This window comes from Pseudolysinimonas sp., from assembly GCF_039912695.1.
Classification (GTDB): domain Bacteria; phylum Actinomycetota; class Actinomycetes; order Actinomycetales; family Microbacteriaceae; genus Pseudolysinimonas_A.
Genome location: NZ_JBDSPJ010000014.1, coordinates 1 through 56,285 on the forward strand (window position 1 = coordinate 1; position 56,285 = coordinate 56,285).

Here is a 56,285-nt window from a genome sequence, read left to right on the forward strand (position 1 = left end):
TGCACGCCGACGGCCAGGTTCCGCTCCAGCAGCTCAAGGCACGCCTCGATCAGCCGCTTCTCCTCGAACGGGTCGCCCACCTGCACGTTGGGCCGCTTGGCCGACTCCCGCTCCTGGTCGGCCGAGAAGCCGGAGCTGGCCAGGACGCTGACCCCGCCGATCCCGTCACGGCCGGTGGTCGAGCCGAGGAGGACCGCCAGGTTCCCCTCGCCGCTGGCCCGGGCCAGGACCAGCCGCTCGACCGGCATCAGGCCGAGGGCCAGCACGTTGACGAGGGGGTTGCCGGCATAGCAGGGATCGACCACCAGCTCACCCCCGACGGTGGGGACGCCGACGGCGTTGCCGTAGCCGCTGATCCCGGCCACCACGCCTTCGGCGATCCACCGGCTCCGAGGGTCCTCGAGCGGACCGAAGCGGAGCGGGTCCATCACGGCGATGGGGCGGGCGCCCATGGAGAAGATGTCGCGCAGGATCCCGCCGACGCCGGTGGCGGCCCCCTGGTAGGGCTCGATGGCGCTCGGGTGGTTGTGCGACTCGATGCGCACGGCCAGCGCCACCCCGTTGCCGCAGTCGACCACGCCGGCGCCCTCCCCCGGACCCACCAGCACGTGCGGCGCCTCGGTCGGGAGGCGGCCAAGGTGGATCGACGACGACTTGTAGGAGCAGTGCTCACTCCACATCACCGAGTACATGGCGAGTTCACCCGAGGTGGGACGACGGCCCAGGATGTCGCGGATCTTCGCGTACTCGTCGGTCTTCAATCCGAGTGCCGCGTACGGCTGCTCTCGCTCGGGAGTGGCGGCAGCGTTCTCAACCGAGTCGATCATCGCTCCGATTCTACCGACGGCTCGTCGCGGGCTCGTGTCAGTCCCAGCGGCCGGCGGCCGCGGCGTCGACCGCTGCTGACATCGCGGAGAACCGACTCCGCTCGACCTCGTCGTAATCCACCCCGGCGACGCTGTCATCTAGTCGTGCGCGTTGAGCAATGACCGCCTCCCGGTCGGGATCCCGGAGGGCGCGGTAGGCAACCTCGCGCAGCAGCTGGTAGAGCCGGGTGACCACATCGGGGTCGCCGCGTCCGTAACGTCGCACCTGACCCACGCCGAGCTCGAGCAGCGCCGCGAACTCGTGGGTGCGCACGATGACCCGGGCGACGTTATCGGCGCCGGTGAGCACGGGAGCCTGCTCGGGGAGGCGAGCCAGATCGCAGAGCACCGCGGCCGTGTGCCCGAGGGCATGCACGGCCGTCGTCGGATCGTTAACGCCCGGTGAGACGCCACGCAGGGCGATGTCGGCGAGTTGACGCAAGCCGAATCCGATGTCTTGCGTGGGAGTGCGTTCGTATCCGATAGAGAAGGCGCGCCCGATTTCGGCGGCGATCGTTGCCTCGTCAGGGATCTGACGGGCGTCGTCCCTCGGCCACCAGAAGGCCACCGGGGTCCCTTCGACGAGGTTCGCTCCGATCGCACGCGCCTCTTCGATCACGAGGTCGTGCCGGACAGCGACCGAGACCAAGCGCTCTCGATCGGATGCGGTGAGGAACCCGGAGCGCGGAGCTGGAACGGGAGCAGCGCGGTCGGAGCGTTCGGGCACCGCCATTGCGATCTGAGCGTCGCGATTCGTCTCATCGGTGCTCGCGACCAGGGCAATCGTCGCGTCGGTCTCTTCGTGAACGTCGCGCAGCACGGTTTCGATGCGAATCTGCCGAGCCAGGTGCGCGAGGAAAAGCACGAGCATCACGACGCTGGTCAGCGTCAGCACGAAGGCGAGAGTGATCGCGATGCGCGGAACCGCGGCGGGGTCATCGCCGGCGTTCCTCACGGTTCGCAGCACCGTGAGCGAGAAGGCGAAGGTCCCCAGAAACACGGCGAGAGTGCGATGCACGACGGGATCGCGCGCGAACATCCGAAGCACGCGCGGGGATGCCTGGCTGCTCGCGAGCTGCAGGGCAACCACGGTGAGTGAGAAGGTGAGCGTCGTGGCCGCGATCAACGAGCCGGCGACTGCCGAGAGCACAGCACGTGCGGCCTCGGGCCCGCCGGAGAATAGCGCTGCGCCCCACGGCGCCACCAGGCCCGCGTCGGCGCGGTCGTCGATTAGGGGAATCAGGATGCCGAGAATGACGGCAACGATGACGGCGGCAACCGGGAGAGGCCACAGTCGTTCCGCGACGCTCTCGCGGAGCGAGGCGAATTTCAGGCGGTCTCGGCGAGCACGGCGATCAGGTCTCGGCGACATCCGGTCATCGTAGACCGTGCTGCCTTACGCGCGGGTGCCGCTCAGTCCGACATCGAGCCGTAGGCGGGGTTGCCCGCGCGACGGTAGCTCTGCAGAACGCTCCCACCCGAGAATCCCCGGGGATCGCCCAGGAGCTCGAAGGCCGCAGGAAGCGTTCCGTCGCGGAACACTCGCTTTCCCGACCCCAGCACGACCGGGTAGACGAAGAGGTCGATCTGGTCGACGAGGTCGTGCCCGAGGAGGGCGGTCAGCAACTCGCCACTGCCCCACACCCGGGTTTCACCGTGGGCTGCCTTCAGTTCGGCGACCGCGCGCGGAACGTCGCGCAGGACAGTCGTCCCGCTCCAGGTGGGGTCGTTCAGGGTGCGAGACGCCACGTACTTCGGGATGCGGTTGAAGTGGTCACCGATCGCGTCCCGCGCTTGGGGCCAGTGATTCACCCAGATGTCGTAGGTCTTGCGGCCGATCAGAAGAGCATCCATCGCGAGAATCGACTCGAGAATGATGGCGCCTGACCCGTCGTTAGCGAACGGCGCCTGCCAACCGCTCTGAGTAAAGCCACCCTCGGTGTCTTCGCCTGGGCCACCGGGACCCTGCATCACCCCGTCGAGTGTCGAAAACATGGTGACGAAGAGCTTGCCCATGGCCGAAACTTACGCGCGAGCCAATGCGTGCTGCAAGACGCTGGTGAAGAAAGTGAGGCCGTCCACTCCCGACCGCATCGCCGACGGGGTGTCGGGTCCGAATCCCGGTTCCGATGCGTGCTCGGGATGCGGCATCAGGCCGACGACGTTGCCGGCCTCGTTGCGCAGGCCGGCGATGTCGTCGAGCGAACCGTTGGGATTGAGGCCCAGGTACCGGAAGGCGACCAGTCCGTCACCCTCGAGACGCTTGAGGGTCTCGGCATCCGCGATGAACCCGCCCTCACCGTTCTTCAGGGGGACGGTGATCTCTTGACCTTCGGTGAATCCCGACGTCCAGGCGGTGGAGGTGCTCTCGACACGCAGCTTCTGGTCGCGGCAGACGAAGTCCCCGTGGTCGTTGCGGATCAGGCCGCCGGGCAGCAGGTGCGCCTCCACCAGGATCTGGAACCCGTTGCAGATTCCGAGCACCGGCATCCCGGAGTTCGCCGCCGCGACTACTTCGCTCATGATCGGCGACCGGGCGGCGATCGCACCACACCGCAGGTAGTCGCCGTACGAAAAGCCGCCGGGCAGGACGATCGCATCCACACCCTTCAGGTCGTGGTCGCCGTGCCACAGGGCGACCGGCTCGGCCCCCGCGAGGCGTGCCGCGCGGAGGGCATCCCGATCGTCCAGCGATCCCGGGAAGGTGACGACACCAATCTTCACGCGGGAGTTTCCTCGAAGACGTAGACCTTGACGACGTTCTCGATGACGGAGTTGCTCAGCATCTCGTCCGCAAGCTGGTGAGCCTGAGCGAGTACGGCATCCGTGACGTCACCCTCGACCGTCAACTCGAAGCGCTTGCCGATGCGCACGTCGGTGAACGGGCTACCGCCCTCGCGACGGAGCGCTCCGGCGACGGCCTTACCGGCCGGGTCGAGAAGCTCCGCCTTGGGCATGACCTCGACGACGATCGTGGGCACGGCATTCCCTCCAGAAGGGGTGGGTGGATGCCCTCAGCTTACGGTGACGCGAGGATGCGGTCGGCGCGGGATGCCGTGGCGGCGATGAGTCGCGCGTTCGGTTCGTCGACGCGTTTGACCCAGGCTTCGGCGGCGGCCGGCGTCTTGCCGAACGCGATGTGGCGGGCAATCAGCCGCGCTCGCCGCACGGAGTCGTCAAGGGTGAGAAACACGACCTCGTCGAGCAACGGGCGCACCTGCTCCCAGCCGCCGTGATCGAGCAGCAGGTAGTTGCCTTCGACGATCACGAGCTGGATGTCGGAGCCGATCGTGATCGCGCCCGGCACCGGCTCTTCAGTGTCACGGTTGAATCCTGGTGCGGAAACCGGCTGATGCGCGCGCAGGACTTGGAGCGTTGCGACGAATGAGTCGACATCGAAGGTGTCAGACGCGCCCATCCGATCGCGACGACTGAGGCGGGTGAGCTCGGCCTGCGGCAGGTGAAAGCCGTCCATCGCCAGCACGGCGGCGCGAATGCCGGACGCTTTCCGCCGCTGCAATTCTGCTGCGGCGTAGGTGCTCTTGCCTGACCCCGGCGCCCCGGTGACTCCGATCAGGCGACGATTCACAACGCGAGGGCGCGGGCGATCGCGGCGGACATCCCGGCGTAGCCGTCACCATCGGGGTGGAAGCCGTCGGAGGCGACCGATTTGCCATCGAAGCCGGGCGCGAAGCGGGCGCCGTGTTCGTCGGCGACGCGTTCGGCAACCGCGGCAAGGTCGGCGGCGTGCGAGGCCAATGCCATCCGGAGCGGTTGAGGGAGCACCGCGAAGTCGGCGAACGCGGGAGGGCCGACGACGACAACCTGACCTTCGGGGCTGACCGCCTGGAGCCGGTCGACGAGAGCGCCGAGGTCGCGGGCGTAGGCCGCACCCGACCGCAGTTTGAGAGCGTCATTCCAGCCGACCAAGATCACCGCGACGTCAGCCGGCCCACCCGCCGCGTCGTCGGCGAAGTCGCGCAACACGTCAGCCGAGGTGGCACCGTTGCGCCCGACAGCCCGCCAGCGCGCACCCAGAAGCTTTCCGAGGCGACCGGGGATGGCATCCTCGACCGTCTCGGCACCGGTGCCCACAGCGGTCGAGTCGCCCACGACGACGAGCCGTAGTTTGCCCTTGCCGCCGGTGCGGTCCCCGGGCGGTTCCGGAAGCAGGGGCGCGCGGCGCAACCTTGCCGCTTGAACGAACACGACGGGCGCGAGAAGCACGGCGTACGCGCGAGTCATTCAGACATTCTGCACGCCAACGCGCCTGTGCGTCGTCGCGGGGTTTCCTCGACGTCTCCACCCGTTGTGCGCCCGTTCACTCGACGCGCCTAATTTCGGGCGCGTCCTGATCTTCAGCGCCGAGCCGCCCAGCTCGGCCAACGAAAGGTTTTACCCGCATGAAGAAGTCCCTCCGCCTCGCGAGTATTGCGGCCTCCGCGCTGCTGATCGCGGGCCTCGCAGCATGTTCCACCCCGGCCGGCGGTAGTTCGCCCGCGGCCGACGAAGGCACCTACGCTTCGGGTGATTCCGGCACTCTCGTCTTCGGTGTCGTCCCCGACACCGAGTCAACCCAGAACAACTGGCAGCCGCTCGGCGACTACATCTCGATCATCACCGGCAAGAAGGTCGAATTCTTCGAGGCCGCCGACTACACCGCGCTGATCGAGGCGTCCATCGCCGGCAAGATCGACGTCGCCGCATTCTCGGCGTTCACGTACTACAACGCCACCAAGAACGGCGCCAAGATCACGCCCTTCGCCGGTCAGCTGACCGGCGACCTCACCGACCCGGGCTACTTCTCGGTCGCGATGGCCAACCCGAAGTCGGGCATCAAGACTCTCGCCGACTTTGCCGGTCACAACATCTGCTTCGTGTCGCAGACCTCGACCTCGGGTTACCTCTTCCCGAGCAAGGCGCTGCTCGCTGCCGGGGTCGACCCGGCCACCGACGTCACCCCGGTCTTTGCGGGCAAGCACGACGCCTCCGAGGCAAAGATCGCTGCAGGCACCGAGTGTGAGGCCGGCTTCGCCGAAGACGCAGTCGCCGACCCGGCGATCGCGGCTGGTGACGTCATCGAGATCGATCGCCAGCTGGTTCCCGGCGCACCGATTGTCTACTCCAACGCGCTTCCGAAGTCGGTCATCAACGCCCTCGTCTCGAAGCTGTCGAACACGACCATGGACGACATGATCGCCGCGGGTGTCGTGGTCGCCGATGAGAGTGCCGCCAAGGAGTGGTTCGCCGGAACCAAGCCGGTCGACGACTCGTACTACGACCAGATCCGTGACCTGTGCAAGTCGCTTCCGAGCGTCGAGGCCTGCCAGTAGCCTCCGGGCTCGGCAGATCGGAGAACTGACATGACCGTCAGCGACATCACCGTTGTGGAAATCACCGACCTCGGGAAGTTCTACCCGGGCGCGGCGGATGCCGCACTCTCGGGGGTGTCGCTGACGGTTCGTCGGGGGGAAGTGGTCGTCTTGCTGGGGCTCTCCGGCTCCGGCAAGTCGACACTCCTGCGACACATCGACGGTCTCGAACTGCCGTCGAGTGGTTCGGTTCGTGCGCTCGGTGAGGAGGTGCCCGCACTTCGAGGCACTGCCCTCCGAGCGCTGCGAGGTCGGATCGGCTTCATCTTCCAGCAGTTCGAGATCGTCGGCCCGCTCACGGTTCTCGAGAACGTGCTGACCGGGTCGCTGTCGACGCTGCGCGGTCCGCGAATCGGCATCTGGACTTACCCGAGGGCGTTGCGGCTCAAGGCGCTCGGTCATCTCGATCGCGTCGGGCTCCTCGAGCGTGCTTACCAGCGCGCCGACACCCTGTCTGGTGGCCAACAGCAACGCGTCGCGATCGCGCGCGCCCTCATGCAGGACCCCGAGATCCTGCTTGCCGATGAGCCGGTCGCCTCGCTCGACCCCGAGTCGAGCAGCCAGGTGATGTCGCTCATCCGCGAGATCGCCGCTGAGCGGGGTCTCACCGTGGTCTGCAGCCTGCACCAAGTTGAACTCGCGCTCGGCTGGGGCGACCGCATCATCGGTCTACGCGCCGGTCAGGTCGTGCTCGACACGACGACTGACGGCCTCACGCGCGACCAAGTCATGGAGATCTATGGCCGGGTCGCGACGACGACGCGCGAACTGCAGGCCATCGAGCAGGAGCTGTCCGAAGTGCGCGATGCCCTGCTCTCCGAAGAACTGCAGAAGGACGACTTGCAGAAGAAGGATCGCGAACGAGACGAGGACGCGCGGTGACACTCGTCGAGCGCGACCGCGAGTTGAAACTCGCGGACCGCGTCGCGGCGGTGAAACGCCCGGCGCCGAAGCCAGCCACGATCGCGTCGGTGGCGGTGCTGGCGTCGCTCGTCGTGCTCGGGGTGCTGTCGATCGGTGGCTTGGGCTTCTCGCTCCCCGAGATCATCGGAAGCCTCAACAACATCCCCCAGTTCGTCGCGCGCACGCTGCCGTGGGCGTGGCCGGGGTGGCACTACGACCGCGACTCGGCAACCCTCGTGTCCGATGGCTGGGCGCCGGTCTGGAGCATCCTGGCTGCGATCGCCTCGACGATCGGCATCGTGATCGCCGGCACGTTCCTCGCCTTTCTGGTGTCGATCCCGATCGCTTACGGCGCGGCCCGCAACACGACCCCACACGCTGTCGTCTTGGTGATCTGCCGCGCCCTCGGCATCGTGGCCCGTGCGATTCCGGCAGTGGCCTTCGCGAGCATCTTTGTGTTCCTGTTCTCGCTCGGGCCACTGCCCGGCATCCTGGCGTTCTTCCTGCATTCGATCGGGATGATCTCGAAGATGATGGCGGATGCGATCGAGCAGATCGATGAGGGGCCGCGATTGGCGATCCGGTCGACCGGTGGTTCTAAGGCTCAGGAATTCTGGTCGGGCGTCGTGCCGCAGGCGCTGCCGGCCTGGATCGCGGTCGGCCTCCACCGCGCCGACATCAACCTTCGTGAAACGGTGATCCTCGGGTACGTCGGTGTCGCTGGCCTCGGACTCGAACTCTCCAACGCGATCCACGTCCTCAACTACCGTCGGGCGTTCCCGATCGTGCTGATGATCATCGTGCTCTGCATCCTGTTCGAGGTCGTGTCGTCGATCGTTCGCTCGCGCATGCTCGGCGTGCGGCCGATCGGCAACGGCATCGGTGACACGATGGTGCGCGCCGCGGCGAAGCGGTCGACGAAGATCGCCGTCGCGATCACGAAACCCGGCTCGACCGAGGCCCGCGCCGTCGCCATCCAGGCGTCGATGAAGCGACCGTGGACCGGGGAGCGGATGGCCTCTCGGGTGGCGGTCTGGGTCGCGGCACTGGTGATCGTCGGCAGCTTTGTGGCGTCTCAGGCAAAGTGGAGCGACCTGCTCACCTTCTGGGGAAACCTGCCGATCCTCCTCAAAAAAGACAACCTCTGGCCGCCAACTTTCGGCATCTACTCGCCCGAGCAGGTCGTCAACGCGGTGTTCGTCACCTTCCAGGTCGCGTTTGCGGCGACTCTCATGTCGGCGATCCTGTCGATCGTGATCGGCTCGCTCGCCGCCCGCAACGTCGCCCCCAACCGTTACGTGCGCAACGGCTTCCGAGTGCTGCTGCTGGTCACCCGCGGGGTGCCCGAACTGATCCTGGCCATCATCTTCGTGATCGTCACGGGCCTCGGTGCGCAGGCCGGCACCCTCGCGTTGGCAATCGGCGGCGTCGGGCTGCTCGGCAAGCTGATCGCCGACTCCCTCGAGGAGGTGCCGAACGGGCCGGAGCGCGCGATCTCCGCACTCGGTGCGACCCGTCCGCAGGTGTACTTCGCCTCCACGGTCCCGATGAGTATTCCGGCCTTCGTCAGCCACCTGCTGTACATGCTCGAACAGAACGTGCGCGCGGCCACCCTCCTCGGGATCGTCGGTGGCGGCGGGATCGGCCTGTTCCTGATCGATTCGCTGCGCGTGTCGAACTACGCACAGGCGTCGATGTTCATCATCCTGATCACGCTGCTCGTCATCGTGATCGAAGCCGTTGCCATTGGCATCCGTCGGGCGCTGAAGTAGGAGAGCGCGTCATGGCGGGGGATGAATTCGACCTAGCGGTCGTCGGCGCGGGCATCGTCGGACTCGGGCACGCGGCCGCGGCGGTCGAGCGCGGGTTGAAGGTCGTGGTCGTCGATCGGACAACCGCGATCCTCGGGTCGTCGGTACGCAACTTCGGGCACATCGGCACGACGGTGCACACCGGGGTCGCCGACGAATACGCCCGTCGCGCCAACGGGATCTGGCGCACGCTCGCCGACCGCGCCGGGTTCTGGCTCCGCGAGAGCGGCTCGCTCATCGTCGCCAGGGCAGACGACGAGCTGGCCGTCCTCGAGGAGGCCGGGTCGGGCGACCTGCTCACTCCCGCGCAGGTGAGCGAACGAGCCCCGGTTGTCGGCGCCGTCGGCGGAATGCTGCGCGCGGGGGATCTGCAGGTCGACCCGCGTGAGGCCGCGCCCGCAGTCGCGCGGTACCTGGCGGCGCGAGGAGTCGAGTTTCGCTGGCGCACCGCGGCCACCGGCGTCGAGTCGGGAGTGCTGCACACCAGCCGCGGTGAAATTCGTGCGGAGGCGGTCGTCGCGTGCGTGAACTTCGACGTCGATCAGTTGTTCCCCGCGCTCGCCGAAGAACACGGGGTGATCCGCTGCGGGCTGGACATGCTGCTCGCCGACGGGGTGGGGTTGCAGGTGCCGCTGCTGACCGGAAGCTCGATGCTGCGCTACTCAGCGTTCTCGACGATGCCGTCGGCGACGGCGGTGCGCGAGCGGTACCTCCGCGAGAGCCCCGAGCTTTTCGACCGCGACGTCAATCAGATGTACACCGAGCGACCCGACGGCACGCTCATCGTCGGCGACACGCACTACCGGGGTGCGGCGATCGAGCCCTTTCAAGATGAGGCGGCCTTCGAACTACTCCAGCGTCTGACGGCCGCCCTGTTCGGGCGGCCGACGCGCGTGCGGCAGCGATGGCAGGGCGTCTACGCGCAGGCGCCCGAGGATTTCCTGATCGCGGCTCCGACCGACGGCGTGCGCGTCGTCTCGGTGACGACAGGAATCGGGATGACGACCGGCCTGGGCCTGGCCGCCACTGTCGTCGATCAGCTCTTCGGCTCAACCCACGGAGGAACGCCTTGAACGCCTACGAACTCGTCGTGCTCGACCTCGCCGGTACCACCGTCATCGACGACGGGCTTGTCGAGGAGGCTTTCACTCGGGCGTGGGACCGTGTCACGTCCACCGACGACGGCCGCTCGGCTGCGATTGCCCACGTGCGCGCCACGATGGGGCAGTCGAAGATCGAGGTCTTTCGCGCAATCGCCGACGAAACGACCGCGCAAGCGATCAACCGCGCGTTCGAGGGCGCCTATCGCGAGCTGATCGACGAGGGTCGCTGTGAGGCGATTCCCGGAGCCGAGGAGACCATCCGCTCCCTCCGCGCCGCTGGCCTGAAGATCGCCTTCACGACGGGGTTCTCGCACCAGACTGCGGACGGCATCCTGCGCGCCCTGAAGTGGACAGATCTCGTTGACGCCGTGTTGACGCCTGCCGACGTCGGCCGGGGTCGTCCGGCGCCGGACCTCAACCTGACGGCGCTGATTCGCACGAAAACGTCGTCGGTCGCGGCGATGGTCTGCGTGGGCGACACCGAGTCGGATGCCGGCGCTGGCCGAGCGTCCGGCGCCGGTCTGGTCGTCGGCGTGCTGACCGGTTCGCGTACCGAGGAGGCGTTGCGCGCGGCTGGAGCGGATGTCGTGATCGCCTCGGTGGCCGACCTTCCGGCTGAACTGCTATGACCATCCCGATGACCCGCGAGACCGGGGTCCACGTGACGGGTCCGATGGAGGCACGGGTGTTCCGCGGAGTCGGCGTACCGTTCGAGGCGGTGGCGGTTCCCGAGGTGGTTCTCGCGCACGGCGAGGCTATCGTCGCGGTCGAACTCGCGACAATCTGCGGCTCCGACGTGCACACCGTGCAGGGCAGCAGAACCTCGCCGTTGCCGCTCGTGCTCGGACACGAGCAGGTCGGTCGTGTCGTTGCGGTCGGACCTGGGCGCGCGCCGCACACCGTCGACGGGCTCGAGGTCAGGGTGGGCCAACGAGTCGTCTGGAGCGTCGCCATCGACTGCGGTCGGTGCAGATACTGCCGCGTCGGGCTCTTTCAGAAGTGCATCAACCTGCAGAAATACGGCCACGCACGGATGGCGCGCGGCTGGGAACTTTCGGGAGGTTTCGCCTCCCACGTACACCTTCGGGCGCGCACACCGATCGTCGTCGTCGACGAGGAAGCGCCGGCGGAGTTGCTCGCTCCCGCGTCATGCTCGACCGCAACTGTGATGGCCGCGCTCGCTGCGGTCCGCGCCATCCGTTCGCTGCAGGGGGCCGTCGTTGCGATCTCGGGCTGCGGCATGCTCGGCCTCACCGCCGTCGTCGCGTCGGTCGCCGAGGGGGCGACGGTCATCGCGACCGACCCCGACCGCGACCGGCGCGAATCGGCCCGCGAGTTCGGCGCCTCTGCGGTGGGCGACGGAACGGCGGACGGCCTCCAGCAGGCGTTACGCAAGATCCCGGCCGGTCGGGCGGGCTACACGATCGCCCTCGAACTCTCCGGGTCGCCGTCGGCAGTCCAGTCGTTGCTCGGCGCCGCGGATATCGGCGCGGTCCTCGTGCTGGTCGGCAGCGTGGCTCCGACCTCGACGGTTTCGGTCGACCCCGAGCAGGTGGTGCGACGGATGCTGACCATCCGCGGTGTCCACAACTACGCTCCCGAGCATCTGCTTCAGGCCGTGCGGTTCTTGGAGCGGCCAGAGTCCGCCAAACTCGCGACCATGGTCGGCGATGTGCACCCTCTGGCCGGCATCGAGTCGGCGATGCTGCACGCGCGAGCGCATTCCAGCGTTCGGGTGGGGCTGAGGCCCGAACCCGGCTCGATCCAGTTGGTAGCTGTTCCCCGCTAAGCCCTTAGCCCTCGGGATGCCCGGCGGGGTCGCCCGTGGCCGCTTCGGGGTCGGTCGGGTCCCAGATCTTCCACAACGCGTCGGCGATGGGAAAGAGCGGCGAGAGGTGCCCGTTGCACATCACCACGACAACGGTTTTGCGGTCGCTCGAGACGGTGAAGGCCGTGCGGTAGCCGCCCCAGCGTCCGTTGTGGTTGAGGTCGCCATCCACTTCGAGGTCGATGCCGGCGCCGTAGTACTCGCCGGCCCCCTCGTAGGAGGCGCCCACCGTGTAGTCGCGTTGGATGATGTCGCTCGAACGGTATTGGTCGCCCCACCGCGCGAGTTCGCTCGGCGTCGTGATGATCCCGGTGTGGCCGTAGGCGGTCCAACCGCCCTCCTGAAGACTGAGGTCGTCGTCGTACGACAGCGCGATGTCGGGCGCGTGCAGGGTCGGACTGACCACCATGTCAAGTGCAAGCGGTGTGAAGATGTTGTCGGCGAGGAATTGCGGAAGCGGCTGACCACTCACTCGTCCCACGACTTCGGCGAGCAGCACGTAGTTGGAGTTGGAGTACTCGTAGCCCGTCCCCGGAGTGAGTTTCGTGCGGGCGATCGCTCGAACGGTTTTCGTCTGATCTGCGGCGTCCGAGAAGCCGATCCCCTGGCGATCGAGTTCGATCCAGTAGTCGGGGATGTGACTGGTGTGGTGCATGAGCTGGTCGAGCGTGATCGTCTGCCCCCAGGCCGGCAGCCCGTCGACGTACTCCGCGATCGGATCGCTGAGTGAGAGCAGCCCCTGTCGCTGCAGCATCAGGATCGCGGTCGCCGTGAACTGTTTCGAGACGGATGCGATGTCGAAACGGGTCGAGGTCGTGTCGGGAGTGCCGGTGGCGAGATTGGCAAGTCCGGCCGCTCCCGCCCACACCACATTGCCGGTGAACGCGACCGCGGCCGAACATCCTGGGCCCGCAGGATCAACCAGCGACTCGATGAGTTCCTCGCTCGCCGCGATCGACTGCGCCGACACGGTGGGTGACGGGCTCGGCGCCGGAGGCGGCAGGGGTTGTGCGAGCGTCACAGGCCGCACCGCGCAGCCCGCGAGGACGGCGACACCGACCACAAGGATCAGGGATGCCGACCGCGACGAACGCATGCCGCCACGCTACCTGCGGGGATTGACTACGACGCCGTGGTGACCGTAATCAGATTCGCCCACGGGTCATCGAATTCCAGGGTCTGCCCGTCATCCCGAGTCGGGATGCCGTGGTGAGTCATCCGTTCGGTCAACGCACCGAGATCGTCGGAGCCGGGCACGACGATGTCGATTCGCCCGAGCCCCAGGGTGCGCTGCCGGCGGCCCGCTCCTCGGCTGTTCCAGACGTTCATCGCCATGTGGTGGTGGTAGCCGCCGGCGCTCACGAACAGCGCGGATCCGGGCATCTCGATGGTGCTTTCGAAGCCGAGGCGGTCGACATAGAACTCGCGGGCCGACTCGACGTCGCCGACCGAGAGGTGCACGTGGCCGACGGCCGCATCCCCGAGGCCCGGGCCGGCTAGACCTTCCTCGGTGAGGTTCTCGTTCAGGAACGCGTTCGGGTCGAGGTACAGGGTCGACATCTCGATCGACCCGTGCACCCAACTCCACTCGGAGCGGTCGCGGTCCCAGTACAGTTCGACGCCGTTGCCCTCGGGGTCGTCGAAGTAGAACGCCTTGCTGACGAGGTGATCGCTTGAGCCCGTGAAAGTTGCGGGATGCCGCTGGGCCACCGAGTAGACGGCCGCAGCCAGCGCGGCTTCGCTGTCGAACAGGATCGCGGTGTGGAAGAGCCCCGCGGAGTGGGGCGAGGCGTGCTTCAGTTCGGGAGAGTGCTCGAGCACGACGACCGGCCGCGTTCCCCGACCGAGCACGACGCGCGGGCCGTCGGCGCTGAGTACCTGAAGCCCGATGCCATCCCGGTAGTAGGCGGTCATCGCGTCGAGGTCGCCGACGTTGAGCGTCACCGCGCCCATGGCGGTATCAGCGGCGAGCAGATCAGTAGTCACGCCAGGTACAACGTCGTGAGTGCGGCGGGCATGCCCTACAACCGCTTCTCGTAGCAGAGCGACTGGGGTGACCCGACGTAGTACCCGAACAGCGGGATGGAGGTGTAGCCCTCCCGCTCGTAGAAGCGCACGGCATCCGGCTGTTCTTCGCCCGTTTCCAGCACGAGACGCTCCCAGCCGCGGGTGCGGGCATCGGCCTCAAGGTGACGCAGGATCGCCGTCGAGACCCCGGTACCTCGGTGGTCGGGCACGACGTACATCCGCTTCAGTTCGCCGTGCCGGGAGTCGAGGGCGCGCAGTCCACCGCAGCCGACCGGAGTCTCTCCGTCATAGGCGACGAAGAACACCGTGATGTCAGCCGCCGACGGCTTGGGTCCGGGCTCCGAGTCGCCGCCGTACCGCGCCGAGATCTCGGCCTGTTGGGCGGCGCGCAGCCGGGCGCTGTCGGGGTTGTCCCAAGTGACCTCGCGAATCTCAACGGTCACTAGTGGTCCGTCAGAAACCGGTCGACGAGTTCTTGATATCGAGCGACGGTGCGCTCCACGATCTCGGCAGGCAGCTCGGGCGGCTCACCGGTCTTGTCCCAGTGGGCGGCCAGCCAGTCGCGCACGATCTGCTTGTCGAAGCTGTCCAGCCGGTTCGCACCTCCGGCGGCGTAGGTCTCGGCATCCCAATACCTGCTCGAGTCACTGGTCAAGACCTCGTCGGCGAGAACCGCGCCGCCGGTCGACGGTTCGCGGCCGAACTCGAACTTGCTGTCGGCAAGCAGCACCCCACGCTCGGCAGCGATATCGGATGCCGTTTCGAAGATTCGCAAGCTCGCGTCGCGCAGCATCACGGCATCCGCATCGCCGACGATCTCGGCCATCCGCTCGAAGGTGATGTTCTCGTCGTGTTCGCCCATCGGTGCTTTGAACGCGGGCGTGAAGATGGGTTCCGGCAGTTGGTCGCCCTCGCGAAGCCCCTCGGGCAGCGGGATGCCGCAGACCGATCCCGAGACCTGGTACTCGGCCCAGCCCGACCCCGCGAGGTAGCCCCGCACGACGCACTCGATCGGGTACATCTCGAGTCGGTGCACGAGCATCGTGCGGGGGGCGATCTGGTCGGGGAGGTGTTCCCCGAGTGACGGGTGTCCGCCGGCGAGATGCGTCGGCTCGCCCAGTCGGCCGAACCACCACAGGGTGAGTTGGGTCAGGAGGGCGCCCTTCCCGGGGATTCCGGGCGACAGGATGTGGTCAAACGCGCTCACTCGATCGCTCGCCACGACCAGCAACCGATCGGGATGCGCGCTCGACTCGTACAGGTCGCGCACCTTGCCGGAATACACGTGGTGCCAGCCGAGCGCTTCGAGCCGGGAGTCTCCGATAATCAGCTGACCCTCTCTGCGATGTCGTGGCGGTAGTGACCGCCCTCAAGTCCGATGCCATCCAAAGCCGTGTACGCCGCCGCTCGTGCCGTCGCGAAGGCGGTGCCGGTCGCCACGACGCCAAGCACGCGCCCGCCGGTCGTGAGCAGACGGTCGCCAACCCGCGCGGTCGCGGCATGGGTGATAGTGACCCCGGCCGGCAGCGGGGCGCCGACGCCGGAGAGTTCGCGCCCGGTGAGCGGGTTTTCGGGGTACCCCTCGCTGGCCAGCACCACGATGACCGACACGTCGTCGGAGAACTCAGGATCGGGCATCCCGCCGAGTCGTCCTTCGGCCGAGGCGAGCAACAGCTCAGACAGCGGCGTGCGTAGGCGAGGCAAAACGACCTGCGTCTCAGGGTCGCCGAAGCGCGCGTTGAACTCGATCACCCGGATGCCCTGGGGGGTGAGCACGAGTCCGCAGTAGAGGAGTCCGCGAAACGGCGTGCCTTCGGCCTCGAGCGCACGGATGGTGGGAAGCGCGATCGTGCGCCGCACCTCGTCGACGAATGCCGCCTCCGATCCGAAGTCGTGGTCGAGCCACGGAAGGGGGGAGTAGGCACCCATGCCTCCGGTGTTCGCGCCGGTGTCGCCATCGCCGACGCGCTTGTAATCCTGGGCGGGGCTGAGCGGCAGCACGTCGTGCCCGTCCGCGAAGAAGAACAGCGACACCTCGGGGCCGGAGAGGAACTCCTCGATCAGCACCCCGCCCTGCTGCAGGTAGTGCTCGGCGTGGGAGAGGGCGGCATCGCGATCGTCGGTGACGATCACGCCCTTACCCGCCGCGAGCCCGTCGGCCTTGACGACGTGCGGTGCCCCGAGGTCGTCGAGTGCCGCCGCGACCTCGTCGAGAGCGCTCGCGTGCACCGAACGGCCGGTCGGCACGCCCGCCGCTTCCATGATCCGCTTCGCGAAAGCCTTCGAACCCTCAAGCGCCGCAGCGGCCCGATCGGGGCCGAAGACCGGGATGCCGTGCCGGCGAATCGGATCGGCAACACCGGCGACCAGGGGGGCTTCGGGCCCCACGACGACAAGGTCGATGCGATGGTCCCGGGCGTAGTCGGCGACCAGCACTCCGTCGGTTGGATCCATCGCGAGGGTTTCCACCTGAGCCGCGATTCCCGCATTCCCGGGAGCCACGACGATCTCGTGCCCGGCGTCTTCGGCCAACAACGCATCGACGATCGCGTGCTCCCGCGCTCCGGAACCCAGGATGAGGATGCGCACCTGGTCAGACTAGCGAGGCAAGATGGGGGCATGCGCCGCGCCCTCCCCGCCCTGCTGCTGGCCGCGACCCTCGCGCTCGCACCGGCAACGACATCCCTCGCCGCGGAGTCGTTGTCGCAGGGCTGCGTCGTCTCGACGGCTCAGCTGAGTTGGGGCTTCAAGGAGTCGTTCCGCGCCTACATCGACAGTACGATCGCGAACGGCGAGTGGACCGAGGCCGGCGGCGCGACCTATGCGAACGCGACGTTCGGGTGGTCCTCGACCCAGGGAAACCTCGATCCGAGTACCGCGAAGGGTGTGGTCGACTTCCCCGGTTCCGTGGAGTTCACCGGCCACGGCGGCGTGCTCGACACCACGATCTCTCACCCGGTGCTCCTGGTGCGCAGCCCCTCCGACGCGGTTCTCGTGCTCGACGTCTCGGGTCCGTCGATGGAGGGCGACCAGATCGACGTGCGGGGCGCCGAGTTCGTGTCGATCGACCTCAGCGGGCAGAACCTAACCCCGGTCGACGGCGTGATCTCGATCGTCGACGCCCCGACCGCGTTGACCGCCGCAGGGTTCGCGGCCTTTCCCGACTACCCGGCTGGCACCGCGTTCGATCCGATCTCGGCTCACCTTGACGTCGGCGACTGCGACCTCGTCGGCGCGACCATCGGCAGCCCGCCCGGATGGTTGCTCCCGGTGATTGGTGGAGGCGTCGTCGTCGTGCTTGCGGGAGTGGCCGCTCTCGTCATCGCGGTTCGGCGTCGTCGCACCGTCAGCGCATGACGCCCCGCCGCCGGATCGACGGTGCTGACGGCGACGCCGCCGTGCGCGCTGTGCTCGCCGGGGCCGACGATCGCGACACGATGGCGATGGCATCCCGATATCTGCTCGAGCAGTTAGCCGAAGAGGCCGAGGGACATACGGTCGAAGTTCGAGTGCCGCCCTTCGGCGCAGTGCAGGCGATCGACGGCCCCCGGCACACCCGCGGCACCCCACCGAACGTTGTGGAGATGGATGCGGCCACCTGGCTCGCGCTCGCGACCGGCACCCTGGACTGGGATGTCGCGGTCGCGGCCGGACGGGTCACGGCATCCGGGTCACGGGCGACGCTCGCGGACAACCTGCCGCTGCACTGGGAGAGAATGGGCCTGTGAGTTCCGAAGTCCGCATCCGCCGTGCCCCGAAGATCGGTGTGTTTCTGGTCCTCGGCGCCGTCGTCGGAATGCTCGGCACCCTGATCGCGACCAGCCTGTTCCCGTCGGATCCGGCGGTCGGGTTTCTTGCGTCGTTCCTGTACTTCTGCCTCTACGGCATCCCGGCCGGTGTCGTGCTGGGTGCCGTGATCGGGATCGTGCTCGACGTCATCTCGACGCGGCGTGCCCGCACCGTCATGGTTGCCGTCGATGAGATCCGCGACGAGGTCTCGGAGTAGTCGAGGTCTCGGAGTAGTCGAGGTCTAAGAAGCCTGGTGCGACTCGACCCAGGCGAGGTACTCGTCGGTCACAGTCCCGGTGATGTAGTCGCCGGTGAAGCACGACATTTCGAGACCCGGGATGTCGGTGCCCTCCAGGATCGCGGCCTGCATGTCTTCGACCTCCTGGTAAATCAGGTAGTCGGCGCCGAGCGCGGTCGCGATTTCGGGAATCTTGCGCCCGGCCGCGACCAGCTCGCCGCGCGTCGGCATGTTGATGCCGTAGACGTGCGGATACCGCACCGGGGGAGCTGCGGAGGTGAAGGTCACCGAGTTGGCACCCGCCTGACGTGCCATGTCGATGATCTCTTTCGACGTCGTGCCGCGCACGATCGAGTCGTCGACGATGAGAACGTTCTTGCCCTTGAATTCGCTCGACATCGCGTTCAACTTCTGCCGGACGCTGCGTCGGCGTTGCTCTTGCCCGGGCATGATGAACGTTCGCCCGACGTACCGGTTCTTGTAGAAGCCTTCGCGGTACTCGATGCCGAGTCTCTGGGCGACCTGCATGGCGGCCGGTCGCGACGAGTCGGGAATCGGCATGACGACATCGATCGCCCCCGACGGGGTGTACTTCGCTATGGTCTCGGCGAGCCGGTCGCCGAGGCGCAACCGCGCCTCGTACACCGAGATGCCGTTCATAATCGAGTCGGGGCGGGCCAGGTAGACGTACTCAAAGGCGCACGGCATCAGCACCGGGTTCTTCGCGCACTGGCGGGAGAACATCTCGCCGTCGCGGGTGATGTAGATCGCTTCGCCGGGGGCGACATCCCGAACTAGTTCGTAGCCAGCCGCCTCGAGCACGAGAGATTCGCTCGCCACCACCCACTCGGTGCCGACCAGCCCGCGCACCCGCTTGCCGAGAACCAGCGGGCGGATGCCGAACGGGTCGCGGAAGGCGAGCATCCCGTGGCCAGCGATGAGGGCGATGGATGCGTACGACCCTTCGACTCGCTCGTGCAAGCGCTCGATCGCGTCGAAAACCTGGTCGGGGTCGAGGGTCGCGCCGCGTACCTGCTGTTGCAGTTCGTGCGCGAGCACGTTGACCAGCAGTTCGGTGTCGGAGTCGGTGTTGAGGTGCCGACGGTCGATGCGGAACAGCTCTTCTGTGAGCTCCCGCGTGTTCGTGAGGTTGCCGTTGTGCACGAGCACGATGCCGTACGGCGCGTTCACGTAAAACGGCTGCGACTCCTGCTCTTTGTTGGCGTTGCCGCGGGTGGTGTACCGAACGTGGCCCAGGCCCATCGTGCCGAGCAGGCTGCGCATGTCGCGGGTGCGGTACGCCTCGCGCACCTGGCCGCTGGCCCGATGCATGTGGATGATGCTGCCGTCAGAGGTCGCGATGCCCGTCGAATCCTGGCCGCGATGCTGCAGCAGGCCGAGAGCGTCATAGACCTGTTGGTTGACGGGACTCGAGGAGACGATGCCGACGATGCCGCACATGCCGTGAAGGCTCCCGGAAGATTGTGACGCGAAGGTACCGGGTGGTACGACTCAGTGTTTCACACCGCTACGCGAGTCGCTCGATGATCGGCTCGAGCGCCAACGCGTACGACGCGGGGTCGTCGCGTAGCAACTCGTCGACGGCGATCGCGTGCTCCCCGATCCACCAGATGCCCGCCGTCGTGAGCGGCAGCACTTCGATGCGCAGTCGGAACGGATTCACGGGTCGGTCGAGGGCGGCCGCGCGCTCCGCGACGACGTGATTGAGCGGCAAATCACCCGTCCGTGCTCGCGCCACTGCGCCCAGGTCGTAGGCCTCGTGCGCAACGTCGGCCCAGGTGCGGGCGTCGTCGAGGTGGCGCCGCAACGCCCGATCACCAACCTCACCCGCCTCCGTTGGTAGGCCGAACCCGCGGCCTTCGTCGGGATCGAGGATTGCGATCCACCAGCGCTGCCACCACCAGTTCGTCATTTCGTCGGCGCGTTCGGGATCGGATAGGCCGGTACCGAGCAGGCGCGGCAGGCCGGACGGGTCGGTCACGCCCAGCGCGTCACGCACGTACAGCCCCACGAGGATCTCGCGCGAGGCGTCCTCGCGAGACTCCCAACTCCGGACTCCGTCGGCGTGCACGGTTTCGAGCCTACGCGCGCCCGATACCCTGGCTTCGTGGTGACGACTTCGTGGTGACGACCCAACGCGACCCGTACGCCGAGGCCGGCGTCGACACAGCCGCGGGAGACCTAGCTGTCGAACTGATGAAGTCGGCCGTCTCGCGCACTCACGGCCCCAACGTGCTCGGCGGCGTGGGTGGGTTCGCCGGCCTTTACGACGTCTCGGCGCTCACGGCGTTCCGCAAACCGCTGCTCGCCACCAGCACGGATGGCGTTGGCACCAAAGTCGCGATCGCTCAGGCACTCGACATCCACGACACGATCGGCCAAGACCTCGTCGGCATGGTCGTCGACGACATCGTCGTGGTCGGCGCGAAGCCGCTGTTCATGACCGACTACATCGCGTGCGGCAAGGTCGTCCCCGAACGCATCGCCGCCATCGTCACCGGCATCGCGGCAGCCTGCGCGGCCACCGGTACCGCCCTCGTCGGTGGCGAGACGGCCGAACATCCGGGACTGCTGGCCGAGGACGACTACGACGTCGCAGGGGCCGCCGTCGGAGCCGTCGAAGCCGACGCAGTACTCGGCCCCGACAAGGTGCGGCACGGCGACGTCGTCATTGCCATCGCGTCGAGCGGACTGCACAGCAACGGCTTCTCGCTCGTGCGACAGATCCTCAGCCGGCGCGGCACGGCGTTCACCGACGAAACCCCGGAGTTCGGCGGCGTTGTCGGCTCAGCGCTGCTGGAACCCACCCGGCTGTACACGACTCCGCTGCTGCGGCTTCTCGACGAAATCCCGGATGCCGTGCATGCCCTGTCCCACATCACCGGGGGTGGGATCGCGGCGAACCTCGCGCGCGTGCTGCCCGACGGCTCGTGGGTGGAACTCGACCGCTCGACCTGGAGTCCACAGCCGGTGTTCCGCATCCTCAGCTCGTGGGGGGGCCTCGACCTGGAAGACACCGAGGGTACCTGGAACCTCGGCGTCGGGATGATCGCGATCGTCGCCCGCGAGGCCGCCTCGGCCGTGACTCACGCCCTCACGGCATCCGGTCTGCCCGCCTGGGTCGCCGGACGCGTCACGATCGGCTCACACGACCTCGACGGTTTCGTGCAGGGTGCAAAAGGTGTGAACGGCGGCGCCGTGCGCCTGGTCGGTTCCTACGCAGGTTAGGGCTTGGCCTGCGCCTCCGTCGATGCCGTGACGCTCAGGGTACTCAGTCGCCGGGCATCCTCCGAGCCCGGCTCAGCTGTGAAGACGACGACGTAGAGCTCTGATTCGGGAACCGCGAGAACGTCGCAGTCGACAGCGATTGTGCCAGCTCTGGGGTGGTTGACGGTCTTTCTCATGGAGTGATGGGCCGCGACGTCACCGCAGTCCCAGAGGTCGGCGAAGCGGCTGTTTCGTCGCGCCAGCTCGTCGCACATCTGGGCTAGCTCGGTTTCGGCAGGGAAGCGGTCGACGGCGCGACGTAGATCGCACACGATGTCGTGCTCGAACTCAGCCAGCGCCGACGGGGTATGGCCCACGGTCGTCAAAGCGTCCGTGAAATGCCGCCAGACGTAGTTGCGACTTCGCGGTTCCGTCGCGGTCGGGTCGCCCAGCAGGGCTGCCCACAATGGATTCCAGTAGACCATCTCCCACGCAAGGGTGCAGACGATCGCGGCGGTCGTGCCCGAAAGCCGGTCGACGATTCGCGTGACCCCGGGGGTCACAGCCCGGGGAATGCGTCCCTCGTCGGGAGCAGCCAGTCCGGCGAGAACGAAAAGATGCTCGCGCTCGGTCTCAGACAAGTCGAGCGCGCGAGAAATCGCGAGGAGTACCTGTTGCGATGGGTGAGCGGAGCGGCCTTGCTCCAACCGGACGATGTACTCGACGGACGTGCCCGAAAGCGAGGCCAGTTCCTCGCGCCGCAAACCGGGAGTCCTCCGCCGAGGAGTGCGCGGGAGGCCGACGTTTTCCGGCTGTGCCCGTCGTCGCCACGCGCGCAGAGTGCGGGCGAGGGGCGCTGAGTCCATACGGACAGTGTGGTCCTGCTCCGGCTCAGGGTAGTAACGGTGTTCCCTGGATGCGATCGCAGCCTCCCGGCACTGTGAGGGGATGACTATTTCATTGATTACCGGCGCCAACAAAGGCCTGGGTTTCGAGACCGCTCGCCGACTCGCGGGTGCGGGCCACACGGTCTACGTCGGAGCGCGAGACTCGTCGCGGGGCCAGTCTGCGGCGCAGAGCATCGGCGCCCGCTTCGTCCAGCTCGACGTCACTGACCAGGAATCGGTTGACGCTGCCGCTCGTGCCATCGAGCAGGCGGAGGGACACCTCGATGTACTCGTGAACAACGCCGGCATTGGGGGTCCGTATCGTCCCGCGCCCGAGATCGGCGGAACTGAGATGCGCGATGTTTTCGAGACCAACGTCTTCGGAGTTGTGCGTGTGACGCAGGCGTTCATTCCGTTGCTTGAGAGGTCAGCGAATCCGGTGATCGTCAATGTCGGGTCGTCGATCGGCTCGAAGGCGCTGGTGATGAACCCGGATCGGATCGAGTCGACACTCCCGGTGCTGGCCTATGGAGCGTCCAAGGCGGCGCTGGTAATGGTGACGCTGCAGTACGCCAAGGCGCTGCCGTCGTTCAAGATCAATATCGTCGAACCGGGATTTACTGCCACCGACTTCAACGCCCACCGCGGACCGCAGACGGTCGAGGAAGGCGCTGAAATCATCGTCAGGATGGCGAACCTCGACCGGTCCGGACCGACCGCGACCTTCCAAGATCGCCACGGAACGCTCCCGTGGTGATCGATGACCGACTCGGCCGTCCCGACTAGGCGGTCTTCGACTCCGGCGCGTCCTCATCGGACTCGACGTCATCGGGTGTGATGTATTCGGCCCACTTGGCGAGGTCTTCCTCGAGTCGTGGATTGCCTCCAAGCTCCTCCTGAAGGGCACCGTAGTTGGTGTCCGGGGAGAAGTACTTGAGGTCGCGAGCCACCTTGGTGTGCTTCGCTTTTTGACGGCCGCGCCCCATGCGTGACCCCCTTGATCTCAGGTTGCGAATTGACTGAAAAGACTGCGGATGACTCTAGCACGCAGCCCATTGAGCGCCTTCGGCGGCTGTGACCAAGCCGGGTAGCCTGAGCGGGTGGCAGACTCCGACATCGACACCTCGGTCGTCATCGTCGGAGCTGGGCAGGCGGGCCTCTCCGTTGGCTACTACCTCCGTCGCCTCGGCCTCGATCCCGGCAACGAATTCGTGATGCTCGATCGCGGTCCGGGAACCGGTGGAGCCTGGCAATTCCGGTGGGAGGCCCTACGTCTCGGCTACGCCCACCGGGTTAACGATCTGCCCGGGATGGATGAGCTCGGGGTCAGCTTCGACACGGCCGACAAGGCCGCGCCCGCGAAAGACGTCGTCTCGGACTACTACGCACGGTACGAGGAGCACTACGGGTTTCAGGTGGTACGTCCCGCGGCCGTCACCGAAGTGCTCGATACCCCGGACGGGTTCAACGTCACGTTTGAGGGCGCGCACGGATCGCGTGAAGTGTCGTGCCTCGTCGTGGTCAACGCGACCGGAACCTGGGGCTCCCCGTTCGTGCCGTACTACCCGGGTATGAACGACTTTCGCGGTCGGCATGTGCACACCGCGGACTACGTGGATGCCGAAGAGTTTCGCGGGAAGAACGTTGTGGTCGTCGGCGGAGGCACGAGTGCGATCGGTTTCCTCATGGAGCTCGAGGGTGTGGCGGACGAGGTCACCTGGGTCGCACGTCGACCGATCGAGTACCTCGAAGGCAACGACCTCAATATTGAGGGTGGGCTGGCGGCGGTCGCCCTGCAAGACGACGCGGCACGCGATGGCCGCGCGCTGCCGAGCATCGTGAGTACAACCGGGATGCCGCGCAGCCGTCGGGTGCAGGCGGCAATCGATCGCGGGTTGCTCGTCGCTCGCCCGATGTTCTCCTCGATTGAGCCGACCGGCATCCGGTGGTCGAACGGTGCATTTCGCCCGGCGGACGCGATCATCTGGTCGACGGGGTTCCGCCCCGAACTGCGGCACCTGTCACCTCTCAAGTTGCGCGAGAAGAGCGGCGGCATCACGGTGGGCAAGAACGTCTCATCGAAGAACCCGCGCATCTTCTTTGCTGGCTACGGCCCCACAGCATCGACGATCGGTGCGAACCGGGCGGGACGTTCGATCGCCCGCCAGGTGGTAGCGACCCTCAGCACCCTCGCCGATACCCGGCGCTCACCCGGCGGCTGAGCTGACGACGGTTTATCGTCAACGAATGGCGATGGAGCAGTCAGCGGGACCTCGACATCCGGTCAACTCCGTCGATCACGCGCTGCAACTTCTTCTTCTGCTGCGCGACGAACCTGACCTCAGAGTGACGACCGCCGCCCGACGGATCGGCGTCTCGGCGTCGACAACGCATCGACTCTTGAGCACCCTCGAGCACCGCGGGTTTGTCACTCAAGATCGCATCACTCGGGCTTATCGCGTGGGCCCCGCGCTGATCGAGCTCGGCTTCTCAAGCACCCGCGCGATCGACCTCCGCGAGGTCAGCGAGCCCTACCTGCGCGCGGCCACAATGCGGATCGGAGAGACGGTGAACGTGCTCGTGCTTCAAGACGATTCGGTGCGTTTCGTCGCTGGCTTCGAGGCGGATCAACGCGTTCGCACCCACGTGCTCACCGGCACCCTGTTGCCGGCGTACGCGACCTCGGGCGGAAAGATCCTGCTCGCTGAACTGTCAAAAGAGGCGTTGCGCTCGCTCTACCCTCGGGGCCTCCGGCGTTTCACGTCGCACACGAAGACCTTCACTCAGCTCGTCGACGAGCTAGCGCTGGTGCTGATGCGTGGGTACGCGATCAATCACGAGGAGAGCGTCGAAGGACTGACAGCGGTCGCGGTTCCCCTCCGGGATCGCGGGGGCGCCACGATCGCGGCCGTCGCCATGTCGGCCCCCAGCGACCGCCTTCCGCCGCGCCGGGTGCGGGAAGTCGTCGTGGAGTTGCGGGAGTGTGCTGCCGGGATCCGTTCCCGCCTCCCGGGCTGAACTGTCGCGTCGCGATTCCGTCCTGCGGAATTTGGACGGACGTGGGGTTTACCGGGGCACCGCCATTTGATTGTCTCCGTTTCACTCCGGTTGCGACGAAGCGCCGGGGGGAAGGGACGTCCTCGATGAAGATCGACGCTTTCTGCCACGTGCTTCCGGCGGCATATGCCGAACGACTGTTCGCGATCACCGACAGTCCGGTGGCGCGCAATGTCCAGAAGCGCGTGAGCGGAGTGCCAGCCCTCGTCGATCTTGACGAACGCTTCAGAGTGATGGACCAGTTCGGGGCCGACTACCGGCAGATCATCAACACCGCAGCCCCGCCACTCGACGACCTGGGGCCACGTGAGCGCACCGCCGAACTCGCGCGGATCGCGAACGACGGGATGGCGGAGCTCGTGGCCGACCACCCCGACCGGTTCGAGGGCTTTTGCGCCGCGGTCGCGCTCGACGATGTCGACAACGCCATAGCCGAGGCCGAGCGGGCGTTCGACCAGCTCGGAGCCGTCGGGGTGCAGATCTATACGCACGTCGGCGGTGGCCCGATGGATCAGGAGCGGTTCTTCCCGTTCTTTGAGGCTGTCGCGCGGCGCGGCGACAAGATGATTCAGGTGCACCCCTGCCGCGACTCGAGCTGGAGCGACTACAAGACGGAAGAGCGTTCCAAGTTCGAGATCTGGTGGACGCTGGGCTGGGAGTACGACCTGTCGGCGTTCATGTCGCGCCTGGTCTTCGCGGGGATGTTCGAGCGGCTGCCCGACATCAAGATTCTGATCCACCACGGGGGCGCGATGATCCCCCATTTCGCGGGGCGGATCGGACCCGGATGGGACCAGCTCGGCTCTCGCACCCCGGCCGACCAGGCGGAGGACATCGCGGGTTACCCGCTCACCCTCCGACCGATTGACTATTTCAAGAAGTTCTACGTCGACACCGCGTACTTCGGTGCGGGCGACTCGATGCGCACGGCAATCAGATTCTTCGGCGTCGATCACACGTTGTTCGGCTCCGATACGCCGTTCGACCCCGAGAAGGGGCCGGGCTATATCCGGGACACGATCGCGAATCTTGAGGAGATGGACATCCTTGACGACGTCGATCGCGACCGGATCTACCAGGGCAATGTGACCCGCCTTCTGGGTCTGAGTGACAGCACCACGCCTGCAACATCCCATGCTGTAAAACCGGAGGTTTCATCATGAGAAAGTCCCCTGTACGTCGCTGGAGCGGCATCGTCGCCGCCGCCGCGTCGCTCGCGCTCCTCACCGCCTGTGGCACGGGCCCGGATATCGGCGGCAACGCCGGCGCAACGCCGGGCGCACCGGAGAAGTCGTCGCTCACCATCGCGATCAACCCCTCGACGCAGTTCGCCCCGCTCTACTACGGCATCCAAGAGGGCATCTTCGAAGCGCACGGGCTCAAGCTCGACATCGTGCCGCAGACCGACATCGCCGCAATCGTTTCCGGCTTGGCGAGCGGAACCTACGACTTCGGATTTGCGACCGTTGTGCACGTGGTCACCGCGAACGCGAACGGCATCCCGATTCGTGCGGTAACGACGATCGAGGGCCAGATCCAGGCCGATGATTCGGGCACCGTCACGATCGCCTCGGCGGCTTCGGGGATCACCGGGTTCGGAGATCTCGCAGGCAAGCGCGTGGCGACGGTGGGTCTCTCGTCACACAACACGCTGACGATGTGGGAGCTCGCTGATCGTGCCGGCGTCGACACCACGACGATCCAACTCGTGCAGCTGCCGTTCGGGCAGATGGCTGCAGCGCTTGCCAACGGCGACGTGGATGCGGCGGTCATGCAGTGGCCGTTCGCGGGCGACGCGATCAAGGCAGGTGGCGTCGAGCTCGGCTACAACAACCGGGAGCTCTTCGAAGGCTCGTCGACCACGCTGTTCAACACCTCGCAGTCGTTCATCGACCAGAACCCGAACACCGTTCAGGCCTTCGCGGATGCCATGGCCGAGTCGATCCGCGGGGCGACTGAGCACGTGGACGTGGCCAAGCAGGCGCTCGTCGACGGCATGGGCATTACCCCGGAGCAGGCTGCGAATGCGCGCTGGAACATCGGGGGCGATCCCACTCTCACCCTGAGTGGCTTCACGACCGCCCGCGATCTCCTGGTGAAGTTCAGCACCGACGCGTCGGCGAAGGCGGCCCTTCAGAATCTCGACGTCTCAACGGTCGTCTGGCCCGGAGCGCTGAAGTAAGCAGTCACGCTGAAGTAAGGATGAGGTGGGGGGTTTCCTCCGGGAAGCCCCCCACCACCCGTTCACATTCCTGAGAGGCCAACGATGCGCAAGGCAGCGGGCTCCTGGCTGACCTGGACTCTGCCGATCCTCACGATCGGCGCGCTCCTGGTCGCCTGGCAAGTCGCCACGGCCAGCGGTTCGATCAGTCCCACTCAGTTCCCGACCATGACTGACACGATGGAGGCGCTCGCGCGCGAAGTCCGCACCGGTCGAATATGGCCGGCGGTGGGCGCGACCATGTTGGGGTGGGCGATCGGGATGGTCATCACGATCGTTCTCGGGCTCCTTGTCGGCACGGCGCTCGCGTTTAGCGCGTTCGCCCAGCGCAGCGCCGCCCCCGTGATCGAGATCTTCAAAGCCATCCCCGCAATTGCGATTCTGCCGATCGTCATCCTGCTCGCGGGGTCGACGCTGCCGATGAAGGTCTTCCTCATTTTTTTCGCGGCGTTCTGGCCGTTCGTGATCCAAGTGATCTACGGCGTGCGGTCGATGGACCCGATCGTTCTCGACACCGCGCGGGCGCTCGGCGTGCGGGGTGTGCGCCGGTTCTTGACGGTCAGCATCCCGAGCGCCTCGCCCTATCTCGTGACGGGGATGCGGATCGCCTCGGCGCAGGCGCTCATCCTGTCGATCGTCGCCGAACTCGTCGGGGGTGCGCCGGGCATCGGACGCAACATCTTGCTCGCCCAGAACACCGGCGTCGAGGCCTACCCGACGATGTACGCCTACATCATCGTCGCGGGCGTGCTCGGCGTGCTGCTGACCGGCGCATTCTTTCTGATGGAGAAGAAGGTCATGCACTGGCACGAGTCGCAGCGCAACATCCGGGATTCCAACAAGGCGGGTGCGGCATGACGAGGCTGACGACGAGCGCGGTGCCGACCGTGCTCCCATCCCGTAGTCGCTCGGGGGTGCGCCGGGTTCTGTCCGCGCTGGTACCGCTGTGGCTGCCGGTGCTGCTCATCGCCGCGTGGTGGTTCGCGTCGGCCAGCAGCAAGTCCCCGTTCTTCCCGCCGCTTCACGACATCCTGGTCGAGACCTGGAATCAGTGGGTCGTCTTCGGTGCGTGGGCCAACGCGGTGTCGAGCTTGCGCAACCTCCTTCTCGGCTACCTCGTCGGCACGCTGATCGGCATCATCGGCGGCTCGCTGCTCTGGCGGGTGCGCTACCTCCGTGTCGCGGCAAATCCTCTGATCTACTTCCTCTACGTTCTGCCGGCACCCGCGCTGCTGCCCGCGATGATCGCCATCTTCGGGATCGGCGACGTCCGTCAGATTGCCCTCATCGCGCTGGGCTCGATCTGGCCGACGCTGCTCAACACTCTCGACGGCATGCGCGGAATCGACACCGTCAAGTTCGACACGGCTAAGGCGCTGCGGCTCGGCGGCTGGCGCACCTATTGGCGACTCGTACTTCCGGGAGCCGCGCCGCAGATCGCCGCAGGGCTGCGCGCGAGCCTCACGATCGGCATCGTGCTCATGGTCGTGAGCGAGATGGTCGCGGCCCAATCGGGCATCGGGTTCTTCATCCTGCAGGCGCAGGCCGAGTTTGCCATCAAGAAGATGTGGACGGGCATCCTCGTCCTTGCCCTGCTCGGCACCGTTCTCAACTACCTGTTCGTGTTCGCCGAACGTCGCGCGCTGCGCTGGTACTACCGTTCGCGCGCACTCGGATCGTCGTAAAGGAGCCTCATGTCGTCAACTTCAGCCACCCCGACCGCCACCGAAACGGTGCTCGCCGTCGAAGGTCTGCGCAAGATCTACAACGAGGGAACCGACCACGCCAACATGGCGATTGACGACGTCTCGTTCCAGGTCTCGAAGGGCGAGTTTCTCTGCATCGTTGGCCCGAGTGGCGCGGGAAAGACGACCCTGTTGCGCTGCATCGCCGGCCTCGCGCCAGCCAGTGCCGGGCGCGTGACCTTCGAAGGAAAGCCGCTCTCGAATGTGCCGGAGCAGCTGGGCCTCGTCTTCCAGGACTACGGGCGCTCGCTCTACCCCTGGCTGACCAACGGCGGGAACGTCGCCCTTCCGTTGGCGGCTCGGGGGGTGCCGCGGGCACAGCGCGCCGCGCGGGTTGCCGAGTCGCTGCAGAGCGTTGGCCTCGGGCACGTCGAGAAGACATACCCCTGGGAGCTGTCCGGCGGGATGCAGCAGCGGGTCGCCATCGCGCGCGCCCTGTCGTACCGCCCCGAACTGCTGCTCATGGATGAGCCGTTCGCGTCGGTCGACGCGCAGACCCGGTTCGACCTCGAAGACCTCATCCTGCAGGTGCGTCGGGACCTCGGCATCACCGTCGTGCTCGTGACGCACGATATCGACGAGGCGATCTACCTGAGCGACCGTATCGTCGTGCTCTCGAAGAACCCCAGCGTGGTGCGTGAGGTGGTCGACGTCCCCCTCGGCGATAAGCGCTCGCAGGTGGAGACCCGCTCAAGCGACGCGTTCCTCGGATTGCGCAACCACCTGCTTTCCCTAGTCATGCCGAAAGACGAGTGAGCGCCCCGGGGCGTCACAACGAAAGGACGATGATGTCGACGATCGAAACGCGAACCGACCCGATCGAAACCGGGCACTGGATCGGCGGAGCAGCCGTCGCGGGTGACCGCACCTTCGAGGTGCGCAACCCGAGCCGGCTCGCCGAAGTGGTCGGTATCGTCGCCGAAGGCACGTCTGCCGACGCCGTGGCCGCCGTCGACGCGGCAGCCGCTGCCGCATCCGCCTGGGCCGCGACGTCGGTGCAGGAACGGGCCGCGCTGCTGCTGCGCATCGCCGACGCGATCGACGCGAACGCAGATCGCTTGATCGATCTGACGACCCGCGAGAACGGCAGCGTTGTCACGACGATTCGTCGCGAGGTGGGCGCCGCCGCCGACTCGTTCCGCGATGTCGCCGCCTACCTGCCGCGGGTTCTCGACGACACCACGGTCGCCGGTGAGGGGGAGGGCACCTTCGTGCGGGTCGAGCGCAAGCCCTACGGCGTCGTGGCCTGCGTCGTGCCCTGGAACGCCCCGGTGCTGCTGACCGCGAACAAGATCGCGCCCGCGATCGCCGCCGGCAACGCCGTCATCCTGAAGCCCTCACCCTTCGCCCCGCTTGGCGTCTCGCTGCTCGCTGGGCTCGCCGCCGCCGAGCTACCCCCGGGTGTGCTCAACATCGTGAACGGTGAGGCCGAGGTCGTGCGGGCGCTGCTCGACGACAGCCGCGTGCGCAAAGTCTCGTTCACGGGAGGCGGCGCGACCGCGCGGCACATCATGCGGCAGGCTGCGGATTCCCTGCTGCCCGTGCATTTCGAGCTGGGCGGCAACGACCCGGCGGTTGTGCTCGAAGACGCCGATCTCGCCGAGACCGTCGACCGGATCGTGCTGTCGGCCTATCGGCGGGCCGGCCAGGTCTGTTTTGCCACCAAGCGCGTGTATGTGCCGCGGTCGATCGCGGACGAGTTCCGGCGGTTGCTCCTCGCGCGCGTCGACGCGATGGCCGTCGGCGACGCCGCCGACGAGCGCTCCACGATGGGTCCCGTCAACAACGCCGGGCAGTTCGAGCGCATCCAGCGCCTTCTCGAGAGCACGAGGGCTGCCGGCCGGGATGTTCGCGTCCTCGGCTCGAAGGTCGACCCCGACACCTGGGACGACGGGTATTTCCTCCTCCCCGCGGTGGTGCTCGACGCCCAGCACGGCGACGAGGTCGTGCGTGAGGAGCAGTTCGGGCCGATCCTGCCGATCATCGTCTGCGACTCGGAGGAGCAGGCGATTGCCTGGGCCAACGACACCGAGTACGGGCTCTGCTCGTCGGTGTGGTCGAGTTCCCCCGAGCACGCGGTCGAGGTCGCGGGTCGCATCGAAGCGGGGGTGACGTTCGTCAACAGCGCCATGTTCTCGGCCACGGGAACCCGGGAGATCCCGATGGGCGGCTGGAAGCAGAGCGGCATCGGCTGGGAAGGATCGCCGCACGGAATTGAGGAGTATCTGCAGTTCCACAGCATCGACGTTCACGCGCTCCCCGCGCGGTCGGCGTGAGCAGCCCCGAGCGCTCTGCCGGCGAGCTGTCGGCCGGGGCGCTGCTCGTCGACGCGCTCCGGGATGCCGGCGTCACGCATCTGTTCGCCAACTTCGGCAGCGACCATCCCGCGATCATCGAGGCGCTCGCCGTCGACCGCGAAGCTGGCCTCGATACCCCGACCGTCATCCTCTGCCCGCACGAGGCCACCGCGCTGAGCGCGGCGCACGGCTACGCCGCCGTGACGGGCCGTCCGCAGGCGGTGTTCGTGCACACCGACGTCGGCACCGCCAACCTCGGCGGTGCGGTGCACAACGCGGCCCGCTCGCGGATTCCGGTGTTCGTCTTTGCCGGGCTCACGCCGTACACGCTCGAGGGCGAACTGCCGGGCGGGCGCAACACCTTCGTCAACCACCTTCAAGATGTCGCCGACCAGCACGGTCTCGTGCGGCCGTACGTGAAGTGGAGTTACGACATCCGCACGGCGGTAAACGTGCCACAGATCGTTCACCGCGCACTGCAGATCGCGCAGAGCGCGCCGGCCGGACCGGTGTACCTGACGGCCGCCCGCGAGGTGCTCGAAGAGCGCGCCCCTGCCCCCCAACTCGCCCTGCGGCAGTGGGAGCCGATCGCCCCAGCCCCCGCACCCGAGGATGTCGTCGACGAACTGTATGCGGCCCTCGCCCGCGCCGCGCACCCGGTCGTCATCACCACCTACCTGGGCCGCCGCCACGAGAACGTCGCCCGACTCGTGTCGGTCGCCGAACGGCTCGGGCTCGCCGTCGTCGAGTACAACGCTGAAGTACTGAACTTTCCGCGCGATCACCGCCTGCACGCGGGCGACGACCCGCACCGCCTCCTCGCCGACGCGGATGTCATCCTCGCGATCGACACCGACGTGCCGTGGGTCGACGTGCTCGGCCGCCCGACGCCCGACGCCGCCGTCTTCGTCGTGAACGAGGATCCGCTGCAGGAGTCGCTGCCGCTCTGGTACATGCCCGCCGATCGCTTCGTGCGTGCCGATGCGGGAATCGTGCTGGCCCAGCTGCTCGAACGGTGCGGTCCCGGTCCTGCGCCGGCCGCGGTTTCCCGCGCGGAGGACATCGAGCGGGAGGCCCGCGTCGTTCGCGAAGCCTGGGACGCCGAGGTGGCGGCGGATGTCTCTGCCCGGCTGCTGACCCCCGCGAGCGTCTCGCATGTGCTCGCCGGTCTCATCGACGATGACACGATCGTGCTCAACGAGGCGATTTCTGCCGCTCCGGCGGTCTGGAAGCACCTCCCCCGACGCCTGCCGGGAACCCTCTACGGCAACCGCGGCACGTCGCTCGGCTGGTCGGGTGGGGGTGCTCTCGGGGTGAAGCTCGCCGCCCTCGATCGCGCCGTGGTGAGCATCGTCGGCGACGGCACCTACTTTCTCGCCGAGCCGGCCTCGGCGGCCTGGATCGCGCATCACTACGGGCTTGCCGTGCTCACGGTCGTGCTCGATAACGGCGGCTGGAACGCGACGAAGCGCAACCTCGAGCGCCTTCATCCGAAGGGCGTCGCCGCGCGCACCGACCGGTACTGGGTCAATCTGCAGCAGAGCGCCGACTACGGCGGGATCGCGGCAGCGGCAGGCGACGCCTGGAGCACGATCGTCACGTCGTTCGACGCCCTCGCTGAAGCGTTGCGCGAGGGTCTGAAAGAAGTGCAAGGCGGCAGGTCAGCTGTCGTGACCGTGCGCCTCACCCCCATCTCCGGTCAGCCCGACGAGGCAGTCCGCACCGAAGCCAACCGCTCTGCGACCGAAAGGCACGCCCCGTGACCCCCAGTAACCGTCAATATCTGCGCATCGCGACGGAGGAAGCCTGGGCTCCCCCCGAGCTCATCGACCTCTACCGACGCCACCTGTCTGAGAAGACGATCGACGACATCGGCTTCGGCAGCTTGATGGGCTACTTCCTCGGCTCTGACCATCCGCAGCCGCAGGCCGTCGCCGCCCGATTGCAGGGTGCCGCTGAGGGGCGTCTGGCCGACATGGACTCCGCCGGCATCGACCACCAGGTGCTCGCCGTCACAGCACCGGGCACGCAGGTGCTCGACGCGCAGGAAGGCGCCCGCATCGCGCGCCTCGCGAACGACCGGCTCTCGCAGATCGTGCAGGCGCATCCGACTCGGTTCTCGGCGCTCGCCGCGGTCTCCTACGAAGACGTGGATGTCGCGGTCGCCGAACTGCGTCGGGCGGTTACCGAACTCGGCCTCAAGGGGCTGATCCTCAACGACCACATCCGTGGGTCGTACATCGACGATCCGCGCTTCGCCCCGCTGCTGGCGACCCTCGAGGAACTCGATGTGCCGCTCTACCTGCATCCGAACACCCCGCCCAACAGCATGATCGGCCCCTACGCCGAGGCCGGCCTCGACGGGGCGGTACTCGGCTTCGGGGCGAGCGCAGGTCTGCATCTGCTGCGCATCGTGACCGCCGGGATTTTCGACCGGCATCCGCGCCTGCGTCTCGTAGTCGGCCACCTCGGCGAAGGCCTGCCGTTCTGGCTGAGCCGCATCGACCACATGCACGGCAAACAGGTGCGCGCCGGACGCTACGAGCAGATCAAGCCCCTGCGGAAGCCGGTGTCGGACTACTTCCGGTCGCACATCTGGTTGACGACCTCGGGGATGCCGTGGGCGCCCGCGATCATGTTCACCCGTGAGGTCGTGGGGGTCGATCGGGTGATGTACGCCATGGATTACCCGTATCAGTTCGACGCCGCCGAGGTGGCGGCTCAGGATGCGCTGCCGATCAGTGATCCCGAGAAGGCCGACTTCTTCGAGCACATCGCTCGGAAGGTGTTCGCGCTCGACTTCTGACCGAATCTGCGTGACGGCGCCGTGTCCCAGCCGGCGGGAACTCAGCCGAACAGGGCGAGACCGAGCATCCACCCGATGGCGGCGGCGGCGAGGCCGAGCGCCAGGTTGGCGGAGATGCTCACGACCGCTGAGCGCCAGCGCTGGGTCAGGAACATTTGCACGGTCTCGACGCTCAGGGTGCTGAACGTCGTCAGCCCGCCGGCGAACCCGGTCACGGCGACCAGTGCCAGGTCAGTGTGGATCGCGAGGCCGGCCACCAGCGACCCGACCACGTTGACGAGCAGAACGGGCCACGGCCACGACGCCCGGGCGCCGGCGCGGCCGACGAGGTAGCGGGCCGCTGATCCGGCCGCTCCCGCCAGCACCACGAGCACCACCAGCAGCGGCGTCATTCGTCGATCCCCATCGGGGGTGGCGCAGCGGCCGCCGGTGCGCCAAGTCGGAGGCCGAGCCCTGCGGCCGCGAGGCCCACGACGATCGATGCGGCGACGTAGAGCACCGCCGTCGCGCCGACCCCTTCGACGGTCAGCTCGACGGTCGACACGGCGAGCGCTGAGAAGGTCGTGAAGGAGCCGAGCAACCCCGGCCCAAGCCCGGCGCGTACCCAGCCCGGCGCCACAGGCCACACCCGCGCGACGAGGACGGCCAACAGGAACGACCCGACGACGTTGACGATCAGCGTCCCGATGGGGAACGCGGTTCCGCCGTGCGGCAACAGGGTGTCGACCAGCAGGCGCAACCCGGTGCCGATTGCTCCGCCGATCAGGACGGCGATCAGACTCACGTGGCCGGAGGCGGCTTCGTGGGGCCGCCGCGCTTGACCTCGCGCTTGATCGGTCGAGGGCGCACGGGCTCACCGCGGCGATCCTGACCGGGGAGCGGGCGCGAGCGTCGACCGTAGATCATGTCGGAGGAATCCAAAAGCCAGGGAACGAGGGCGATCACGACGCCGTGCACGAGCATCAGTTTGTGTCGGATGCGGCGGGCCTTGTGGTTGTGCAGCACGTTTTCCCACCAGTGCCCGACGATGAACTGGGGCGTGTAGATCGTGATGACTTCGGAGCCGTGTTTCTCGCGCCGCGCCTTCAGGTACTTGATCAGGGGTGCGCTGATGTCGCGATAGGGCGACTGCAAGATGTGCAGCGGCACCTTGATGTTGTGCGACGCCCAGTCCAGGTCCAGTCGATCGGCGGCGTCGTCGTCGATCGCGATGTGCACGGCTTCGATTGAGTCGTGGTTCGCCGCGATCGCGTAGTCGAGTGCCTTGAGAACCGGCTTCTGCAGGCGGCTCACGAGCACGATGGCATGGTCGCCGGTTGCGCCAAAGGTGGTCTCGGCGTCCACAGAAATTTCGCGGTCGACATCCCGGTAATAGCGGTTGACCCCGAGCATCAGGAACCACAGAATCGGCATCACGACGAAGACGATCCACGCGCCGTGGGTGAACTTGGTGATCGTGACAATGACCAGAACGCTGAAGGTCATCGTCGCGCCGATGAGGTTGATGATGAGGCTGCGCACGATCGCGCCGGTGCCGCCCGCGCCATTGCGGATCAGCCGGATCCAGTGGCGCACCATGCCGGTCTGGCCGAGGGTGAATGAGACGAAAACGCCGATGATGTAGAGCTGGATCAGTGACGTCAGGTCGGCTTGGAACACCGCGAGGATGGCGATCGCGGTGATCGACAGGGCGATCACGCCGTTGCTGAAGATGAGGCGATCACCGCGGGTCGACAGCGACTTGGGAGCGTACTTGTCGGCGGCGAGCACGGAGCCCAGCAGCGGGAAGCCGTTGAACGCTGTGTTCGCGGCGAGCAACAGCACCGCGGCGGTCGTCGCTTGCACGATGAAGAACGGCAGGGATTGATTGCCGAAGGTCGCGGAAGCGATTTGCGCGACCATGCTGCGCTGCGGGTCGGTCGTGCACTGCACCGCAGCGGCGTGCAGCGCATCGGTGCAGTCGAGGTAGCGCACGCCGGTGATCAGGGCGACAGCGACGAGTCCCGAGAACAGCAGGATGGCGGTGCCGCCCATGATCATCAGCGTCTGTTGGGCGTTCCTGATCTTCGGGCGACGGAAAGCCTGCACGCCGTTGGCGATCGCTTCGACACCGGTGAGGGCCGCGCATCCACTCGCGAAAGCGCGAAGAAGCAGCAACACGAAAGCCGATTGGGCGAGGCTCGTGCCGTGAGCCTCGATGCCGACACTTTCCGCGACGGGGGCATCGCCGAGGAAGGTGCGCACCAGCGCGACGATGATCATGATCGCGATTGACCCGATGAACAGGTAGGTCGGCAGGGCGAAGGCGTTACTCGATTCGCGCACGCCGCGCAGATTGACCGCTGCGAGGATCACGACGAACCCGATCGCGAGCCACACCCGGTACGGGTCGAGGAAGGTGAGGGCCGAGATGATGTTGTCGACCCCGGACGCGACCGACACGGCGACCGTCATGACGTAGTCAACGAGGAGCGCGGCCGCGACGATGAGGCCGGCCTTTTCGCCGAGGTTCTTGCGCGCGACCTCGTAGTCGCCGCCCCCGCTCGGGTAGGCCTTGACCAATTGTCGGTAGGAAAGCACGACGACGATGAGGAGCACTACAACGCCCGACGCGACCCACGGGCCGTAGGCGAGAAAGCCGAATCCACCGATCAGCAGGATCATCAGCAGCTCTTGCGGTGCGTACGCGACCGACGACAGCGGGTCGCTCGCGAAGATCGGCAGCGCGAGGTGCTTGGGCAGCAACTGCCCCTCGAGTTTCTCGGAGGGGAGAGGTTGGCCGATCAGCCAGCGTTTGGCGACGCGGGTTCCGTCACCTGAACCGTCGCTGCGGTCCGGGGGAGGCTCCTGGTCAGGCACGGCGTCACGTTACTCCACGGGGCGGCTTTTCAAGTGCTTATGATCAAGCAGTGACACATGATCCTGCGGTGAAACGGCCACGCCGCCGCCGGTGGCCCTGGATCGGGGGCGCGGTCCTGGCGCTCATCCTGGCTGCCGTCGCGGTGATCGCGGTTCCGATCCTCACCCACGTCGATCAAGGCAGTTCGCACCAGCAGCCCTCGACCGAGCAGTGGCCGCCCCAGGCGACGGCGAAAGGTGACGACGGTCGCGAACGATCGATCAGCATCCACTCGGTCGAGCCGGGCGGCGCTGTCGACACGTCAGCTCTGGTGCCCGGCGACCAGTTCGTCGTGAGCGGCACCGGGTACGACCCGTCGCGCGGAATCTACGTGGCGATCTGCGCGATCCCGACGAACTCGTCGGTGAAACCGGGTCCGTGCCTCGGCGGTGTGCCGAATCAGGATCCGGTGCAAGTTCCCGCGGGGACCATCCAGTTCGCGCCGAGCAACTGGATCAACGATGACTGGGCATGGAAAATGTTCGGCGCCCGCTCCTTTGATGACCACGACTCAGGGTCGTTCACCGCGTACCTCGAGGTTCCCGCAACCTCCGACGGCAAAGTTGATTGCCGTGCCGTCGCCTGCGCCCTCTACACGCGCAACGACCACACGGCAGCCGCCGACCGAGTTCAGGATGTCTACATCCCTCTCGGCTTCGCCGGCTAAGCGCGCAGACTCGCGACGATCTGCTTGCGAAGGTCGCGAAGACCGTCACTGAGGATGCGAACGGTCTCATACGGGAGATGACCGTCAGCGACCTCGGCCCGCAGGTCGGCCCGGATGTCAGCCCGGAACTCGGTGATCGCGCTCTCGGCCTCATGAAGACGAACCCGCGCTTCACTGCGCGGGTCGACAAAGATCGTCGTGCGCCCGGCCGTCGTCGCTTCGCTACGCGCTTCCCGCGCCGCCGCCGCGAGGTCGGCCCGCAAGGTGCGCATCGCGTCATTCACCGAGGCGCGCACCTCGTCGGCAAGCCGTCGCACCGAGTCGGTGAATTCGGTTTCGATTCCCGGGAGTTCCGGTTCACGTTCGACGAGTTCGGCGCGGCCAGCATCCGTGATCGCGTATATGGTCTTACGGCCGTCCGCCTGCTTGGTGACCAGACCCTCTTCTTCTAGCTTTCCGAGCCGCGGGTAGATCGTTCCGGCGCTGGGTGAGTACGTGCCGCCCGACCGATCGCTCAGCGCCTGGATGATCTCGTAGCCGTGCATCGGCTGCGCATCGAGGAGTTGCAGAAGGTACAGCCGCAGGTGCCCGTGCGCGAAGACTGCGGGGCTCACGCCGGGGTCTCGGCCGTCGGTACCGTCGCGGTCACGGTGGGGGAGTTGGCGTCGTGCGAAACGCCGTCGTGCGAAACGCCGCCGTGCGAAACGCCGCCGTGCAAGACACTGACGTCGCCGCTCACCGTGTTGGCTTTGAAGTCGACCCACTGACCGTCGAGCATGCCGAACTTGCCGGTGAACCGCCCGCGTACCCCGCGGATCGAGGAGTCATCGAGCTGTAGCTTTCCAGCAACTGTGCTGATGGTGTAGCCGGTCGCGACCTCGGGCTCCAGGCGAGCCGTCACGTTGCCGCTGACCGTATTCACCTTGACCGAGTCGGGCACGCCGACCAAGTCGAGGAAGACTTCCCCGCTCACGGTGTCGCTGGTGTAGCTGAGAATCTTCCCGCTCGCGGTGGTGTCGCCGCTCACCGTATGTGCGACGACTCTGCCGTCGTGATTGCGCACCGTCAGGTCGCCGCTCACGGAGTTCAGTTGAAGGTCGCCCGTGATTCCGTCGGCGACGATGTCGCCACTCACCGTGCTGAGGCTGGCATCGTGCCGCAGGCCTGTCACGAGGGCGCTCGCGCTCACGACGCCGAGTTTGAGGGCGATGTCGCGCGGAACAAGAACGCTCACGTCGGCGCGCGCGGCGCCGGGACGCAGGTTGCGAAAGACGTCGAGCCAGTTCTCCCAGGAGATCTGGGCGTGATCGATCTCGAGGTTCTCGCCGTCGGCGGTGATGCGGATGTCTTTGCCGCTCACGGCATGCACTTCGATCCGCACGACCGGCTCGTCGTGCGCCAGGACATCCACCTGGCCGGCGATCATCCCGATGCGCAGACCACGGATGCCGTCAACCTCGATCGTCTTGGGCCCATCGACGAGCCATTTCTGCTGGGACATTTTCCGGCCTCTCTCGCGATATATCGCGTGTGTCGAAAGTCACGATATATCGCGAGTGGACATCGCGCAAGCTTCGGGCTTGACATTGACGCTGCGTCAACTTCTAGGGTCGAAGGCATGGAGTGGAGCATTCAAGACATCGCCAAACTCGCCGGCACTACGAGCCGCGCGTTGCGTCACTACGACGAGAGGGGGCTGGTGCCGCCAAGTCGGATCGGCGACAACGGGTACCGGTACTACGACGCCGACGTGCTCGTGCGCCTGCAACGGGTGTTGCTGCTGCGCGAGCTCGGCCTCGGCATCCCGACGATCGCAGAGGTGATGACGGGTGAACGCGACGACGTGCACGCCCTGGGCGTCCACCTGACCTGGCTCCGCGAGGAGCAGGGTCGCATCGACCGGCAGATCGCCAGCGTCGAATCCACCATCAACACCCTGAAAGGAGGTGAGAAACCGATGGCAGAAAACATGTTCGATGGCTTTGACCAGACGCACTACCGCGCGGAGGTCGAGGAGCGTTGGGGCAGGGACGCGTCCGACGCGTCCGAGGCCTGGTGGCGCGGGATGTCGGCCGCCCAGAAGGTCGACTTCCAAGACGACTCAGTCAGCCTCATGGCGGACTGGGTGGATGCTGGCGGCCGCAACATCGACCCGGCGAGCGACGAAGCACAGGCCCTCGCTGCCCGGCAGTACGAGTGGTTGCGCGGCATTCCCGGTGTTCCCGAGGATGCCGCCGGCCCGACGAAGGACTACTTCGTCGGGCTCGGCGAGATGTACGTCGCCGACCGGCGCTTCGCGAAGAACTACGGAGGCGAGGCTGGAGCGGGATTCGTGCGTGACGCGATGAAGGTCTACGCCGAGCGCAACCTCTAGCGCAGCGCCCAGTCAGTCGCCGAGCCGGGCGAGCGGACCATCTTTCGGTTCGCTCGCTCGCGCTCGAGCCGGTCGGGCAGCGCCTGCGAGTGATCGCGAGAATCGGATGCCGTCGCGGGCTCCACAACAGGCGCCGGCCCGCCCGGAACACGCAGCAGTGGCAGGGTGATGTTCACCATCGGCCCAACGAGGAGCGCGAAGGCGAGGGTTCCGATCCCGACCTGACCGCCCAGCAGGAAGCCGACCACCAACACGCTGAGTTCGATGCCGGTGCGCACGATCCAGATCGGCCATCCGGTGCGTTTGTGAACGCCGGTCATCAGCCCGTCGCGCGGACCGGGCCCGAAGCGGGCGCCGATGTACAGGCCGGTCGCGATTGCGAGCACGACCAGACCGGACGTGAAGACCAGAACCTGAAAGACCGGAGCGGTCTGCTGCGGGATGAACGCGAGCCCGAGCTGCGCGCTCGGTCCGATGAGCAGCACGTTGGCGATGGTCCCGACACCCGGGCGCTGGCGGATCGGGATCCAGAGCAGGAGCACCGCGGCTCCGACGATGTTGACGACGAGCCCGAACGGGAGTCCGGTCTGCCGGGTGATTCCCTGGGCAAGAACATCCCAGGGTGCGACGCCAATACCGGCACGCAACATGAGGGCCAATGCGAGGCCGTAGAGCGCAAGCCCTACCAGTAGTTGGGCGATCCGACGGGTCCACACGAGGTGAGACGCGGAAAGTGGAGCGGACATGGCTCTATTCAATCGAAAAGTGGACTTGGAGCAAGAGACCAATTCGGCTAGCGTGGCTTGTATGACCACGGTGCTTGCATGATCACGGTGCTTCCATGACCTCTGTGTCGGCCCGCGCACTCGCGGCACTCATCCTCGGTTGGCGCGATCACGTGAGCGGCCCGGCCTACGGAGCGCTCGCTGATCGCATCCGGTTGCTCATTCTCGACGGCCGCTTGGCGCTGGGTGCTCGTCTGCCGGCCGAGCGCGAGCTCGCAGCCCAGCTGCAGCTCAGTCGAACGACGGTCTCGGCGGCCTACGCCGACCTGCGCGACGGCGGGTATCTCGACAGTGTGCGCGGTTCGGGCAGCGTCGCCCGGCTCCCCTCACGGGGCGGGTACCAGCACGACGTCCTGGCCGTCGACCAGCTCGACTTCAGTAAGGCGGTGTTGCCCGCGCATCCTGCTGTCGCCGACGCTGCCCAGCGTGCGATGTCGCACCTCTCGTCGTTCCTCGGCGAGTCGGGATTCGACGTGCTCGGGCTCAGGGTTGCGCGGCAGGCGCTCGCCGACCGCTACACCGCCCGCGGACTTCCAACCGATGCCGACGAGATCCTCATCACCGTCGGAGCGCAACACGGGATCGCGCTGCTCGCCAACACCCTGCTCTCGCGCGGTGACCGCGCCATCGTCGAGTCGCCCAGCTACCCGCACGCCGTTGAGGCGCTGCGAGCGGCGGGGGCACGCCTCTCGACTGTTCCGGTCACCGCGGAGGACGGGTGGGATGTCGCCGTGCTCGAGCAGTCCTTTCAACGCACCAGCCCCGTGCTGGCGTACCTCATGCCCGACAGTCACAACCCGACCGGCGCCACGATGCCCCTCGCGCTGCGTGAGCAGGTGGTCGCACTGGCGGCCGAGCAGGGCACGACTCTCCTGATCGACGAAACCATCGGCGGGTTGGAACTCGACGGCCAAACGCCGTTACCGCCGTTCGCGACGCTGGGCCGTGCCGTGATGCTCGGCTCGCTCGGCAAATCGGTGTGGGGCGGTCTCCGGGTGGGATGGATGCGCGCCGACCGCGAACTCATCCAGCGCGTCGCGCGTCGCCGCTTCGCGACTGACCTCGGTACCCCGGTCTTCGAGCAGCTGATCCTGGTCGAGCTGCTCCCGGAGTTGGATCGCATCCTCGCCGACCGTCGGGTCTATCTGCGTGCCAGCCGGGACCACCTCGCGAAACGCCTGGCCGAAGCCATCCCGGAGTGGCGGATGCCGCATGTCACGGGCGGGATCGCCGCCTGGGTCAACATCGGTCTCCCGATCTCATCCCAGGTCGCGTTGGCCGCCCGCAGCCACGGTCTGGTGATCGCAGCCGGGTCGCGCTTCGGGGTTGACGGTCTCTTTGAACGCTTCCTGCGCATCCCGTTCACCTATCCGCCCGACGTCATCGATCGCGGCGTCGAGGCGCTCGCGGCCACCTGGCGCAGTGTCGCGCGATCGCCGCTCAGCCTCCCCGACGGGGAGTACGCGCAGGTCATGTAGATCCCCGGGGTTCTCAGCGTTCTGTCAGCTGGTTTCATCCCTCGGGAGTATCCGGATGCCGAGTGCGGTTGGGATACTGACGCGAGTGCACGACGGCGTGCATCCCACAGCATCTCTAGAGGAGAGTCCGTCGTGCATCTGTTGTCGGTGTTCAGTCTGCGCAACCGCGCACTCATCGCCCTGCTTACTCTCGTCGTTGCCCTGTTCGGTGGTGTCGCGCTCAGCACGCTGAAGCAGGAGCTGTTCCCGTCGGTCACGCTGCCCCAGCTCGCTGTCATCACCCAGTACCCCGGCGCGAGCCCGGATGTCGTCGAGCACGACCTCTCGACGCCGATCGAAGCCGCACTCCAGTCGGTTCCCGGCATCGACTCCACCTCGGCGACGTCGACAGCATCCCTCTCGAACGTTTCCGCATCCTTCGTCTACGGTACCGATCTGACGACCGTCGAGCAGAAGGTGCAGCTCGCGATCAACCGCATCCAGGGACTTCCGGATGGCGTTGACCCGCAGGTCATCACCGGATCGATCGCCGACTTCCCGGTGATCGTCATCGCCGTCACGAGTGACCTCTCCCAGGATGAACTCTCGACCCGGCTCGATCAGACGACCGTCGGCGACCTGACCAAGCTTCCTGGGGTCCGCGACGCGAGCGTGCTCGGCTCGACCGGCCAGCGCATCACCATCACGCCGGATGTCGACAAGCTCGCCGCGGAGGGCTTCAGCTCGCAGTCGATTCGCGACGCCCTGTCGGCGAACGGCGTGCTGCTGCCCGAGGGCACCATCACCGAGGGCGATCAGACCCTGGTCGTGCAAGCCGGCGTGAAACTTGCCACCGCCGACGATGTGGCGGCTCTTCCCCTCTTGGGCGGACGCGTGCAGGCAACGATCGGCGACCTCGCGGAGGTGACGACGACCGACAACCCGGTGACCGGCATCTCGCGGGTCGACGGCAAGCCGGCGCTCACCATCTCGATTACGAAGACCCCGAGCGGCAACACCGTCGACGTTTCGCACGCCGTCACCAATGCTCTCCCCGAACTTCAGGATGCCCTCGGGTCGAACACGAAGTTCACCGTGGTGTTCGACCAGGCGCCGTTCATCGAGCAGTCGATCAACTCGCTCGCGACCGAAGGCGGACTGGGGCTGCTGTTCGCGGTGATCGTGATCTTCGTCTTCCTGTTCTCGATCCGCTCGACGATCGTGACCGCGATCAGCATCCCGGTCTCGGTGCTGCTGACCTTCATCGGGATGCTGGCCTCCGGCTACTCCCTCAACGTGCTGACCCTCGGTGCTCTGACCATCGCGATCGGTCGCGTCGTCGACGACTCGATCGTCGTCATCGAAAATATCAAGCGCCACCTCGGGCTCGGTGAAGCGAAGATGGATGCCATCAAGACCGCCGTGCGCGAGGTCGCGACCGCGGTCACCGCATCCACAATCACGACCGTCGCGGTCTTCCTGCCCCTCGCGCTGGTGACCGACATCACGGGCGAGCTCTTTCGCCCGTTCGCCCTGACCATCACGATCGCCCTGGCTGCTTCGCTCTTCGTGGCCCTGACGATCGTGCCGGTGCTCGCCTACTGGTTCCTCAAAGCACCCGCCGCGGGATCACGTGAAGCGATGCCCGAAAAGGATGAACTCGCTCACCCGACGCTGCTGCAGCGTGCGTACCTGCCGATCATCCGGTGGACGCTCAAGGTTCCGGCTGTCGTCATCATCGCCGCGCTCGTGGTGCTGGCGGGCAGCGGTTGGCTCGCGACGAGGCTGCCGACCAACTTCATTGGGAACAGCGGTCAGAACACGCTCAATGTCACTCAATCGCTTCCGGCCGGGTCGAGCCTCACGGCGCGGGATGCTGCCGCCAAGGTCGTTGAAAACGCCCTAGACGGCGTCGACGGCATCGACACTGTGCAGGTCTCGATCGGCTCAGGCGGCAACTCGTTCGCCGCCCTGCTCGGCGGCGGCGGCAACACGAGGTTCTCGATCACGACGGACCCCGCAGTCAACCAGGACGCGCTCAAAGCCACCGTCAGCGCCAAGCTCGACGCCCTCGATCCGGCGCAGGCCGGTGAGGTCGCGATCGGCAGCGGCTCAGGCGGCGGCTTCGCGTCGAGCGACATCAAGATCGACATCGAGGCGCCTGATCAAGCGACTCTGATTTCGTCGACCTCCGACATCCTCGACGCCGTGAAGGCGCTTGACCTTACCCAGCAGGCCGAGAGTGACCTCTCGCAGAAACTGCCCTACATCGCGATCCAGGTCGACCGCGAGAAGGCGGCGGCCGCGGGGTTGAGCGAGGCCGCGATCGGCGGCATCGTCGCCAACTCGATGCTGCCGGCACCGATCGGTTCGGTCATCGTCGGCAACGCGACGCTGCAGGTCTACATCGCCGACCCGCGCGCCCCCTTGTCGTTGCAGGAGCTGCAGGACTTCAAGATCCCCACCCGCACGGGTCTGGTACCGCTCTCCGACCTCGCGACCGTTGAACAGGTCGAGGGTCCGTCGAGCATCTCCACGATCCGTGGCGTTCGCGCCGCGACGATCACGGTCACCCCGAACAGCCAAGACATCGGCACCGCGTCGGCCGACCTGCAGAAGGCCCTCGACGGGATGACCCTGCCGGGAGGTGTCACCGCGAAGCTCGGCGGCGTCACGGCCGATCAGGCGTCGGCGTTCTCGCAGCTCGGACTCGCGCTGCTCGCCGCCATCCTGATCGTCTACACGGTCATGGTCGCGACGTTCCGCAGCCTGCGGCAGCCGTTGCTGCTTCTCGTTTCGGTACCGTTCGCGGCGACCGGCGCGATCCTGCTGCAGCTCGCCTCCGGCATCCCGCTCGGGGTGCCCTCGATCATCGGTGTGTTGATGCTGGTCGGCATCGTGGTCACCAACGCGATCGTGCTGATCGACCTCGTTAACCAATACCGGGCGCGAGGGATGACGGTGCCCGAAGCGGTGATTCACGGCGCCGCCCGACGTCTGCGGCCGATTCTGATGACCGCGCTCGCAACGATCTTCGCCCTCATCCCGATGGCGATCGGATTGACCGGGCACGGCGGGTTCATCTCCCAGCCGCTCGCGATCGTCGTGATCGGCGGACTCGTCTCGTCGACACTGTTGACGCTCGTCGTGTTGCCGTCGCTGTACACGCTCGTCGAGGGTGCCAAGGAGCGTCGGGATGCGCGCCGCGCAGCCAAGGCCGCATCCTGACCTTGCTCTTTCGCAAATGACCGAACTCGGGTATCGTCGGTAGGTCGGCTCTCGACACGCGGTCTTTCCGCGAGCTTCACTGTTGCGTCGAGCGGGCCGGATCGTCACATCAGTCGATGGGCGAGGAACTCCTCAGGATAACGGCCCCGGTCTACGTATGCCCGGGTTCTCGGCGTGTGCTTTTCGGCGCGCGCCGCACGCTGAACAGAGCAAACGGAAGACACAGTCATGCCCACACCCAAGAAGAGCGCGTCAGCGCGCTCAACCTCCAACAAGACCGGAGCCCCCGGCGCCAAGAAGGCGCGCTGGAGCACCGAGCAGCGTGCAGCGCAGGGTCACCCCGCGATGCGTCCGCGCGGCGGTACCGCCTCCAAGCCGGTCCGCGAGCGTTCGGCGGATGCCGGCGAGCGTCGCGACAACGTCGAGCGCGGTCGCGACACCCGACCCAACTGGGAGCCGCGTACGAAGTCGGACGGCTACGTCGCTCGACCCGACCGCGCCCCCCGCGAGGGCGGCTACGCGGCCCGTACCGAACGTCCGGCTCGCGAGGGTTACGCTCCCCGCACGGATCGTCCGGCCCGCGAAGGTTATGCGCCCCGCACCGATCGTCCGGCCCGCGACGACCGCGGCTACGCGCCGCGCACCGAGCGTCCGGCTCGCGAGGGTTACGCCCCCCGCACCGATCGCGCCCCGCGCGAAGGCGGCTACGCGCCCCGCACCGAGGGCTATGCACCCCGTACCGAGCGTCCCGCTCGCGAAGGTTATGCACCTCGTACCGAGCGTCCGGCCTACGCACCTCGTACCGAGCGTCCGGGTACCGAGCGTCCGGCGCGCGAAGGTTATGCGCCCCGCACGGAGCGTCCGGCGTACGCGCCGCGCACCGAGCGTCCGGCGTACGCGCCCCGCACCGATCGTCCGGCCCGTTCGTCTGACCGTGACGAGCGCGCTCCGCGTTCATTCGATCGCTCCGACCGTCCGGCCCGCACGTTTGACCGCTCCGACCGTCCGGCCCGCTCATTTGACCGTAGCGACGACTCGTCGTCGCGTGACCGGGCCCCGCGTTCGTTCGACCGTGACCGCGAGCAGCGTCCGGCGCACCACCAAGATGACGTCGTGTTGGCCCGCCTCGAGGCGAAGGCCGTCGATGTCACAGATGTGACCGGCACCGGCTTCGGTGAGCTCGGCCTCGGCCAGAACATCGTGCGCGCCCTCTCCGAGCTCGGCGCGGATACGCCGTTCCCGATCCAGGCCGCGACGATTCCTGCCGTCCTCGAAGGTCGCGACGTACTCGGCCGTGGCCGCACCGGCTCCGGCAAGACGATCGCCTTCGGTGCTCCGCTTGTCGAGCGTCTGCTGCAGGCGCAGAAGGGTGCGACAGATCGCCGCAGGCCGGGCCGCGCCCCGCGTGCACTGATCCTCGCCCCGACTCGCGAACTCGCGTTGCAGATCGACCGCACGATTCAGCCTCTCGCCCAGAGCGTCGGGCTGTTCACCACGCAGATCTACGGCGGTGTTCCCTATGCCCGCCAGACCGGCGCGCTCTCGCGCGGTGTCGACATCGTGATCGGCACCCCCGGTCGCATCGGCGACCTGGTCACCCAGGGTCGGCTCGACCTGTCGCAGATCGTCGTGACGGTGCTCGACGAGGCCGACCACATGTGCGAGCTCGGATTCCTCGAGCCGGTGCGTGAACTGCTGCAGCGCACTTCAGAAGGCGGCCAGAAGCTGCTGTACTCGGCCACCCTCGACTCGGGTGTTGCGTCGCTCGTCGAGGAGTTCCTCGTCGACCCGGCCGTCTATGAGATCGCCGGCGAAGACCAGGCGTCGTCGGACATTCGCCACGTGGCGTTCCTGCTCGACCAGCGCGACAAGCAAGACGTGCTCATCGAACTCGCCGCAGGGCCGGGTAAGAAGCTCGTTTTCGCGCGCACGCGTGCGTTTGCCGAGCAGCTCGCCGAACTGCTGGATGACGCGGGGATCCGCGCCGAGAGCATCCACGGCGACCTCAACCAGTCCCGTCGTACGCGCGCCCTCGAGAAGTTCACGAGTGGCCGGGTCACGGTGCTGGTTGCGACCGACGTTGCCGCCCGCGGTATCCACGTTGACGACATCGAACTGGTCATCCAGGCCGACGCTCCTGACGAGTACAAGGCGTATCTGCACCGTTCGGGCCGCACCGGCCGGGCCGGCAAGTCGGGCACCGTCGTGACCCTCGTGCCGCGCAGCCGTCGTCGCAAGACGGAAGACCTGCTCGCCCGCGCCGAGATCACCGCCGAGTGGATCTCGGTCGTCCCGGGTTCAGCCGAGATCGCTGCGCTCGCGGGCTGAACTAACGCGAAGGCCAACTCCACGGCGGGGCGTCGAGAGACCCCTGTCCGTGGAGTTTGGTCTCTCCGGCCACCTTTTCCAGGTGATGAATGGTGGCACCGGCATCCTCTAGTGCTGTCACGAGCGCAACCGAGTGCGACACGACGACGAGCTGCGATCGCTCGGATGCCGTCACGAGCAATTCCGCGAGCGCGCCGACGACGCTGGGATGCAGGCTCGTCTCCGGCTCGTTGAGTGCCAAGAAGGTGGCCGGCCGCGTGCTGAGCAGCGCCGCGACCCAGACCAGGTAGCGCAGTGTGCCGTCGGATAACTCCGCGGCCTCGAGCGGTCGCAGAAGACCCGGCTGACGGAGCTGCAGGTGGAAACGACCGCCACGATCGTCGATCTCTAGCCGGCTGCCGGGCAGTGCGCGGTCGATCGCTGCGGCGAGTATCGGGGAATGCCCCTGCTCGTCGATCGTGCGGAGGGCTGCCGCGAGGTCGGACCCGTCAGACGCGAGGATCGGCGTGCGGGTCCCGATCGGTGCCTGTCGGGCGGGGGCGGCGGCATCCGTCCGCACCGCGTCATAGAACCGCCAGTCGCGCAGTTCCGCCCGCAACCCCAGTAGCTCGGGCGTCGCGTCCGGATCCCCGAATTCGGCAAGCATGCTCTCCCAGGGTGCGAGCGGTCGGTCGAGGATTCGCCAGCCGTCGTCGCCGCGAACGCGCACGACGGCTCCGCGGCGCTCGGTGAGGACAGACGCGGGGCGCAGCACCGGCCCACTCCACAGGCTCTCGGCCTTGATCACCGGATCGCGGCCGAACATCGTCGGCGGAGCACCCTGGGGGATCGGTAACCCCAGGTCGATCGCGTACCCGAAGCCGTCGGAATCCGATGAGAAACCCAGCCGAAGCGCGACCGGACCCTTCCGCACCGTGCCCTGAGTCGGCCCGCTCTTCGGAGCGCCGCTCTCGGGACCTGCCCAGAGGGTGGATGGCAGTCCGCCTTCGCGGGCGAGCGCGGAAATCGCGCCATCGCGTCCGGCCGCGGCGAGGAGCCGGAGCGAACGGTAGAGGCTCGACTTTCCGCTGCCGTTCGCACCCGTAACCACGGTGAGCGGGGCGAGCGGCACGACCAGCTCGCGAATGGAGCGATAGCCCTCGATCGCAAGCGCAGTCAGCATGGGGGCAGCCTACGGATGTCGCCGCCCCCGCTACGACCTGTGCCTCAACGAGAAGCGGTTCGCACCTAGGAGACCTGTACTTCTTTCCAGAACGCCACGTAGTTGCTGAAGTCCTTACCGACCCGGTCGAACGCGGTGGGGTACGGATGCGGGTATGACCACGCGCGGTCGGGCAGCGCCTGGCCGTCGACCGTCACGGTGAAGTACTGGCACTCGCCCTTCCACGGGCAGGTGTACGGCGTCGGGGAGGTCGTCAAGAACTCCGCCTTCACCGATGAGGGCGGAAAGTAGACGTTGCCCTCAATGTGGAGCACGTCGTCTTCCGCAGCTTCGGCGATCACAGTTCCGTTGAGCGTTGCAGTAGGCATACGGTCTGAAACGCCCTGTCAACCCTCGGCATTCCCCCTCAATCTCCGATTAGCTCGGAAATGACGAAACGCTGACAACCGGCTGTGGCCCCGGCGGGATGTCACCGGCGAGTGGCATTCTGGCAATCCGGAATGCGCAACGTCGCCGAATAGTTGAAATGCTGCATAGCTGCGCGAAAGGGGTTGGGGATTGATCGAGTTCCGCGACGTCTCAAAGCGCTACGGAGCCGATCTCGCCGTCGAGCACTTCTCGCTCCAGATTCCGGCCCGCAAGGTCACAGTCCTGGTCGGCTCGAGTGGATCGGGTAAGACGACTCTCCTGCGCATGATCAACCGCATGGTCGATCCGACCAGCGGCGTCGTCGAGATTGACGGGGTCGACGTGCAGACCGTGGCGGCCGTCGCGCTGCGCCGCAGCATCGGGTACGTGATGCAGAGTTCTGGCCTGCTGCCCCACCGCCGCGTCGTCGACAACATCGCGACCGTCCCACGACTGAACGGCACCGCGACCCCGGCGGCTCGCGAGCGCGCCCTGCACCTGATGGATGTCGTTGGCCTCGACCGTTCGTTCGCCCGACGCTTCCCGGCCGAGCTCTCGGGGGGCCAGCAGCAGCGCGTCGGGGTTGCGCGCGCTCTCGCGGTCGACCCGAACATCCTTCTGATGGACGAGCCGTTCGGTGCCGTCGACCCGATCGTGCGCTCCGACCTTCAGCAGGAGGTACTGCGCATCCAACGCGAGACGGAGACGACGATCGTCTTCGTCACCCACGACATCGACGAGGCGTTTCTGCTCGGCGACCAGGTCGTCATTCTCGGCACCGGGGGACACATCGTGCAGCAGGGAACGCCCGAAGAGATCTTGGCCCACCCGGCCGACGATTTCGTCGCGTCGTTCGTCGGCTCGGATCGCGGCAAGCGGCGCCTCACGGTGAGTACCCGCGCCGGTCAGGGTGACGACCGTGTGCTCGTGGATGCCGGGGGCTACCCGGTCGGCGTTATCGCGGCACCGGGTGGCAAGCTCTCGATCGCCGACGCCAGTCCGCGTTCTCGAAGCATTTCGAACAAGACGGATCAGGCGGGGGACGCCTGATGCTCTGGCTGTGGAACAACCTGGGTCTGGTCCTGGGGCTGACGGCGGATCACGCCCGGCTCTGCGGCATCCCGATCCTCGTCGGTTTCGCAGCCTCGATTCCCCTCGGCTGGCTCGCGTCGCGCTCCGGCGCCGCCCGCGGCATCCTGCTCACCGGCTTCGGCATCCTCTACACGATCCCGTCGCTGGCGCTCTTCGTGGTGCTGCCCGTGATCTTGGGCACCAAGATTCTTGACGAGACCAATGTGGTTGTCGCGCTCACGATCTACGCGATCGCGATGATGCTGCGCGGCACGATCGACGCCTTCGGAAGCGTCTCGGGTGACGTGCTTGAGTCGGCGTCCGCGCAGGGCTTCTCGTCGGTGTCTCGATTCTGGACCGTGCAGTTTCCCCTCGCCGGCCCGGTCCTGCTCGCAAACCTTCGGGTCGTGGCGGTCAGCACCGTGTCCTTGCTGAGCGTGGCGTCGCTGATCGGTAGCGGCGGGCTCGGCTACCTCTTCACCAACGGCTATCAGCAGTACTTCATCGACGAAATTGTCATCGGGATCGTGTTCACGGTGCTGCTCGCCCTCGTGTTCGACACCGTTCTGGTGATCGCCGGACGCATCCTCATGCCGTGGAACCGCCGCAAGTTGGTTGGCACCGCGGCCCTCCGCACGCCCCAACGAAACTGGGTGGGCGCATGAACTTCCTTCTCAGCGCGTTCGCGTTCATCTTTGACCCGACGAACTGGCTGGGGGATGCCGGAATCGGTGCCCGTCTCCTGGCGCACCTGGGGATCACGGTGGTCAGCATCCTGATCGCGCTCGTACTTGCCGTGCCGCTCGGGTTGCTGATCGGTCACACCGGTCGCGGACGCTCGGCCGTGATCGCGCTCACCGGGGCCGCGCGTGCGTTGCCGACCTTCGGTGTGCTCATCCTGTTCGTGCTGATCGGCATCAACTTCGGCGCCGGACTCAGCCTCACCCCGGTCATTGCGGTGCTCGCGGTGCTCGCGGTTCCCCCGCTTCTGGCCGGCGCCTACTCCGGCGTCGAGGCGGTCGATCGCGAAACGGTCGATTCCGCGCGAGCGATGGGCATGACCGAGTGGCAGATTCTTACGCGGGTCGAACTTCCCCTCGCCCTGCCGCTTCTGGTCGGCGGCCTTCGGTCGGCGACCCTGCAGGTCATCGCGACGGCGACGATTGCCGCCTACGTCGCCCAGGGGGGCCTGGGTCGCTATCTCATCGAGGGCATCCAGTTGCGCGACTACACGCGCGCTGTGGTGGGCGCGATCCTGGTCGCCGCTCTCGCACTGCTCGTCGACGGCATTCTCGCCGTCGTGCAGAAACTCGTTGTGCCGCGTGGGGTGTCCCGCGGCGCGACGCGCACCACCAGCAGCACCGGCATGACAGCACGGCGGCCGACCCGGTCGCCCGATGCCACCCGGACACCCGTCACGGAAGGATGACTCAAGATGTTTTCACGCACCAAGACGCGCGCCCGCGTTGGCGCGCTCGCCCTCGGGCTCGGCGCGGTGGTCGTTCTCGCCGGCTGCACCGCCGGTGACCCGCTCGCCGCCGGCTCAGGAAGCAGCACTGCCGGTGCCATCACCATCGGCAATCAGGCATTCCCCGAGAGTGAATTGCTCGCCCAGATCTATGGCCAGGTACTCGCGGCCAAGGGCTACGACGTGACCTACGAGAAGGGGATCGGCTCGCGCGAGACCTTCATCGCGGCGCTCAAGGACGGGTCGATTGACCTCATCCCGGACTACTCCGGCAACGCGTTGGTGTACGCCGACCCGAAAGCCATGGCGACCAGCCCGGCGGATGTTGAGGCGGCGCTCCCTGCCGCGCTCGAGTCGCTCGGGCTCGCGGTGACCGCCGCGGCGCCGGGCGAGGACTCGGACGCCCTGGTCGTCACTTCGGAGTACGCCGCGACGAACCACCTGACCTCGATCGGTGACCTCACCCCGCTGGCGTCGAACATCACCCTCGGCGCCAACACCGAGTTCGAGCCGCGGTGGCGCGCCGGACTGAACAACACCTACGGTTTCGGAAACTGGGCCTTCAAGGCGATCGACGACTACGGCGGACCGGGAACGCTCGCCGACCTGCTCGCCGGCAACATCCAGGTCGCTGACATCTACACGACGACCCCGTCGATCGCGGCGAACAAGCTCGTCGTCTTGAATGACGACAAGAACCTGTTTGCGGCTCAGAACATCATTCCGCTGCTGAACAAAGACGTCCTCACCGACGATCTCGCGAAGCTGCTCGACTCGGTGTCGGCGAAAATCACGACCGATGTGCTGCTTGACCTCAACGGCAAGCTCGCCGGGGCCGACCACCCGACGGCAGCGGATGTTGCCAAGGCGTGGCTGACCGCCCAGGGACTGATCTAAGCGGGTCACGAATCGAAGCGGGGGCGCGAAAGCGCCCCCGCTCTGTCCACGACAACGGCGCTCTGTCCACGACAACAGTCGGGGCGCGGCAGCCCGTCTGCCCTGCGTCGTAGGGTGAGCGCATGACGGCTCCTGCGACCACTGCGGCGGCTGGCTCGAGCCCTGAGTCGCCCCTCGACATCCTGCGCCGGGTCTTTGGGTATGCCGACTTCCGCGGTGAGCAGGCGAAGATCGTCGACCGGCTGATCGCGGGCGGGGATGCCCTGGTGCTGATGCCGACCGGTGGCGGCAAGTCGCTGTGCTACCAGATCCCGGCTCTCGTGCGCCCCGGGACAGGCGTCGTGATCTCGCCGCTCATCGCCCTGATGCAAGACCAGGTGGATGCTCTCTCCGCTGTCGGTGTGCGTGCCGAGTTCCTCAACTCGACCCAAGATGCTGCCGAGCGTCACCGTGTTGAGTCGGCGGTGCTCGCGGGCGAGGTGGATCTGCTCTACCTGGCACCCGAACGGCTCAAAGTCGGGCAGACGATCGCGTTGCTCGACCGCATCCCGATCGCTCTGTTCGCAATTGACGAGGCCCACTGCGTGTCGCAGTGGGGGCATGACTTTCGGCCCGACTACCTCGGCCTCTCGATGCTGCACGAGCGGTGGCCCGACGTGCCGCGCATCGCCCTCACCGCGACGGCGACCGAGGTCACCCGGCAAGAGATCGCCGCGCGGTTGGAGCTGCGTGACGCGGAATGGTTCGTCGCGTCGTTCGACCGGCCCAACATCCAGTACCGCATCGACCCGAAGAATCAGCCGCTGGGTCAGTTGATGTCGCTCCTGCGCAGCGAGCACGCCGGCGACGCGGGCATCGTCTACTGCCTATCGCGGGCGAGCGTCGAAAAGACCGCCGACGCACTCGTGGCGGAGGGCATCCCGGCCCTGCCGTATCACGCGGGTCTCGACCCTAAGGTGCGCGCGCGCAACCAGTCGCGGTTCCTGCGTGAAGACGGGATCGTGATGGTCGCGACGATCGCGTTCGGAATGGGGATCGACAAGCCCGATGTGCGGTTCGTCGCGCACCTCGACCTGCCCAAAAGCGTCGAGGGCTACTACCAGGAGACCGGGCGCGCAGGCCGCGACGGCCTGCCGTCGACCGCGTGGTTGGCGTACGGACTTCAGGATGTCGTGCAGCAACGTCGCATGATCGACGACGGCGAGGGGGATCCCGCCCACAAGCGTCGCGCGACCCAGCACCTCGACGCGATGCTCGGCCTCTGCGAGACGGTGAGCTGCCGACGGGTTCAGATGCTCGGCTACTTCGGGCAGGAGACCCAGCCGTGCGGCAACTGCGACACCTGCCTGTCGCCGCCCGAGTCGTGGGACGGCACGGTTCCCGCGCAGAAACTGCTGTCGACGGTCGTGCGACTTCAGCGCGAGCGCAACCAGCGGTTCGGTGCCGGGCAGCTGATCGACATCCTGCTCGGCAAGACGACTGAACGCGTGCGCCAGAACAAGCACGACGAACTGAAGACCTTCGGCATCGGCACCGACCTCGGCGACCAGGAGTGGCGCGGCGTCGTGCGGCAACTGTTGGCGCAGGGGTTCCTGGCCGTCAGCGCCGACGGCTACGGCACCCTCGTCATCGCGGATGCGGCGGCCGGAGTGCTCGACGGCTCGGTTCGCGTGATGCTCAGGCGGGAGACCGCGAGGCCGGCGCGGGCGTCGAAGCAACGGGCCGGGGTGGAGCTACCGGATGCTGCGCGTGGCCTGTTCGAGAGATTGCGCGAGTGGCGGGCCGGGGTCGCGCGTGACCAAGGTGTTCCGGCGTACATCGTGTTCGGGGACGCGACCCTGCGCGGCATCGCCGTCACGAAACCGACGTCGCTCGAGCAACTGGGCAGCATCAGCGGAGTCGGTGAGAAAAAACTCGAGTCGTATGGCGAGGGTGTGCTCGAAGTTGTGGCTGCGGAAGAGGCAGCTGCGTGAGCCGAGCGGTGCGCGATAGCGTCACGTCATGACCAAGATGGTGTGGCAACCCCCGACTCGGGCGGTTCGTGGCTGGGCTCTCGCGGCGATCATCCTGCTGGTCGTTGCGATTGGGTTGGGCGCGGCTGCGGTCGGTCGGTCAGCGATGGTGTCGAGCGCGTACACCACGGCGACCCAGAACGAGCAAGTCGCCTATGACGCTGCGACGGGGGCCAAGGGCACCCCGAATGAGGCGGCCGCGAAGGCGAGACTTGATCAGGCGCAAGCGAAGTTGGCCACTGCCGAAACCGACCTCACGCGCTCGGTTTCCGAATTTGGCGCGCTGTTGGCCGCGGCTCTCATCATCGCCGTTCTGTCGATTGCCGCGGCCGTCCTCGCGCTCATCCTGCGCGTCCGCGCAGCCAGGGCCCGGGGTAGCGTTATCGCATGACTTTCAACGACGACGCCAACATCGAGGGCGGCCGCGTCAGCAAGCGCGGCCGGAACGCGGCGATCGCCGGTGGCGGTGGCGGCCTCGTCGTCGTCGCGCTGGTGATCGTCTCTCAACTCACCGGTTTTGACCTCACCGGCCTCGCCCCACTTCTCGGCGGCGGCAGCGGCACCGAGACATCCACCGATCAGAGCGGTGACCTCGACCAATGCAAAACCGGCGCCCAGGCGAACAACAACATCGACTGCCGGATGAAGGCTGCCGCGACCTCGCTTGACGCCTACTGGTTGACCCAGGTCGATGGCTACACCCAGCCGCAGCTGGTCATCTACGACGGCCAGACCGACACCGGATGTGGCACCGCCTCGAACGCCGTCGGCCCGTTCTACTGCCCGCCCGACCAAAAGGTCTACATCGACACCTCTTTCTACAACGAACTGCAGACGCAGTTCGGCGCGTCAGGCGGGCCGCTCGCCCAGCTGTACGTCGTCGCGCACGAGTGGGGGCACCACATCCAGAACATCACGGGTCAGATGAACAACCTCAATCTGCAAGACACCGGCGCGACGTCCGACAGCGTTCGGCTCGAACTTCAGGCCGACTGCTACGCCGGCGCCTGGGTGGACGGAGTGAGTTCTACGCCGGACGCGAACGGCGTGCCGTTCCTCAAGAAGCCCACTGACGCCGAGATCGCTGACGCGCTCAACGCTGCGGCAGCCGTCGGGGACGACCACATCCAAGAGACCCTGGGCAGCGGCAGCGTGAATCCCGAGACCTGGACGCACGGCTCGAGCGAGGAGCGGCAGCGCTGGTTCCAGACCGGGTACACGAAGGGCGTCGCCTCCTGCGACACCTTCTCGGCAGCCACGCTCTGATTCGGCGGCTGTAGATCCGAGCCGAACCCTGCGCCAAGGAGTTGTAGAGCCTCTACAACGTGCCCCGACCGGTCTCGGGTCGGT

At 67.0% G+C, this 56,285-nt stretch carries 57 protein-coding genes; 33 read left to right on the forward strand and 24 right to left on the reverse strand.

The features are described 5' to 3' along the window. The 7 genes from ABIR17_RS05045 to ABIR17_RS05075 form a co-directional block, all read right to left on the reverse strand. Positions 1 to 827: AIR synthase related protein (locus tag ABIR17_RS05045; protein ID WP_348003280.1), on the reverse strand; the 827-nt coding region annotated here is incomplete at its 3' end. A 37-nt stretch (positions 828 to 864) separates the two neighbouring features. Further along, entirely contained in the window at positions 865 to 2,238 is a 1,374-nt protein-coding gene (locus tag ABIR17_RS05050) for a DUF2254 domain-containing protein (RefSeq protein ID WP_348003281.1), read from the reverse strand. Positions 2,239 to 2,279: 41 nt separating this feature from the next. Beyond that, on the reverse strand, positions 2,280 to 2,882 hold the full coding sequence (locus tag ABIR17_RS05055; protein WP_348003282.1) for a dihydrofolate reductase family protein: 603 nt from the start codon (positions 2,880 to 2,882) through the stop codon (positions 2,280 to 2,282). 9 nt (positions 2,883 to 2,891) lie between these two features. Continuing rightward, positions 2,892 to 3,590, reverse strand: coding sequence for a phosphoribosylformylglycinamidine synthase subunit PurQ (gene purQ / locus ABIR17_RS05060; protein ID WP_348003283.1), 699 nt, complete (start codon positions 3,588 to 3,590; stop codon positions 2,892 to 2,894). Further along, positions 3,587 to 3,847 (reverse strand): phosphoribosylformylglycinamidine synthase subunit PurS, encoded by a 261-nt coding sequence (gene purS / locus ABIR17_RS05065; RefSeq protein ID WP_348003284.1) that lies wholly within the window; start codon positions 3,845 to 3,847, stop codon positions 3,587 to 3,589. The genes purQ and purS overlap by 4 nt, the downstream gene beginning before the upstream one ends. 38 nt (positions 3,848 to 3,885) lie before the next feature. Further along, positions 3,886 to 4,455: a nucleoside/nucleotide kinase family protein gene (locus ABIR17_RS05070; protein WP_348003285.1), complete on the reverse strand. Its 570-nt coding sequence runs from the start codon at positions 4,453 to 4,455 to the stop codon at positions 3,886 to 3,888. Then, positions 4,452 to 5,111, reverse strand: coding sequence for an SGNH/GDSL hydrolase family protein (locus tag ABIR17_RS05075; RefSeq protein ID WP_348003286.1), 660 nt, complete (start codon positions 5,109 to 5,111; stop codon positions 4,452 to 4,454). Before ABIR17_RS05075 ends, ABIR17_RS05070 begins: the two co-directional genes overlap by 4 nt. 158 nt (positions 5,112 to 5,269) lie before the next feature. Here ABIR17_RS05075 and phnD point away from each other — a divergent pair, with 158 nt between their 5' ends. The 6 genes from phnD to ABIR17_RS05105 are packed head-to-tail and all read left to right on the forward strand — an operon-like array spanning position 5,270 to position 11,844. Further along, the gene (gene phnD / locus ABIR17_RS05080; protein WP_348003287.1) at positions 5,270 to 6,199 is read left to right on the forward strand and encodes a phosphate/phosphite/phosphonate ABC transporter substrate-binding protein; all 930 of its coding nucleotides are present in this window, start codon (positions 5,270 to 5,272) and stop codon (positions 6,197 to 6,199) included. 30 nt (positions 6,200 to 6,229) lie between these two features. Further along, entirely contained in the window at positions 6,230 to 7,120 is an 891-nt protein-coding gene (phnC, locus tag ABIR17_RS05085; protein ID WP_348003288.1) for a phosphonate ABC transporter ATP-binding protein, read from the forward strand. Then, complete coding sequence (locus tag ABIR17_RS05090) at positions 7,117 to 8,913, forward strand: ABC transporter permease subunit (protein WP_348003289.1); 1,797 nt, start codon at positions 7,117 to 7,119, stop codon at positions 8,911 to 8,913. The genes phnC and ABIR17_RS05090 overlap by 4 nt, the downstream gene beginning before the upstream one ends. A gap of 11 nt (positions 8,914 to 8,924) precedes the next feature. Further along, positions 8,925 to 10,025 (forward strand): TIGR03364 family FAD-dependent oxidoreductase, encoded by a 1,101-nt coding sequence (locus ABIR17_RS05095; RefSeq protein ID WP_348003290.1) that lies wholly within the window; start codon positions 8,925 to 8,927, stop codon positions 10,023 to 10,025. After that, positions 10,022 to 10,684, forward strand: coding sequence for a phosphonatase-like hydrolase (locus ABIR17_RS05100; protein ID WP_348003291.1), 663 nt, complete (start codon positions 10,022 to 10,024; stop codon positions 10,682 to 10,684). The genes ABIR17_RS05095 and ABIR17_RS05100 overlap by 4 nt, the downstream gene beginning before the upstream one ends. Positions 10,685 to 10,692: 8 nt before the next feature. Then, entirely contained in the window at positions 10,693 to 11,844 is a 1,152-nt protein-coding gene (locus ABIR17_RS05105) for a zinc-binding dehydrogenase (RefSeq protein WP_348003292.1), read from the forward strand. A 4-nt stretch (positions 11,845 to 11,848) separates the two neighbouring features. Here the strand turns inward: ABIR17_RS05105 and ABIR17_RS05110 are convergent, their stop codons facing one another. From ABIR17_RS05110 to purD, 5 genes are all read right to left on the reverse strand, one after another. After that, positions 11,849 to 12,979, reverse strand: coding sequence for a serine hydrolase domain-containing protein (locus ABIR17_RS05110; protein ID WP_348003293.1), 1,131 nt, complete (start codon positions 12,977 to 12,979; stop codon positions 11,849 to 11,851). A 26-nt stretch (positions 12,980 to 13,005) separates the two neighbouring features. Next, positions 13,006 to 13,836, reverse strand: coding sequence for a VOC family protein (locus ABIR17_RS05115; RefSeq protein WP_348003462.1), 831 nt, complete (start codon positions 13,834 to 13,836; stop codon positions 13,006 to 13,008). Between the two features lie 68 nt (positions 13,837 to 13,904). After that, positions 13,905 to 14,354: a GNAT family N-acetyltransferase gene (locus ABIR17_RS05120; RefSeq protein WP_348003294.1), complete on the reverse strand. Its 450-nt coding sequence runs from the start codon at positions 14,352 to 14,354 to the stop codon at positions 13,905 to 13,907. After that, positions 14,354 to 15,241 (reverse strand): phosphoribosylaminoimidazolesuccinocarboxamide synthase, encoded by an 888-nt coding sequence (locus ABIR17_RS05125; protein WP_348003463.1) that lies wholly within the window; start codon positions 15,239 to 15,241, stop codon positions 14,354 to 14,356. The genes ABIR17_RS05120 and ABIR17_RS05125 overlap by 1 nt, the downstream gene beginning before the upstream one ends. Then, positions 15,238 to 16,500, reverse strand: coding sequence for a phosphoribosylamine--glycine ligase (purD, locus tag ABIR17_RS05130; protein ID WP_348003295.1), 1,263 nt, complete (start codon positions 16,498 to 16,500; stop codon positions 15,238 to 15,240). The genes ABIR17_RS05125 and purD overlap by 4 nt, the downstream gene beginning before the upstream one ends. 30 nt (positions 16,501 to 16,530) lie before the next feature. Here purD and ABIR17_RS05135 point away from each other — a divergent pair, with 30 nt between their 5' ends. Genes ABIR17_RS05135 through ABIR17_RS05145 form a run of 3 tightly spaced genes read left to right on the forward strand, consistent with a single transcriptional unit; the run spans position 16,531 to position 17,917 of the window. Beyond that, a complete protein-coding gene (locus ABIR17_RS05135) occupies positions 16,531 to 17,268 on the forward strand; it encodes an HtaA domain-containing protein (RefSeq protein ID WP_348003296.1) in 738 nt (245 codons plus the stop codon). Further along, a complete protein-coding gene (locus ABIR17_RS05140; protein ID WP_348003297.1) occupies positions 17,265 to 17,639 on the forward strand; it encodes a sterol carrier family protein in 375 nt (124 codons plus the stop codon). Before ABIR17_RS05135 ends, ABIR17_RS05140 begins: the two co-directional genes overlap by 4 nt. Then, positions 17,636 to 17,917, forward strand: a complete 282-nt coding sequence (locus ABIR17_RS05145) for a hypothetical protein (protein WP_348003298.1) — start codon at positions 17,636 to 17,638, stop codon at positions 17,915 to 17,917. Before ABIR17_RS05140 ends, ABIR17_RS05145 begins: the two co-directional genes overlap by 4 nt. Before the next feature lie 24 nt (positions 17,918 to 17,941). Here ABIR17_RS05145 and purF read toward each other — a convergent pair whose 3' ends face one another. Both purF and ABIR17_RS05155 read right to left on the reverse strand, forming a co-directional pair. Further along, positions 17,942 to 19,399 carry an amidophosphoribosyltransferase gene (gene purF, locus ABIR17_RS05150; protein ID WP_348003299.1) on the reverse strand — a complete coding sequence of 486 codons (1,458 nt, stop codon included), beginning with the start codon at positions 19,397 to 19,399 and terminating at the stop codon, positions 17,942 to 17,944. Between the two features lie 67 nt (positions 19,400 to 19,466). Next, complete coding sequence (locus tag ABIR17_RS05155) at positions 19,467 to 20,030, reverse strand: hypothetical protein (protein WP_348003300.1); 564 nt, start codon at positions 20,028 to 20,030, stop codon at positions 19,467 to 19,469. Between the two features lie 53 nt (positions 20,031 to 20,083). Between ABIR17_RS05155 and purM the strand changes: the two genes are divergently transcribed. Then, positions 20,084 to 21,187 (forward strand): phosphoribosylformylglycinamidine cyclo-ligase, encoded by a 1,104-nt coding sequence (gene purM / locus ABIR17_RS05160; protein ID WP_348003301.1) that lies wholly within the window; start codon positions 20,084 to 20,086, stop codon positions 21,185 to 21,187. On the opposite strand, the gene ABIR17_RS05165 is transcribed toward purM, so the two are convergent. Further along, positions 21,184 to 22,032, reverse strand: a complete 849-nt coding sequence (locus ABIR17_RS05165; protein ID WP_348003302.1) for a helix-turn-helix transcriptional regulator — start codon at positions 22,030 to 22,032, stop codon at positions 21,184 to 21,186. The genes purM and ABIR17_RS05165 overlap by 4 nt on opposite strands. Positions 22,033 to 22,114: 82 nt before the next feature. Between ABIR17_RS05165 and ABIR17_RS05170 the strand changes: the two genes are divergently transcribed. After that, positions 22,115 to 22,810: an SDR family NAD(P)-dependent oxidoreductase gene (locus tag ABIR17_RS05170; RefSeq protein WP_348003303.1), complete on the forward strand. Its 696-nt coding sequence runs from the start codon at positions 22,115 to 22,117 to the stop codon at positions 22,808 to 22,810. Between the two features lie 25 nt (positions 22,811 to 22,835). On the opposite strand, the gene ABIR17_RS05175 is transcribed toward ABIR17_RS05170, so the two are convergent. Then, positions 22,836 to 23,039: a DUF3073 domain-containing protein gene (locus ABIR17_RS05175; RefSeq protein ID WP_348003304.1), complete on the reverse strand. Its 204-nt coding sequence runs from the start codon at positions 23,037 to 23,039 to the stop codon at positions 22,836 to 22,838. A 114-nt stretch (positions 23,040 to 23,153) separates the two neighbouring features. Here ABIR17_RS05175 and ABIR17_RS05180 point away from each other — a divergent pair, with 114 nt between their 5' ends. From ABIR17_RS05180 to ABIR17_RS05225, 10 genes are all read left to right on the forward strand, one after another. Beyond that, the gene (locus tag ABIR17_RS05180; RefSeq protein WP_348003305.1) at positions 23,154 to 24,275 is read left to right on the forward strand and encodes an NAD(P)-binding domain-containing protein; all 1,122 of its coding nucleotides are present in this window, start codon (positions 23,154 to 23,156) and stop codon (positions 24,273 to 24,275) included. A gap of 25 nt (positions 24,276 to 24,300) precedes the next feature. Further along, entirely contained in the window at positions 24,301 to 25,071 is a 771-nt protein-coding gene (locus ABIR17_RS05185; protein ID WP_348003306.1) for an IclR family transcriptional regulator, read from the forward strand. A 125-nt stretch (positions 25,072 to 25,196) separates the two neighbouring features. Beyond that, entirely contained in the window at positions 25,197 to 26,273 is a 1,077-nt protein-coding gene (locus tag ABIR17_RS05190; RefSeq protein WP_348003307.1) for an amidohydrolase family protein, read from the forward strand. After that, positions 26,270 to 27,292, forward strand: a complete 1,023-nt coding sequence (locus ABIR17_RS05195; RefSeq protein WP_348003308.1) for an ABC transporter substrate-binding protein — start codon at positions 26,270 to 26,272, stop codon at positions 27,290 to 27,292. The genes ABIR17_RS05190 and ABIR17_RS05195 overlap by 4 nt, the downstream gene beginning before the upstream one ends. A gap of 84 nt (positions 27,293 to 27,376) precedes the next feature. Beyond that, entirely contained in the window at positions 27,377 to 28,189 is an 813-nt protein-coding gene (locus tag ABIR17_RS05200; RefSeq protein ID WP_348003309.1) for an ABC transporter permease, read from the forward strand. After that, entirely contained in the window at positions 28,186 to 29,016 is an 831-nt protein-coding gene (locus ABIR17_RS05205; protein ID WP_348003310.1) for an ABC transporter permease, read from the forward strand. Before ABIR17_RS05200 ends, ABIR17_RS05205 begins: the two co-directional genes overlap by 4 nt. A 9-nt stretch (positions 29,017 to 29,025) precedes the next feature. Beyond that, positions 29,026 to 29,832, forward strand: a complete 807-nt coding sequence (locus ABIR17_RS05210) for an ABC transporter ATP-binding protein (RefSeq protein WP_348003311.1) — start codon at positions 29,026 to 29,028, stop codon at positions 29,830 to 29,832. 32 nt (positions 29,833 to 29,864) lie between these two features. Further along, positions 29,865 to 31,352 (forward strand): aldehyde dehydrogenase family protein, encoded by a 1,488-nt coding sequence (locus ABIR17_RS05215; protein ID WP_348003312.1) that lies wholly within the window; start codon positions 29,865 to 29,867, stop codon positions 31,350 to 31,352. Continuing rightward, positions 31,349 to 33,136, forward strand: coding sequence for a thiamine pyrophosphate-requiring protein (locus tag ABIR17_RS05220; RefSeq protein WP_348003313.1), 1,788 nt, complete (start codon positions 31,349 to 31,351; stop codon positions 33,134 to 33,136). The genes ABIR17_RS05215 and ABIR17_RS05220 overlap by 4 nt, the downstream gene beginning before the upstream one ends. Then, entirely contained in the window at positions 33,133 to 34,179 is a 1,047-nt protein-coding gene (locus tag ABIR17_RS05225; protein ID WP_348003314.1) for an amidohydrolase family protein, read from the forward strand. The genes ABIR17_RS05220 and ABIR17_RS05225 overlap by 4 nt, the downstream gene beginning before the upstream one ends. A gap of 41 nt (positions 34,180 to 34,220) precedes the next feature. On the opposite strand, the gene ABIR17_RS05230 is transcribed toward ABIR17_RS05225, so the two are convergent. From ABIR17_RS05230 to ABIR17_RS05240, 3 genes are read right to left on the reverse strand one after another with little or no spacing between them, the layout of a single operon-like run. Continuing rightward, positions 34,221 to 34,571 carry a CrcB family protein gene (locus ABIR17_RS05230; protein WP_348003315.1) on the reverse strand — a complete coding sequence of 117 codons (351 nt, stop codon included), beginning with the start codon at positions 34,569 to 34,571 and terminating at the stop codon, positions 34,221 to 34,223. Further along, a complete protein-coding gene (locus ABIR17_RS05235) occupies positions 34,568 to 34,963 on the reverse strand; it encodes a CrcB family protein (protein WP_348003316.1) in 396 nt (131 codons plus the stop codon). Before ABIR17_RS05235 ends, ABIR17_RS05230 begins: the two co-directional genes overlap by 4 nt. Further along, positions 34,960 to 36,966, reverse strand: coding sequence for an APC family permease (locus tag ABIR17_RS05240; RefSeq protein WP_348003464.1), 2,007 nt, complete (start codon positions 36,964 to 36,966; stop codon positions 34,960 to 34,962). Before ABIR17_RS05240 ends, ABIR17_RS05235 begins: the two co-directional genes overlap by 4 nt. Before the next feature lie 140 nt (positions 36,967 to 37,106). On the opposite strand from ABIR17_RS05240, the gene ABIR17_RS05245 reads away from it, so the two are divergent. Then, positions 37,107 to 37,745 (forward strand): hypothetical protein, encoded by a 639-nt coding sequence (locus ABIR17_RS05245; protein WP_348003317.1) that lies wholly within the window; start codon positions 37,107 to 37,109, stop codon positions 37,743 to 37,745. Here ABIR17_RS05245 and ABIR17_RS05250 read toward each other — a convergent pair. Together ABIR17_RS05250 and ABIR17_RS05255 are read right to left on the reverse strand one after the other, a co-directional pair. Then, positions 37,742 to 38,359 (reverse strand): PadR family transcriptional regulator, encoded by a 618-nt coding sequence (locus ABIR17_RS05250; RefSeq protein WP_348003318.1) that lies wholly within the window; start codon positions 38,357 to 38,359, stop codon positions 37,742 to 37,744. The genes ABIR17_RS05245 and ABIR17_RS05250 overlap by 4 nt on opposite strands. Then, a complete protein-coding gene (locus tag ABIR17_RS05255; RefSeq protein ID WP_348003319.1) occupies positions 38,356 to 39,246 on the reverse strand; it encodes a DUF4097 family beta strand repeat-containing protein in 891 nt (296 codons plus the stop codon). The genes ABIR17_RS05250 and ABIR17_RS05255 overlap by 4 nt, the downstream gene beginning before the upstream one ends. A gap of 117 nt (positions 39,247 to 39,363) precedes the next feature. Between ABIR17_RS05255 and ABIR17_RS05260 the strand changes: the two genes are divergently transcribed. Next, positions 39,364 to 40,119: a MerR family transcriptional regulator gene (locus ABIR17_RS05260; protein ID WP_348003320.1), complete on the forward strand. Its 756-nt coding sequence runs from the start codon at positions 39,364 to 39,366 to the stop codon at positions 40,117 to 40,119. Here ABIR17_RS05260 and ABIR17_RS05265 read toward each other — a convergent pair. Then, complete coding sequence (locus ABIR17_RS05265; protein WP_348003321.1) at positions 40,116 to 40,865, reverse strand: hypothetical protein; 750 nt, start codon at positions 40,863 to 40,865, stop codon at positions 40,116 to 40,118. The two genes, ABIR17_RS05260 and ABIR17_RS05265, sit on opposite strands and share 4 nt — an antisense overlap. A 95-nt stretch (positions 40,866 to 40,960) precedes the next feature. Between ABIR17_RS05265 and ABIR17_RS05270 the strand changes: the two genes are divergently transcribed. From ABIR17_RS05270 to ABIR17_RS05280, 3 genes are all read left to right on the forward strand, one after another. After that, entirely contained in the window at positions 40,961 to 42,382 is a 1,422-nt protein-coding gene (locus ABIR17_RS05270; protein WP_348003322.1) for a PLP-dependent aminotransferase family protein, read from the forward strand. A 132-nt stretch (positions 42,383 to 42,514) separates the two neighbouring features. Further along, on the forward strand, positions 42,515 to 45,589 hold the full coding sequence (locus ABIR17_RS05275) for an efflux RND transporter permease subunit (protein WP_348003323.1): 3,075 nt from the start codon (positions 42,515 to 42,517) through the stop codon (positions 45,587 to 45,589). Positions 45,590 to 45,817: 228 nt separating this feature from the next. Continuing rightward, entirely contained in the window at positions 45,818 to 47,917 is a 2,100-nt protein-coding gene (locus ABIR17_RS05280) for a DEAD/DEAH box helicase (RefSeq protein WP_348003324.1), read from the forward strand. 1 nt (position 47,918) lies between these two features. Here the strand turns inward: ABIR17_RS05280 and ABIR17_RS05285 are convergent, their stop codons facing one another. Next, the gene (locus ABIR17_RS05285; protein ID WP_348003325.1) at positions 47,919 to 49,079 is read right to left on the reverse strand and encodes an AAA family ATPase; all 1,161 of its coding nucleotides are present in this window, start codon (positions 49,077 to 49,079) and stop codon (positions 47,919 to 47,921) included. A 65-nt stretch (positions 49,080 to 49,144) separates the two neighbouring features. Next, the gene (locus tag ABIR17_RS05290; RefSeq protein ID WP_348003326.1) at positions 49,145 to 49,447 is read right to left on the reverse strand and encodes a DUF427 domain-containing protein; all 303 of its coding nucleotides are present in this window, start codon (positions 49,445 to 49,447) and stop codon (positions 49,145 to 49,147) included. A 190-nt stretch (positions 49,448 to 49,637) separates the two neighbouring features. On the opposite strand from ABIR17_RS05290, the gene ABIR17_RS05295 reads away from it, so the two are divergent. The 7 genes from ABIR17_RS05295 to ABIR17_RS05325 all read left to right on the forward strand — a co-directional run bounded on the left by ABIR17_RS05295 (position 49,638) and on the right by ABIR17_RS05325 (position 56,201). Then, a complete protein-coding gene (locus tag ABIR17_RS05295; protein WP_348003327.1) occupies positions 49,638 to 50,537 on the forward strand; it encodes an ABC transporter ATP-binding protein in 900 nt (299 codons plus the stop codon). After that, positions 50,537 to 51,223: an ABC transporter permease gene (locus ABIR17_RS05300; RefSeq protein ID WP_348003328.1), complete on the forward strand. Its 687-nt coding sequence runs from the start codon at positions 50,537 to 50,539 to the stop codon at positions 51,221 to 51,223. The genes ABIR17_RS05295 and ABIR17_RS05300 overlap by 1 nt, the downstream gene beginning before the upstream one ends. After that, a complete protein-coding gene (locus ABIR17_RS05305; protein WP_348003329.1) occupies positions 51,220 to 51,987 on the forward strand; it encodes an ABC transporter permease in 768 nt (255 codons plus the stop codon). The genes ABIR17_RS05300 and ABIR17_RS05305 overlap by 4 nt, the downstream gene beginning before the upstream one ends. A gap of 6 nt (positions 51,988 to 51,993) precedes the next feature. Continuing rightward, positions 51,994 to 52,923 carry an ABC transporter substrate-binding protein gene (locus ABIR17_RS05310; protein ID WP_348003330.1) on the forward strand — a complete coding sequence of 310 codons (930 nt, stop codon included), beginning with the start codon at positions 51,994 to 51,996 and terminating at the stop codon, positions 52,921 to 52,923. Positions 52,924 to 53,045: 122 nt separating this feature from the next. Further along, a complete protein-coding gene (gene recQ, locus ABIR17_RS05315) occupies positions 53,046 to 54,896 on the forward strand; it encodes a DNA helicase RecQ (RefSeq protein WP_348003331.1) in 1,851 nt (616 codons plus the stop codon). A 28-nt stretch (positions 54,897 to 54,924) separates the two neighbouring features. After that, complete coding sequence (locus tag ABIR17_RS05320; RefSeq protein WP_348003332.1) at positions 54,925 to 55,326, forward strand: hypothetical protein; 402 nt, start codon at positions 54,925 to 54,927, stop codon at positions 55,324 to 55,326. After that, entirely contained in the window at positions 55,323 to 56,201 is an 879-nt protein-coding gene (locus tag ABIR17_RS05325) for a neutral zinc metallopeptidase (protein ID WP_348003333.1), read from the forward strand. Before ABIR17_RS05320 ends, ABIR17_RS05325 begins: the two co-directional genes overlap by 4 nt. Positions 56,202 to 56,285 lie beyond the last annotated feature (84 nt).

Excerpts from the sequence above, each read along its gene's own strand:
- phnC (WP_348003288.1), top strand. The coding sequence starts at position 6,230 with ATGACCGTCAGCGACATCACCGTTGTGGAAATCACCGACCTCGGGAAG.
- phnD (WP_348003287.1), top strand. The coding sequence starts at position 5,270 with ATGAAGAAGTCCCTCCGCCTCGCGAGTATTGCGGCCTCCGCGCTGCTG.
- ABIR17_RS05095 (WP_348003290.1), top strand. The coding sequence starts at position 8,925 with ATGGCGGGGGATGAATTCGACCTAGCGGTCGTCGGCGCGGGCATCGTC.
- ABIR17_RS05305 (WP_348003329.1), top strand. The coding sequence starts at position 51,220 with ATGAACTTCCTTCTCAGCGCGTTCGCGTTCATCTTTGACCCGACGAAC.
- ABIR17_RS05255 (WP_348003319.1), bottom strand. The coding sequence starts at position 39,246 with ATGTCCCAGCAGAAATGGCTCGTCGATGGGCCCAAGACGATCGAGGTT.
- ABIR17_RS05290 (WP_348003326.1), bottom strand. The coding sequence starts at position 49,447 with ATGCCTACTGCAACGCTCAACGGAACTGTGATCGCCGAAGCTGCGGAA.
- ABIR17_RS05170 (WP_348003303.1), top strand. The coding sequence starts at position 22,115 with ATGACTATTTCATTGATTACCGGCGCCAACAAAGGCCTGGGTTTCGAG.
- ABIR17_RS05185 (WP_348003306.1), top strand. The coding sequence starts at position 24,301 with ATGGCGATGGAGCAGTCAGCGGGACCTCGACATCCGGTCAACTCCGTC.
- ABIR17_RS05310 (WP_348003330.1), top strand. The coding sequence starts at position 51,994 with ATGTTTTCACGCACCAAGACGCGCGCCCGCGTTGGCGCGCTCGCCCTC.
- ABIR17_RS05215 (WP_348003312.1), top strand. The coding sequence starts at position 29,865 with ATGTCGACGATCGAAACGCGAACCGACCCGATCGAAACCGGGCACTGG.
- ABIR17_RS05265 (WP_348003321.1), bottom strand. The coding sequence starts at position 40,865 with ATGTCCGCTCCACTTTCCGCGTCTCACCTCGTGTGGACCCGTCGGATC.
- ABIR17_RS05105 (WP_348003292.1), top strand. The coding sequence starts at position 10,693 with ATGACCCGCGAGACCGGGGTCCACGTGACGGGTCCGATGGAGGCACGG.
- purF (WP_348003299.1), bottom strand. The coding sequence starts at position 19,399 with ATGTGCGGCATCGTCGGCATCGTCTCCTCGAGTCCCGTCAACCAACAG.
- ABIR17_RS05270 (WP_348003322.1), top strand. The coding sequence starts at position 40,961 with ATGACCTCTGTGTCGGCCCGCGCACTCGCGGCACTCATCCTCGGTTGG.
- ABIR17_RS05110 (WP_348003293.1), bottom strand. The coding sequence starts at position 12,979 with ATGCGTTCGTCGCGGTCGGCATCCCTGATCCTTGTGGTCGGTGTCGCC.
- ABIR17_RS05055 (WP_348003282.1), bottom strand. The coding sequence starts at position 2,882 with ATGGGCAAGCTCTTCGTCACCATGTTTTCGACACTCGACGGGGTGATG.
- ABIR17_RS05285 (WP_348003325.1), bottom strand. The coding sequence starts at position 49,079 with ATGCTGACTGCGCTTGCGATCGAGGGCTATCGCTCCATTCGCGAGCTG.
- ABIR17_RS05050 (WP_348003281.1), bottom strand. The coding sequence starts at position 2,238 with ATGTCGCCGAGACCTGATCGCCGTGCTCGCCGAGACCGCCTGAAATTC.
- ABIR17_RS05300 (WP_348003328.1), top strand. The coding sequence starts at position 50,537 with ATGCTCTGGCTGTGGAACAACCTGGGTCTGGTCCTGGGGCTGACGGCG.
- ABIR17_RS05230 (WP_348003315.1), bottom strand. The coding sequence starts at position 34,571 with ATGACGCCGCTGCTGGTGGTGCTCGTGGTGCTGGCGGGAGCGGCCGGA.
- ABIR17_RS05200 (WP_348003309.1), top strand. The coding sequence starts at position 27,377 with ATGCGCAAGGCAGCGGGCTCCTGGCTGACCTGGACTCTGCCGATCCTC.
- ABIR17_RS05175 (WP_348003304.1), bottom strand. The coding sequence starts at position 23,039 with ATGGGGCGCGGCCGTCAAAAAGCGAAGCACACCAAGGTGGCTCGCGAC.
- ABIR17_RS05280 (WP_348003324.1), top strand. The coding sequence starts at position 45,818 with ATGCCCACACCCAAGAAGAGCGCGTCAGCGCGCTCAACCTCCAACAAG.
- ABIR17_RS05115 (WP_348003462.1), bottom strand. The coding sequence starts at position 13,836 with ATGGGCGCGGTGACGCTCAACGTCGGCGACCTCGACGCGATGACCGCC.
- ABIR17_RS05135 (WP_348003296.1), top strand. The coding sequence starts at position 16,531 with ATGCGCCGCGCCCTCCCCGCCCTGCTGCTGGCCGCGACCCTCGCGCTC.
- ABIR17_RS05140 (WP_348003297.1), top strand. The coding sequence starts at position 17,265 with ATGACGCCCCGCCGCCGGATCGACGGTGCTGACGGCGACGCCGCCGTG.
- ABIR17_RS05075 (WP_348003286.1), bottom strand. The coding sequence starts at position 5,111 with ATGACTCGCGCGTACGCCGTGCTTCTCGCGCCCGTCGTGTTCGTTCAA.
- ABIR17_RS05205 (WP_348003310.1), top strand. The coding sequence starts at position 28,186 with ATGACGAGGCTGACGACGAGCGCGGTGCCGACCGTGCTCCCATCCCGT.
- ABIR17_RS05195 (WP_348003308.1), top strand. The coding sequence starts at position 26,270 with ATGAGAAAGTCCCCTGTACGTCGCTGGAGCGGCATCGTCGCCGCCGCC.
- ABIR17_RS05260 (WP_348003320.1), top strand. The coding sequence starts at position 39,364 with ATGGAGTGGAGCATTCAAGACATCGCCAAACTCGCCGGCACTACGAGC.
- ABIR17_RS05320 (WP_348003332.1), top strand. The coding sequence starts at position 54,925 with ATGACCAAGATGGTGTGGCAACCCCCGACTCGGGCGGTTCGTGGCTGG.
- ABIR17_RS05190 (WP_348003307.1), top strand. The coding sequence starts at position 25,197 with ATGAAGATCGACGCTTTCTGCCACGTGCTTCCGGCGGCATATGCCGAA.
- ABIR17_RS05165 (WP_348003302.1), bottom strand. The coding sequence starts at position 22,032 with ATGGACTCAGCGCCCCTCGCCCGCACTCTGCGCGCGTGGCGACGACGG.
- ABIR17_RS05325 (WP_348003333.1), top strand. The coding sequence starts at position 55,323 with ATGACTTTCAACGACGACGCCAACATCGAGGGCGGCCGCGTCAGCAAG.
- recQ (WP_348003331.1), top strand. The coding sequence starts at position 53,046 with ATGACGGCTCCTGCGACCACTGCGGCGGCTGGCTCGAGCCCTGAGTCG.
- ABIR17_RS05210 (WP_348003311.1), top strand. The coding sequence starts at position 29,026 with ATGTCGTCAACTTCAGCCACCCCGACCGCCACCGAAACGGTGCTCGCC.